Below are 43,313 nucleotides of genomic sequence, written 5' to 3'. Positions count from 1 at the left end.
TCGACGCTCTTTCTTATCTAAAATATCTTTCAGATCTTCAATTGTCTTCATTAACTCATCATACTCAGCACGTAATTTATCTTGTTCCAGTCCAGTCAACTGACGCAAACGCATTTCAACTATTGCTTTAGCTTGTATCTCAGTTAACTTAAAACGTTCAATCAATTTTGCACGAGCCTCATCCGCATTATTTGATGCTCTAATTAATGCTATAACCTCATCAATATTATCCGAAGCAATGATTAAACCTTCTAAAATATGAGCTCTTTCCTCTGCCTTTCTTAATTCATAAGTAGTTCTTCTTACCACAACTTCATGTCGATGTTCCACAAAATAGTGAATCATATCTTTCACATTAAGTAACTGAGGTCGTCCATTTACTAATGCTATATTATTTACACTAAATGAAGTTTGCAATTGCGTATGCTTGTAAAGCATATTTAATACAATATTTGGAATAGCGTCACGCTTTAACACATAAACAATACGCATTCCTTTTCTATCGGATTCATCACGAATCGAAGAAATTCCATCTATTTTTTTATCATTAATGAGCTCAGCCGTTTTTTTAATCATTTCGGCTTTATTTACCTGATAAGGAATCTCACTAACAATAATACATTCTTTACCTCTAACCTCTTCAATAGTAGCTTTAGCTCGCATCACAATACGACCTCGACCAGTTTTAAATGCTTCACGCACTCCATCATAGCCATATATTATTCCTCCGGTAGGGAAATCTGGAGCTTTTATATACTCCATTAAACCTTCAACTTCAATATCATTATTATCAATGTACGCCACGGTACCATCAATAACTTCTCCTAAATTATGTGGAGGCATATTAGTCGCCATACCCACCGCAATTCCAGATGCTCCGTTAATTAACAAACCGGGCACTCGTGTTGGAAGCACTGTAGGTTCTTTTAACGTATCATCAAAATTTAATGTATGATCAACAGTTTCTTTATCAATATCAGCAAGCATATCTTCCGATATCTTTCGCATTCTTGCTTCGGTATATCGCATTGCTGCAGGACTATCTCCATCAACAGATCCAAAATTTCCTTGTCCATCAACTAGCATATAACGCATACTCCATTCCTGAGCCATACGTACCATTGCATCATATACAGATGTATCACCATGTGGGTGATACTTACCTAGTACCTCTCCAACAATTCTTGCAGATTTTTTATGAGCACTTGAAGCCCTAACACCCAGCTCATGCATTCCAAATAACACCCTACGGTGTACTGGCTTTAGTCCATCACGTACATCGGGTAACGCCCTAGAAACAATTACAGACATCGAATAATCGATGTATGCCGATTTCATTTCCTCTTCAATATTAATAGGAATCAGCTTTTCTCCGTCAGCCATATATATAAAAATTTAATTTTTTTTATTTCAATTCTAACAAGCAAAATAGTGAATTAAACCAAGTATTACAGTCAAAATTCAGCTAATTATTTACAATTTATTAACAAATAACACCCCATACATAGTTAACAAAGCAAAGTCTTCTAAAAACACACTTAAAATGCGCTATTATTTAAAATCAATCTTAACTCAAGTAGAAGTATATTGTAATTTAGAATTAAAAAAATATACTATGTCTGATAAAAAAACACCCATTAAAGTAAGCCTAGAACCTGGTAAAAAATATGCATGGTGCACATGTAGCCATAGTGAAAATCAACCTTTTTGCGATGGATCTCACAGAAAACACAATGCTACACCCTCTTTAGCATTCGAAGTAACTGAAGCAAAAGAAGCTTCATTATGCACATGTAAACTCACCAACAATCCACCCTATTGTGATGGATCTCACAGAAAATAATCAATTTTGATGTGAAATAATTTTGAAAATAAAAAAGCCAGCGTTGGCAGACGCTGGCTTTTTTTCGCACAAAATACTAGTTAAGTGTTTATCGTAATCTGTCCACAGATTTTACGAGCTGCTCATCCTTTTTAATAGCCTTGTTGGCTAACACAATTAAAACGATAGATAGCACAGGTATGAACCGCCCAATACCCTTCTCAGAAGCAAAAACCTCTCCAGATACAGTTAGTGTCAAATACACGAAAACGCCTAGTAAAATAACATTTAATAGTATATTTAATCGCCCCAAAACAAATTGAAGCTTTCTATTTTTAAAAACAAAAATAATAATGAACGATAATAAAGCTGAAATCAACAACATTTCATAATAAAATGGAGCACTTATTTCCCCTACTTTATCAAAACCAGTTGGAAAAAAATAAGACAAAACTCCGGATACTAATGCTGCTAATAATAAATAAACGCTTTGAATACGTTGAATCATACTTTTTTTCTTCTGTATTACAAAAATAGCTGTTTCTTTTTAAAAATCAACAAATAAACTCAAAAAAAGAAATATGAGTCACCTAACAATCTCTATTCTTGTCAATCTCAATTTAACTAAAAAAACTTAAGCAATTAACTAACAAGTAATTTGATAAAGAGTTTTTCTAATAAAAATATTGTTGTATACTTGCAATAACGAATAGTTTCAAAACTATTTAACAATCTTCAGACTCAATACATACTTTCTAGTATTTATTCTCTATAAATAAAAAGATAATTAACAAATTACATGTTAGAAATTTCTGATTTAAAATCAAAAAAGTTACCTGAGCTACAGGAAATGGCTAAGGCATTAAAAGTTCCTAAATTTCGTACTTTAAAAAAACTGGATTTAGTATATCAAATTTTGGATCATCAAGCTGATGACCCAACTAAAGTAGCCAAAGTAGCTTCTGTTCTAAAGGAGGAACCTACTGAAACCAAAGTTAATGAGAGCAAACCAGAAGCTCCAACTAAAACAGCCAAAGAAACAACAACTCCTGCTCCTAGCAAACCTAAAAGGGAGCGTAAAGAGCGCGTTGTTCCTAAAAAGGAAAACAACAACACTCCTGAATTAGCTAAACCAAAGCGAAAAGCACCTGAAAAAGATGCTGCTCCTGTAAAAGAAGTTGTAAAAAATGAAAAAAGAGAGCCCAACAAACCTCGTTTTGAAAAAAACGATCGTGGCAACAACGCTAACAACAATCACAAAAACAAAAATCACAAAAATAATAACGGAAATACTAGAGACAATAAAGGAAACAGAGACCCTAGAAATCGTTACAAGGAGCCTGACTTTGAATTTGACGCCATAATAGAGAGCGAAGGTGTTTTAGACATTATGCAGGACGGCTATGGTTTTTTACGTTCCAGTGACTACAACTACTTATCATCACCCGATGATATTTATGTATCACAATCTCAAATAAGATTATTTGGTTTAAAAACTGGTGATACCGTACTTGGTCAAGTACGCCCACCCAAAGAAGGTGAAAAATACTTTCCTTTAATTAAAGTAAACCAAATTAATGGACTCAGTCCCCAAGTGGTTCGTGATCGTGTATCATTTGAACACTTGACACCACTTTTCCCTCAAGAAAAATTTAATATTGCAGATAGACAAAGTACCATTTCAACTCGAATTATGGATTTGTTTTCTCCTATAGGAAAAGGGCAACGTGGAATGATTGTAGCACAACCAAAAACTGGTAAAACTATGCTACTAAAGGATGTTGCTAATGCTATTGCAGCCAACCATCCTGAAGTTTATCAGATGATATTACTTATTGATGAACGCCCTGAAGAGGTAACAGATATGCAACGTAATGTTCAAGGTGAAGTTATAGCCTCAACCTTTGACAAGGAAGCTCATGAACATGTGAAAGTAGCAAACATTGTTTTAGAAAAAGCAAAGCGTTTGGTTGAATGTGGTCATGATGTAGTTATTTTACTTGACTCTATTACGCGTTTAGCTCGTGCCTATAATACGGTTCAACCTGCTAGTGGTAAAATTCTAAGTGGTGGTGTAGATGCTAATGCCCTACACAAGCCTAAACGTTTCTTTGGAGCTGCCCGTAATATTGAAGGTGGAGGATCACTTACAATTATTGCTACAGCCTTAACAGAAACTGGTTCAAAAATGGACGAAGTTATTTTTGAAGAATTTAAAGGTACTGGTAATATGGAATTACAGTTAGATCGAAAAATATCTAACCGCCGTATTTTCCCTGCTATTGATCTTGTTTCAAGTAGCACTCGTAGAGATGACATTTTACTTGATGACACTACTATGCAACGCATGTGGGTATTACGTAAGTTTTTAGCTGATATGAATCCTGTAGAAGCTATGGAATCCATAAACCAACGTGTAAAGCAAACAAAAAACAACGAAGAGTTTCTAATATCTATGAACGGATAAAACCTTCTTTTAACAACAAGTAGCCCTCACTATTTTTATAGTTGAGGGCTTTTTTGTATCTTTAATAGAAAGGTCTACTCCCCAATGTAGACTATTACTTATATAAAACCTACAGTCATGAAATCATTAGTTATTTTATCCCTTTTTATTTTGGGCATTAATGCCTGTATTAATAATCCAAAAAATCCTATTTCTAAAATTAACTCGGAACCCATACAAACTCAACGTAATGACGGTTTGCAAAACGCCTATTTTGCTAGTGGGTGTTTTTGGTGTGTTGAAGCTATTTTTGAAAGTGTAAAAGGAGTACAAGAAGTTGTTTCGGGCTATTCTGGAGGTATTACTGATAACCCAACGTACAAACAAGTTGGTTCTGGGAATTCTGGACATGCTGAAACTATAGAAGTACAATATGACCCTAAAATCATTAACTTCAAAACACTTGTAAAAGTTTATTACGGCTCACAAAATCCAACAACATATGGTCAAGCACCTGACTTTGGATCTGCTTATCGTTCTATTATTTTCTTTCAAAATGAAAATGAACGACTAATTGCTGTGGAAGCCAGAAAAGAAGTGCAGAATACCATTTCAAAAAAAGTAAGAACAGAAATTATTCCTTTTGAAAAATTTTATAAAGCCGAAGCATATCATCAGGATTATGAAAAGCGCAATCCTGAATATCCATATATTGTTAGAGTTTCAATTCCTCGTTTAAATCGTTTTAAAGCTAAATTCCCTGAATTGTTAAAAAATGAATAACGAAATTTTCTTGTTTGTTTACGGTACACTCTTAAACAAACACAAAAATCCCTTTGCTCAATTGCTCAAAAAAAATTCGACAAAAATAGCTAAAGGTTATATTTATGCTAAAAAATATCATTTAGGAGAATTCCCAGGAATAAAGCTTGATAGTAATAAGACTTACAAAACTTATGGTGAATTATTAAAAATCACATCAAATAACACTTTCGTACTTTCTGAACTTGATTTTTACGAAGGTTTTTTTCCAAAAAAACCAGAAGAGAGCTTATTCATCAGAACAACTACCAAGGTTTTTACAAAAGGTAATATTGTAGATGCTTTTGTTTATGAATACACAAAAGAAATTAACCCCTAATAGTTGATTTACTTTTTATTCTTAGGTAACTTTTTTTTTAAATCAGAAATTAACCTAACTGTAATTCCATCTGTTGATGGAGTACTCCTGTTTTTGTCGATGCAAAAACCTCCCCTATAGGAATAAACTCATTTTTAGCATAAAACGTTATAGCCGTCAGTCTTGCATTTAGCGTTATCCTATTTACATTTAATTCCCTGCCTCTTTTTAACAAAGATTGTAAAATAAATTTCCCCAAGCCTAGTCGTTGAAAATCTGGATCAATAGCCATCTGAGAAATGATTCCAATAGTATTATTATCGGTTATTGTAAGTCTTCCAGTACCAATGACAGCACCTTTACTTTCTATTACTAAATGCATACTATTTTTTTCATAGTTATCATTTAACAAAAGTTCTGCATTTTCCAAGTCTTTAAAAAACAATTCTTTTCTCAGTTGACAAGCTTCCTTGTATAATGATGAACCAATACTTACAAAATGAGTTTCCATAATGATATGAGCTTTATCTATTTAAAAAAAATCATTTTTTAAATCATGCTTTTTGAGGATTTCTCTTTAATAAACTCCATAACAACATCAGTATCCCAATCTTGTTTGATGTTTTCCATTTGCATCACCTGATCCATTATTTCTGCTTGTACTTCACCATAACTAATCGCTTCAGAATAAGGGCGATTTGAAAAGGTCACACGCGAATATAAAGGCTGCCATAACTCAGGATAGTGTTCCGAAAATTTCTTTTCTATTTTTTTACGTAGTATAAAGTTTGGATCAGCTGTTTTTTGACTCATTTCCATAAAATTACGATACGAAAGCTCCGCAATAGCATCTGCATTAGGTTTACGTTGTTCCTGATAGGTCTCAAAAATGTTTTGCCAATCTGTATCTCCTAATCTTTCAATAATCTGATCCAACTCAAATACATCTTCAAAACCTGCATTCATTCCTTGACCATAAAACGGCACAACAGCATGAGCAGAATCACCCACCAAAGCTACTTTGTTCCAATAGGTCCAAGGGTAACATTTCATAGTTACCAAGGCACTTGTTGGATTACTCATATAATCCTCTAACAATGTTGGCATAATTTGTAACGTATCTGGAAAATAGGTTTGCCAAAATACTCGAACTTCTTGTGGGGTAGTTAAACTTTCAAATGAATTTTCGCCTTCATGAGGCATAAATAGTGTACAAGTAAAACTTCCATCTAAATTTGGTAAAGCGATAAGCATAAATTTACCTCTAGGCCAAATATGTAACGCATTTTTATCTATAACATGTTTTCCATTAGCATCTGCAGGAATCGATAATTCTTTATAGCCTGTATTTAAAAAATCTTGCGAATAATTAAATCTACTTCGACGCTGCATTTTATGACGTATACGTGAAAAAGCACCATCACATCCAAAAATTAAATCAAATTCATGTTCTTCCCACTTTCCTTTTTCAGTTTCACCTGTATACAATTTAGCTTCGGGCAAATTTACATCCCATACTTTTTCTTCAAATTTAAATACTACACCTTCCTTTTCCGCTAAATCAATCATTTTACGATTCAATACTCCACGAGATATAGAGTAAATTGCCTCTCCATCTTTTCCATATTTTTGCGTATAATCATCTTTGGTATTCACATGGATATATCGATGATACATGGGTATTCCTAATCCTTCAACCTCTTCTTTAATCCCTATAGCCTCCAAAGCATTCCAACCGCGAACAGACATCGCTAAATTAATAGAACGCCCACTAAACTTTATCTTTCGTATATCGGGTCTACGATCAAAAACAGTAATCTGATAATTTCTTTTCCTTAAATAAATAGCTAATAATGAGCCTACAAGACCACTTCCTACTATGGCAATTTTTTTTTGTTTCATGTATTTTTCAATTCTTAGAGAAGAAGTTATACTACTTCCAGCGAAAGTCTATTGAATATGCAATTTAACCATAAAAAATTAGTTTTATTAACATTTAAGTAACATCAAGGCTCTTCATTATGCCTTTGACACTATTTTAAAACATATCATATAAAAAAACCGCCCTAAAAGGCGGTTTTACAATTATTATTATTCATGTAATTTATTCGGGTGCTAAAGTTACCTCTAACCCATCCAATTCAGGAGTAATTGGAATTTGACATCCTAAACGTGAATTATCTTCTACATGAAAAGCTTCTGCTAGCATCATATCCTCATCATAACCCATTTCTGGTAACGGAGTATCGGAAGTTACATAACATTGACAAGATGCACACATAGCCATTCCTCCACACGTACCCTCAACAGGTAATTCATAAGCTTTACAAACCTCCATTAAGTTCATTGCCATATCGGTAGGTGCTTGTACTTCGTGTACTTTACCTTCACGGTCTGTGATTTTTATTGTAACGTCTGACATACTAGTTGTTAGTTGTTAGTTGTTAGTTGTTAGGTCTTATACACCTAAAATGAAAACAACTAAATATTTATATTTTAATTAAAGTCAAGTTTGTGAAGTTTCCCAATTATTAAACTAACAACTGACAACTACAAACTGACAACAAAAATTATCCAATAGCTTTTACTACTTCTTTTTTCGCTTCTTTCTTACTTCCATCAAAACCTGTAACTCCACCAACAGTGGTATACTTCATTACATATTTTTTATCTGGAAATATTCTTTGATAAGCACTCTGACACATAATTGCAGCTTCGTGAAAACCAGAAAGAATTAATTTTAATTTTCCTTTATACGTATTTACATCTCCAATTGCATAAATTCCAGGAATATTAGTTTGATAATCGTATGAATTATCCACTTTAATAGCATTCTTCTCTATCTCTAACCCCCAGTTACCTATTGGTCCTAATTTTGGAGATAATCCAAATAGTGGTATAAAATTATCTACCTCTAATTTAATATCTCCCTTTTCTTTGTGCTTTATCCCCACACCAGATAATTCTCCTTCACCAAAAAGTTCTTTTACTTCGGCATCAGTAATCAAATTAATCTTTCCTGCTTTTGAAAGCTCTTCTACTTTTTCAACAGAATCTAAAGCTCCACGAAATTCTTTTCTACGGTGTACTAAAGTTACCTCAGCTGCAACATCAGCTAAAAATATAGACCAGTCTAAAGCAGAATCTCCACCTCCAGCAATAACTACTTTTTTATCACGGTATACCTCTGGATCACGTATAATATAAGAAACGCCTTTATCTTCAAATCCTTCAATTCCTGGGATAGGTGGTTTACGTGGCTCAAAAGAACCTAACCCACCTGCAATAGCAACTACAGGAGCATTGTGTTTTACACCACGCTTTGTAGTAACTACAAACGTACCATCATCTAAAGTTTCAATAGTTTCGGCACGATCTCCTAAAGTAAATCCAGGCTCAAAAGGCTTAATCTGCTCCATTAGGTTATCTACCAAATCCCCTGCCAATACTTCTGGAAAGCCAGGAATATCATAAATAGGTTTTTTTGGATATATTTCTGAACACTGTCCACCTGGTTGTGGTAAAGCATCAATAAGGTGCGTTTTTAATTTTAATAAACCTGCTTCAAAAACACAAAACAATCCTGTTGGCCCTGCTCCGATAATAAGAATATCAGTTTTTATCATTACTTTTCTTTTTTTGCTATTAATCCTTTAGTGAATTCATTAAGAGTTTCTACTTTCTCTTCAAAATCACCTTTTATGGTTTTTCTGTACTCGTTCAAATTCTGTACCAAATCATCTACATTTTCAGGAATTACTTCCTCAAAAAATTGACGTAAACGTTTGGCCGTTGTTGGTGACTTTCCGTTTGTCGAAATAGCCACTTTTACATTTCCTTTTGTAACAATGCCTCCCATGTAAAAATCACAATATGGAGGGTTATCTGCTACATTTACTAACTTAGCTTGTGCTCTACAATCCTTCCAAACCTGTACATTTACTTCTGGTTTTTCTGTAGTTGCAATTACAATATGCCTACCTTCCAAATACTTTTCATGATACACATCGGTAACCATAGTTGCACAAAACTTATTTGCTAAAGCAATTGTCCCTTCTCTAAACATTGGAGCTACTAATAACACCTTAGCATCGGGACTTGACTTGGTCAAGAAATGTAGTTTTTCTTCCGCAACATTACCTCCACCTACTATAAGTACATTAAGGTTTTTTACTTTTAGAAAAACGGGATATAAATTATTTCTTTCCATCTTTTTGCTGTTAGCCTTTAGCCCATGGCAATTGGCTTTCTTTTTACAAATTAAAAGCTAAAAGCCTATTGCTGATAGCCAATAGCTCACATTATACTTCATTTAACTTTTGTTGCATTTCCAAAAGCGATGTCCTATGATTTACCACTTCACCAATAACTATGATTGCTGGCGATGACAATTCCTGTTTTTTCACTTCCTTTTCAATAGTTGCTATTGTTGCTACTACAACTTTTTCTGTATCTCGTGTACCATTTTGAATAATGGCTACTGGTGTTTCTGATTTTCCTTCGTTAGCAAAAACTTCGGTAATTTGACCTAATTTATGCATTCCCATTAAAATCACTACCGTAGCATTACTCTTAGCTGCTGTTAACACATCTTTGGATAACTTATGCTCCTTGGTTGTCGCTGTGATTACCCAAAAACTTTCTGCACTTCCGCGTTTAGTAACTGGAATATTTTGCATTGCTGGTACCGAAACTGACGATGATAATCCTGGTACCATAGCCACTTCCATTCCTTGCTTTGCTGCATATTCCATTTCCTCGGCGCCACGTCCAAAAATAAATGGGTCTCCTCCTTTTAAACGTACTACATGTCCATGACTTTTCCCATACTGAACTATTAACTCATTAATTTGTTCTTGTTGAAAAGCGTAGCACCCCTTACGTTTACCTACGTATAAAAGGTCTGCATTAGTACAGTAATCCAATAACTCCGGGTTTACCAAAGCATCATATAATACTGCATCTGCCGATTTTAATGCTTTGATGGCTTTTAACGTAATCAATTCCACGTCACCTGGACCTGCTCCAACTACGGTTAACTTCCCTTTACTTGTATTTTCGTTATAGTTACTCAATACTTATGCGTTTTGTGAGGCTGCTCTAAATTTACGTACTGCTACTAAAAATGCTTCTGCATCAGCGATATAATCCGTTGCAAAATCTTTTGTTGGCGCATTTTTATTAATCGCATACACACTATCGGCAAATGTACCTTCTAATTTGATTACACCTGTTTCCACAAATTCTTTATCAAACCCAGCTACTATATCTGCCTGTGTATTTGTCTTTTTATTTTCGGCTAACAAAATTGCTTTTGCAGAATTAATTTGAGAACTGTAAGCATGATAAATAGCATCGCTATATACTCCATTATCAAAAGAAATTTTAGCATTAGCTATTTTTTCTTCACTTTCTAAGAATAATGTTTCAATTAAATCAATTACTACACCAGCACATTCACCTACACCAATTGCTTTTACATACTCTTCATTAGTTCCCCAATCAATAAAGTATTCAGCTGGAAGACTATCTGCTTCTGACAATTCAGTTAGGAAATCATAAAAATAACGTTCCCCTTTTTCAGCATAATACTCCTCAAACTTTTTACCATTCCCATTAGCATCAAAATCATTTAAGATTCTACGTAAAGCTTCCGGTCCACGTCTACTTGGTATTTTTACTACCTTATCGGCAAAACGAGCTTCACCATTTCCAAAGTTACCTCCTCCAAGTAATACTTGTAATGCAGGTGCTACTTTTTTATCTTTTGTACGAATGGTCATTCCTTGGAAACCAATGTTTGCCATGTTGTGTTGACCACAAGCATTCATACATCCACTAATCTTAATTACCACATCTTCATTGTTCAAATACTGTGGAAATTCGGACGCTATTACTTTTTCTAATTCTTCGGCAATACCCGTACTACTAGCTATACCTAAGTTACAGGTATCTGTACCTGGACAAGCTGTAATATCTACTGCTTTATTATATCCAGCATCAACAAAACCTAGTTTTTCTAATTCAGCATAAACAACCTCAATTAATTCTTCCTTAACATGAGGAATCACAATGTTTTGACGTAAAGTCAAACGAATTTCACCTGCAGCATATTTATCTACCAAGTCAGCTAATAAACGTGCTTTGTCTGTATAAAAATCTCCTAACAATACTTTTACTCCAATAGCTATATAACCTGCTTGCTTTTGCGGAATCAAGTTAGTTGCTTTCCATTGTGTAAATGCTTTTTGATCCTTAATTTCCACTGAAGGAATTTCAGAAACTTCAGCAATTACAGGCTGTGGATACGCATCTGCATCAATAGCTACAGAGGTATACGGAACCGCAATACGTTGCTCTTCTACTAATTCTTTAAAGGCATCCAAACCAATTTTTGCCATTAAGAATTTCATTCGGGCTTTAGCTCTACTCTTACGTTCTCCAAAACGGTCAAACACACGTAAAATAGCGTTCATTGCAGGAATAATTTCTTCCGCTGCTAAAAACTCATATAAGGTTTCCGCAAGATGTGGCTGAGAACCTAATCCTCCAGCAACCATTACTTTAAACCCACGTACTCCATTTTCTATTTTTGCTATAAAACCGATATCATGTAAATAAGACAATCCTGTATCTTCATCTGTTGAAGAGAAAGATACTTTGAACTTACGTCCCATTTCTTGACAGATAGGATTACGTAAAAATTCTTCAAATATAGCATGGGCATAAGGCTGTACATCAAACGGCTCATTCACATCAAAACCTGCTGTTTCCGATGCCGTAACGTTACGTACCACATTTCCACAAGCTTCACGCAAAGTAACTTCGTCTTTTTCTAGCTCAGCCCAAAGTTCTGGTGTACGATTTAAATCCACATAGTGAATTTGAATATCTTGACGCGTAGTTATATGTAAACGTCCACGAGAATACTCATCGGACACGGCACAAATACGACGTAATTGATTTGATCGTACTTTACCATAAGGCAATTTAATACGAATCATTTGAACGCCTTCCTGACGTTGCCCATATACTCCACGTGCTAAACGTAAACTACGAAACTTTTCTTCATCAATTTTTCCATTGTGAAACATCTGGATTTTATCGGCTAATTCGATAATGTCCTTTTCAACAATTGGATTCTCTATTTCGGTTCTAAAACTTTGCATCTTAATTTGGTTGTTAGTTGTCTGTTGTTAGTTGTCCGTTCGATGTTACAACTTTATCAAACACTTTAAAACTTAATACTTTGTACTCACTACTTAGTACTTCAGCCAAAGGCTGATGACTACTGTATAAACCCTACTCCTGCCGTGTGGTTTGTTTGTGGATCAATTAATATGAATGATCCATTGGTTTTATTTTCTGCGTACTTATCATAAAAAACAGGCTTTGCTAACTTAATGTTTACTTCACCTATTTGATTTAATGCTAATGCATCTGCCGAGGCATCCTCTCCTGAAAAATCCGGAGCTAATACATTATCAATACCAGTAACCATAGCTTGCACTCTATTTACTCCATGTTGTAATAAATATTTAGTACCTCCAACTAGGTTTTTACTATCCATCCAACATACTTTAGCTTTTAATGTTTTGTGAACTCCTGGCTCTTCACCGGTTTTCACAATCATATCCCCACGAGATACATTAATATTGTCTTCTAAAGTTACATTAATTGAACTTCCTCTACCTGCTTTGTCAAATTTTTTATCAAAGAAATAAATCTCTTTAATTTTCGATTTTGTTAATGATGGTAATACTGTTACTTGATCACCAACAGCTAAATCACCTCCATAAAGTTTCCCTGCATATCCTCTAAAATCATGAAATTCATCTTTCTTAGGACGAATAACCGTTTGTACTGGAAAACGCGCTTGTCCTTTTTCAAATACATCTTGAGCTTCTAACTTTTCCAAATGATCCAGAATAGACTCTCCTTTGTACCAAGGTGTATTTTCTGATGTAGAAACAACATTATCTCCTTTTAAAGCGCTAATCGGTACAAAAGTGATGTTTTGATCCTTGTAATCACTTTGAGCTATCATTTTTTCGAACTCAGCTTTGATAGCATTAAATTTTTCTTCCGAAAAATCTACTAAATCCATTTTATTTACAGCAACTACAATATCTTTTATTCTCAATAAATTATTGATAAAAAAGTGACGATATGTCTGCTCAATAACACCATTACGTGCATCAACTAATATAATAGATGCTTGCGATGTTGATGCCCCTGTAACCATATTTCGTGTATACTCAATATGACCTGGAGTATCTGCAATAATGTAACTCTTTTTTGCTGTTGAAAAGTAAATATGTGCTACATCAATAGTAATCCCTTGCTCACGCTCTGCTACTAGACCATCGGTTGCCAATGAAAAATCCAAATAGTCAAAGCCATTAGCTTTACTACGTGTTTCAATAGCTTCTAATTTATCTGTAGTTAATGATTTTGTATCATAAAGGATACGACCGATTAAGGTACTTTTACCGTCATCGACACTTCCTGCTGTTGCTATTTTTAATACTTCCATCCTATTTTGGTTGGTAGTTTTTAGTTGTCAGTTGTCAGACTTAATTTATATTGACCACTAAACTAAAACTCCTATTTTATCTGTTTATAACTTATTTTACAGCAATTGAAAAGACACTCAACCCACAACTGCTAACTCACAACTATTAAAAGTACCCTTGTTGCTTACGTGTTTCCATTGCAGCTTCGGATCGTTTATCATCAATACGCGCACCACGTTCTGAAATTGTACTTTCTCTAATCTCACCTACTACTTTTTCGATACTTACAGCATCTGAAAGTACCGCTGCGGTACATGACATATCACCTACAGTACGAAAACGCACTAATCGCTCTTCTACAATTTCATCTTCTTCTCTATACACTACATCATCTTCGGCAGACCATATCATGCCATCACGAACAAAAGTTTTACGTTTGTGCGCAAAATAAATAGAAGGAATTTCAATTTCTTCTTGCTCTATATAACTCCATACATCCAATTCTGTCCAGTTACTAATTGGAAATACGCGAACGTTCTGACCTAAATCAATTTTTCCGTTCAACATATCAAACAATTCTGGACGTTGGTTTTTTTCATCCCACTGTCCAAAATCATCACGTACCGAAAAAATACGCTCTTTAGCACGTGCCTTTTCTTCATCACGACGCGCTCCACCAATAGCGGCATCGAATTTAAATTCTTCTAAAGCATCTAAAAGTGTTACTGTTTGTAATGAATTACGACTTGCGTACTTCCCCGTTTCTTCCTTCACTTTACCTGCATCAATAGCATCTTGCACATTACGCACAATAAGCTCCACACCCAACTCCTTAGCTAAACGATCTCTAAATTCGATAGTTTCAGGGAAATTATGACCTGTATCCACGTGCAACAATGGAAAAGGTATTTTTGCTGGCCAGAAGGCTTTTTGCGCCAAACGCACCAATGTAATAGAATCTTTTCCTCCCGAAAATAACAATACTGGCTTTTCGAACTGAGAAACTACTTCGCGAAATATATGTATCGCTTCTGTTTCTAATGGATTTATTGAAAGTTCTTTACTCATTTTTTTTCAGCTTTCAGCTGTCCACCTATGGCTTTCAGCTATCAATAATTTCTTATTTATTTTATCTCCCTTTTTGAATTTGCAAAAATACGGCTCATTAAGGGGATTATCAATTTTATTTTCATCATTCATTTTAGCTAGTAATACCATAAAAACTAAAACGATTCGACAGAACAAATATCACATTTTAATTACTCGTATGTAATCCACACTCCCTATTCCCTAAGACTTTAGTTGGATCGAAATACTTATGTTCATTTGGCAATCCTTTTTCTGATAAATAGACATCCAATTCGGCATCAGAGTAATTATAAAAAGGACTTACTTTTAATACGCCATTAGCTCCCAAACTTAATATATCCAACGAGTCACGCAATGTGGTTTGTCCTTTTCTTAAATTTGTAAACCAAACATCTGGTTTATGTGCTTCCATTGCTCTACCAAAAGGCTCTAATTTCACCCGCTTCGTAAATTCAGCATGCTTAGGATCATCAACCCCAGGTACTCCCATAACCACATCCCTGTGTGCTACTGTTTGTTGAGGCACATACAAATCCACATTTAGATTCAATTGCGCAATTACAGCTTCGGCATGGCGATACGTATTTGGCGTATTGTAACCAGAATCACACCAAATAACAGGGATATCAGCTTTTGCCGCAACGCATACTTCCAATATCGAAGCTTCGTAAGGTCTAAAATTTGTTGTTACCACAGGTTTTTTCGCCTTACTTACTGCCCACTGTACGATTTCCAAAGGCGTTTTCCCTTTAAGTTCCTCGTTATATTTTACTATTTCTTCTTGTGTAAAACTCATATTTTCAGCTTTCAGCCGTCAGTTATTCACTTTCAGCAAAATTTATTTTTACTACTATCCTAAAAAAGCAATATCAAACTACTTTCCCCATTTTACCTTATTCCAAACTCTTTCGTGAGCAAAGTATAAAATCATTTTAGTTACAAAATCCACTCCTGCAATTGCTGAAGCCTCCCCTAACCTTCCTTCACCGAGTACTAAATAGGACACCACTAAAGTATCCAGTGTACCTACCACACGCCAACTGACTGCTTTCACAACACTCCGAATTGGTTTTTCCGAACTCGCATCTTGCGCATATGTAGTATTTGCTCCTGCTACTTTTTCTGTTATCATACCTAGTTTGTCGTAAAATATTTAATTCCTATCGGGTTAGTAGGGATTAATTTCTGAGTGCAAATATAAGCTATTGTATTTAAACTACAATAAACTAAATAGTTAATTTTACATATAAAAAAAACCTTAATTGCTCAAATAATCACAATTAAGGTTTTAATATTATAAAATGAGTTGTTTTCTAAAAATCTCCTAACATCCCTTTCTTTAAACTTTCACTAGCTGGATTTTCACCTAACCATATTTTAAATAAAGCGAATTTAAAATCTTGTCCCTCGATAACACCAAGCTCTTTAGAGTTTAAGTAACAGAAAACTCCCTTACCCTTGACATACACAAGCTCTAACAAATCTCCTTTACTTATCGGCTTCGCATAATACTCTCTAACTTTTGCTATTCTATCTTTTAAAGGACCTGTTTTACCTTCGGTAGCTTTCTCAAAACCTTCTTCGATGGCACTCAACATTGTTTCACGCTTAATCAATTTTGATGTGATTTTAATTCGAATAGCCATTGTTTCATCATCATATGCTATAGCAATTGGATCGCTACTTTTTTCCTGTAAATAAAGACCACCAGAGTATAATTCAATAAAAAGCATTGAACATGTTCCCGCTCCATTCATTTTAAGTGTGGTATCATCATACTCAACTTCATATTCCATAACTGTTCTTCCTACAGGGATTTGAGCATATCCAGTAGCTACAACCGAGCAAAGCAACGCAAGGGTTATAAGTAATTGTTTCATATTTAGGGTTTTAAATTTGGGTTTTAAAGTTTGCAAAGATACTATTTTTTAATTTCCTAACATACTATCTTTTAAATCATCATCTACAGGTTCTTTTGAAAGCCATATATTAAATAATGCTTTTTTAAATTCAAGACCTTCAATAGCTCCTAGTAGTTTTCCATTTTTGTATAATTCGTTTCCTTTTTCTGTGGTATAAATGATATCATACCGATCACTCACACTAATTTCTTCAGAGATGAATGAGACATATTTATCTATTTTAGATTGAAGCTTTTGAACAGTAGCTTTATCATTTGTATTTTCAAATCCATCTCTAAACGCACCAATCATTTTCTTTTTTGACAACATTCCAGATAAGATAACTAAATGTATTGCCATTGGTTGGTCTGCTGCTACGACTGCATCCGCATCTGTATTTTTCTCCTTCAAAAATAAACCAGCGGCATACAAATCAAACCATAATTTTTCACGTAATCCAGCTCCATTCAAAATAAGCTCATGAGATTCATAAGTTTTGTTATTAGGCAATGTTGCATCACCTATTACAGTTTGCGCTACTGCTGAGTTCAACATCATTAAAGCGACTAATGCTAGTAATACTTTCTTCATAATTTCTTAATTATTATTTATTAACTGTTTGCATTTTTAAATTTCTTAAACTGGCATTAAGCTCATATCCTAACAAAACTAAATTTGCATTAATCCAAATATAAAACATCAATATTAATAAGGCACCAATTGAACCATACAACTCGTTATAACGAGAAAAATTATCGATATAAAATCCGAACAAATATGTAGTCACAATTATTAAAACTGTTGTTAATACTGCTCCAGGCGAAAAAAAACGAGTAATTCTCCCTTCTTTTGTTCCAAAATAAAATAATGTTGCCATAGTTGTAAAAATCATTAAAATGAAAATTCCTACTCTTCCAAATTTTAACCAAAATATAGTATCACCTATTAAAAATTGCTCATAAGCTGTAACTAAATATGTAAAATACAGAATGATATACACCGTAGATATCAAGAACAATGCCACAATTATTGCCACCCAAAACGCTACACCATATTGTTTTAAAAAGTTACGACTTATTTTGGTATGAAATGAGTTTTGAAATCCCGAAAAAACAGCATTAATCCCATTTGTCATAAACACCATCGAAAGCACAAATGTAGAAGACAATAAACCTGGTCTAGGCTTATTGGCTATATCATAAATTATACTATCAAAAAAATCTGAAGTTCGCGGCGGCAATAAACTATTTATAAAAACAATAAATTCCTCCTGAAAACCATCAATTGGTATTACCGATATTAAGTTTAATAAAAATAATAAAAAAGGAAAAATAGCCGTAAAAACACTAAATGAAATAGCAGACGCACGTGTACTAAATGCCCCTTCAACTATTCCATTTACGTACATTTTTACTAAATCGTAAATTGAAAGTCCTTCAAAACCCGGTATTACAATTTTTTTAAGCACTTTAGTTAACAAAAGTACCCCTGGTATTTTTAATCCTATTTTTGTTAATTTAAATGACAAATCATACTGCTTTTAAACTTAAATCTAAATTATATACCGAATGCGTTAACGCTCCACTACTGATATAATTGACACCACATTCAGCATATTTTCGAATGGTATGCTCATCAATTCCTCCACTAGATTCTGTTAAACAGGTATCCCCAATTAATCGAACTGCTTCACGCGTATCTTCGTAATTAAAGTTATCAATTAAAATACGATATACCCCATCGGATTTTAAAATTTCTTTAATTTCATTTAAATCGCGTGCTTCTACTATTATTTTTAAATCACGGCCGGTTTCCTTTAAATAGCTTTTTGTTTGATTAATAGCCTGTGTAATACCTCCTGCAAAATCAATATGATTATCCTTAAGCATGATCATATCATATAATGCAAAACGATGATTTTCACCCCCACCAATGGTTACTGCCCATTTTTCTAGCGCACGTATTCCCGGCGTGGTTTTTCTGGTATCTAAAATTTTTGTTCCTGTACCCGCTAATAAATCAACAAAAAACTTAGTTTTAGTCGCTATAGCACTCATTCGCTGCATAGCATTTAACACTAATCGCTCAGCTTTTAAAATAGCTAATGAACTTCCAGAAATATAAAAAGCAATATCTCCGTACTTAACAGCACTACCATCTGGTATTAACACTTCAATTTCAAGATTAGGATCTACATAAGCACAAACTTGTTTAGCAAACGCCACTCCTGCTAAAATCCCTTCGTCTTTCACCAATAGTTTTGCCTTTCCTTGAGTGTCTTTTGGTATACATGCTAATGAACTATGATCTCCATCACCAACGTCTTCACGAATGGCATTAGCAATGATTAATTCTATTTCATGGTTAAATTGCTCCTTACTTATCATTTGGTATCGTTATTTTTGCTAATGTACAAAGTAATCCGAATTTGTTTCAATGACAATTACATTATTAGCTATTGGAAAAACCGACAGTCTTCAATTAACCCAATTAATTGAAGACTATAAAAAACGCCTCAGTTTTTATATAAAGTTCAATTTTGAAATCATACCTGATTTAAAAAAAGTTAAAAACTTAAGCGAAACTCAACAAAAAGAAAAGGAAGGTGAACTTATTTTAAAAAAAATAAACACATCTGATACACTTATCCTTTTGGACGAAAATGGTAAACAATTCAATTCAGTGGATTTTTCCAATTACCTTCAAAAACACATGAATAGTGGCATCAAAAATTTATTTTTTGTTATAGGTGGCCCTTATGGATTTAGCGAGACTATCTACAAAAGAGCCAATGGAAAAATTTCTCTTTCAAAAATGACTTTTTCGCATCAAATGGTACGTTTATTTATTATCGAACAACTATACCGCGGTTTTACTATTTTAAAAAATGAACCCTATCACCACAGGTAACCCTTTTAATTCGACTCAAAATGCTTCAAGAAAAACTAAAAAATCATCAAATCATTCTTGCCTCTGGATCTCCCAGACGACAACAATTTTTAAAAGACCTCGAAATTGATTTTGAGATCCAACTACAACCTGTTGACGAAGTTTATCCAGATCATTTAAAAGCTGAAGAAATTACCAATTATTTATCCGAACTAAAAGCCGCAGCTTTTAAACAACGCTTACAACATAACGATATTTTAATTACTAGCGATACTATTGTTTGGCACAATCACCATGCACTTGGCAAGCCACAATCCGCAGAACACGCTAAACTAATGATAGCCAGCTTAAGCAATGACTGGCATGATGTCATTTCCTCTGTTAGTTTTACCACTAAAAACAAACAAATAACTAAACATTTCACCACCAAGGTTCACTTTAAAGAATTAACTATTGAAGAAATTGATTATTATGTAACCAACTACAATCCGATTGATAAAGCTGGCGCCTATGGGATCCAAGAATGGATTGGACTTATTGGTATTGATAAAATTAAAGGAAGCTACTTTAATGTAGTTGGTTTACCCACGCATATTGTTTACGAAACGTTAATTGCATTGACAAAACCTTAAACTAGTCGTAATTTACTAACATGCTTTTGTAATTTAAAAAAAAAATAATTTTGCGAATTCCTAACCCTGATTTACTGCTTATGAAAAAATCACTTACGCCAATAGCCATAAGTCTTTTACTAAGTATTCACCTAGTAAATTGTCAGGAAAGCTCCAAAAACAGACCAAATCCAATTGAGCTAACTAGCGATTTTAAAAGTTATTGGTACCAAGGAGAAGCCGAGATTTCCACCTATGAATTATCTCAAAACAGGTATGGCGAATTACGTAATGGAACTGCCACACTTATTTATGTTACCGAAGATTTTTTACCAATAAAACAAGTAAAGGCTGACATTTCAGCTCCAAAAAACATCCCTGTACTCAAACTTAACAGTGTTAAAAAGTTTACTACAGGCATATACCCTTATAGTATTATGCAAAGTTCTTTTTCCCCTTTAAAGGGAGAAAAAAAACACGCACTTAAAACCACTGCTAGTATTCAAGAATGGTGTGGCCAAACTTTTATGCAGCTTAACAACAAAAAGAATTTTGAAATAGATATAAAATCATACTTTGCATCGGAAGGAGATCAAAAATTATCATTACAAAAAAGCATCCTTGAAAACGAGTTATGGAATCTAATTCGAATACATGGTGACAAACTATTACCTAAAGGCGAAATAAACTGCATTCCTTCCTTTGAATTTTTAAGATTAAACCACAAAAAAACGCAAAGCTATAAAGCCATAGCATCTATCCAAAAAAACAACAATTTAAACACATTCTCTTTAACATATCCAGAACTAAAACGGAGCTTAAAAATTACATTCCAACAACAATTCCCGTATATTATTGAAAGCTGGAGTGAAGAAATCTCACCTCACTTACCCACAACTGCTAAAAGAATTACGACAAAATTATTACCTTACTGGAATCAAAATTCCAATAAATTCACCCCTTTAAGAAAAGAACTTGGACTACAATAACCTCCCTAAAGACATAAAAATCATTCTTTTTGATGGCGTTTGCAACCTGTGCAGTGGCGCCATACAATTTATGATTAAACATGATAAAAAACGAAATTTTCGATATGCCTCATTACAAAGTGAATTGGGTAAAGAATTATTAGCTGAGCGAAATATTGACCCAAAAATCATAGATTCCATAATTCTTATTGACCCTAAAAAAGCTTATTACTTTAAATCTACAGCTGCATTAGAAATATCAAAAGAACTATCTGGCCTATACCCATTGCTAAGGATATTTCTGTTTTTTCCAGAAAAAATGAGAGATCCCATTTATGATTTTATTGCCAAAAACAGGTATAAATGGTTCGGAAAAAAAGAAAGCTGCATGATCCCAAATGACGAGATCAAAAGTTTATTCTTGGATTTTTAACGAATTTAACTACACTTTCATCTAATATTTTTAATTATTTACACCAAAACATATTGATTTACAATTAGTTTTATGAAATTTAATAGAACTTAAATTTTAAATTAAAACTATTACTATGCAAGAGAGCATTACCCAAAATGTCACAAAAACCAGCAGCGATGTTATGAATTCCCTGAGCGGATTATTTAATTCACTTCAAGAAGGCGTTGCACAATATGGCCTTAAAATAGTAGGTGGTATAGTAGCACTTATTATTGGACTATGGATTATAAAAGTTATTCTAAAAGCCGTTCGCAAAGCTTTTGATACCAGTAAAATTGATAGCACTTTAAAACCTTTTCTACTTACACTTGTTGGTTTTTTACTCAAAGTACTATTATTTATTTCCATTGCTGGAATTGTAGGGATACCGACTGCTACTTTTGCTGCTTTACTTGCAGCTGTAGGTTTAGCCATTGGTGGTGCCTTTAACGGATCATTAGGGCATATGGCCGCAGGTGTTATGCTTCTTATTTTTAGACCCTTTAAAGTAGGCGACTTAATTGAAACTAACGGAAAACTAGGTTTTGTAAAGGAAATTTCTGTTTTTGTTACCATATTAGAAACTTTTCAAAACAAAACTGAAATTATACCAAATGGATCTATCACGGCAGCAGCTATTACTAACCTAACCACAATTGGACATTTAAGAGTTGATATGCCTTTTGCAATTCAGTATGGTACAGACATAAAAAAAGCAAAAGAAGTAGTAATGAATGTACTAAAAGCCGATGACAAAGTAATGAAGGATCCTGCTCCTAGAGTAGCTGTAAATAATCTAGGTCCGAACGGCGTTGAATTATTAGCACTACCTTACTCTACATCTGATGACTATTGGGATGTATATTGGGATACACGTCAAAAAATTGTAGAAGCCCTTGGAGAAGCAAACTACGACGCTCCGTTGCCACAGCGTATTGTAACTATGAAAAGCTAAACAACAAACAAGATACCTTTAAAACAAAAAGCCCTTATTTCATTGAAAAAAGGGCTTTTGTTTGTTTAACCCGAATTATGCATTGAAACTTTGTCATGAGGCTGTGATATACAATAAATACTAGTGTTTTCTTAATTTCAGCATAGCACCGTTATGGTTAAATTAAAAAATACAGTTTACGATAGTATTTGAAGTAGATCGCAGACGTAATAGATTTTTTAATGCATAATTCGGGTTTAAATAGCCGCAATAAAGCTATCATAAGATACAGACTACAACTCCATTAATCCTTTTTGTTATCTAATAACTTTGCAAAGTAAGCATACAAATCTCCTTTGGTTATATTAGCTCCTTGCTCGATAATTTTGAATTTATCTACATTTTTATCTTCGGTATACTCCTTTGTTGCATTAAAAAATGCCACACTATCATCCATTAAATTTTGCTGCAACCACTTATAACCTTCATCGGTTAATAAATCAATAGCCTTATTTTTTACTTTAATAGCTATTAAATGCATTTTTTCTTCCGTAAGGAAAAACAAATGAATTTGATCTTTTGAAAAATGTTCTAAAAATTCCACTTTATTCAAAACACCTTCCCAAATCATATCACTAAAAACATCAATTTCCTCTTCTGCAACTTCGGGTTTATTTGCTTTAATTTCAGCCCACTCGTCACCTGTTATAGATTGTGTTGCTAAAAAATTAATAAACTCTTGATGTAAAGCTTCTAATTGTTCTTTTGATAAACGAGCGTATTTCATTTTACTTGTTTTCTCTATTTTGATTGACATAAAAAAAGGCCATCTTTTTCAAGATAGCCTTATTTCTTATTTTTTCAAATACTTATGCTTTTTCAGCAACAACTTCAAAAGCAGCATTTGCAATTACGTTACGGTGAAAACGCACAGGAGCTTCATAAGATCCTAAACGCTTAATTGAACCACCTGGAACGCTGATAAATTTCTTTTCAATAGAAATTCCTTCTTTAGCTAAAGCATCAGCAACATCGGCATTAGTGATAGATCCAAATAATTTACCACCAGCTCCTGATTTAGAAGAAATTTTAATTTCAAGACCATTAAGTTTATTAGCTAATGCTTGCGCATCATCAACTAACTTCTGCTCTTTATATGCACGTTGCTTTAAATTTTCTGCTAATACTTTTTTAGCAGAAACAGTAGCAAGTACTCCATATCCTTGAGGAATTAAAAAGTTACGACCGTAACCATTTTTAACTTCTACTATATCGTCTGCGAATCCTAGATTCTCAACGTCTTTTTTTAATATAAGTTCCATTGTTTTGGTCGATTATTTCATTAAGTCAGCTACATATGGCAATAAAGCTAAATGTCTAGCTCTTTTTACTGCAACACTTACCTTACGTTGGTACTTTAAAGAAGTTCCTGTTAAACGTCTTGGTAAAATTTTACCTTGTTCATTTAAAAAACCTAATAACCAGTCTGGATCTTTATAATCAACATACTTGATTCCAGATTTTTGGAAACGACAGTACTTCTTCTCTTTATTAGTATCAATGTTTAATGGAGTAAGATACCTGATCTCTCCATCTTTTTTTCCTTTAGCTTGTTGTTCTATAGATGCCATAACTAAGCTTTTTGTTTAAGTTTAACTCTTCTTCTTTCTGCCCAAGAAATTGCATGCTTATCTAAGCTTACAGTTAGGTAACGCATTATTCTCTCGTCTCTTCTAAATAGAATTTCAAGTTTGTTTATAACTTCACCTGACACAGTGTACTCAAATAAATGGTAAAAACCACTTTTTTTGTGCTGAATAGGATAAGCTAATTTTTTAAGACCCCAGTCTTCTTTAGCTACCATCTTTGCTCCATTTTCAGTAAGAAGATCCTCATACTTCTTAACTGTCTCCTTTATCTGTTCTTCAGATAAAACGGGATTCAAGATGAAAACAGTTTCATAATGATTCATAAAAAAAATTTTATTTGTTAAATTTTAAGACTGCAAAAGTAAGCTTTTTAGTCAAATATACAAGTGCTTTTCATCGATTATTATACATCGACAAAACTCACTTTTTTCCGACAAAACACGTTTTTTCTTGCGATATTGGATTTTATTATTTAGTATTGTATAACTAATTAGATAGATATGCAAGATAACTCCATTCTGAAATGTGCCATTGTTGACGATTCAAAGTTGCAACGCCTTGCTATAGTTAAACTTATAGAGGAACATTCCTCTTTAGAACTAGTAGCAGAGTGGAACAACGCCATTGAAACAAAAAATGGATTATTGGATATTCCTGTTGACTTATTGTTTTTAGATATTGAAATGCCAATTCTAACTGGTTTTGATTTATTGGATGATTTAGAGAATAAACCAAAGACCATATTTGTTACTGGAAAAACAAAATATGCATTTAAGGCATTTGATTATGATGCTATAGACTATTTGCGTAAACCACTAAAAAGAGATCGTTTTAATGCTGCAGTTGAAAAAGCTTTAAGTCAAACAAAAATGGCTGCTACAAGTAAGTCGGCAGAAAATGAAGATTATATTTTTGTAAAAAGCAATTTAAAGAAGCGAAAAATATTTTTAAATAATTTGAAATATGTAGAAGCTTTAGGTGATTATGTTAAATTAATTATGGATAACAGTGACCCTGTGGTTGTTTTAGCCACTATGAAGTCATTTGAGTCCCAATTGCCAAGCGAACGTTTCCTAAGGGTACACAAGTCCTATATTGTAAATTTGAAGAAAGTAGAACGCTACAATAACCGAAATATAGAAATTGACCAAGAACAAATTCCTGTTAGTCGACACAAAAAAGCGGCACTAAGTGAAGCTTTAAGTTCTTAAAAACAAAACAAGACATAAAAAAAACTCGTAAATAAATTTTACGAGTTTTTTTTATGTCTTTTTTGAAACATAATATGTTAGACTTGACTTGCTCTATTTTGCAACATATAATCTACAACCACTAGAGCTGCCATAGCCTCAACTATAGGCACAGCACGTGGCACAACACAAGGATCATGTCTTCCTTTTCCCTGCATTTCAACTATATTCCCTTCTTTATCTATCGTATGTTGATCCTGCATAATTGTAGCCACTGGTTTAAACGCTACATCAAAGTAAATATCCATTCCATTAGATATTCCACCTTGTATACCTCCGGATAAATTTGTTTTTGTAGTACCATCTGCATTAAATAGATCATTATGCTGACTTCCTTTTAAAGCAGATCCTTCAAAACCACTACCGTACTGAAAACCTTTAACCGCATTTATAGACAACATTGCTTTACCTAATTCGGCATGTAAGCGATCAAATACAGGCTCTCCTAAACCAACAGGAACACCACTAATTACACAACTCACCACACCTCCTACGGTATCCCCTTCTTTTCTAATTTGCTTAATGTAGCTTTCCATTTCACTAGCCATATTTTGGTCAGGACAACGCACAATATTAGACTCGGTTGCCGAAAGATCCAATTCATTATAAGGCGTAGTTAATTTTAAATGTCCTACTCCAGTAACATAGGCATTAAAAGACACTCCCTTTAACACCTGCTTTGCAACTGCACCTGCTACTACACGTGAAGCTGTTTCTCGTGCTGAAGAACGTCCTCCTCCTCGATAATCGCGAACATCTCCATATTTTTTATAATAGGTATAATCTGCATGCGACGGACGAAAAGAATCTTTTATATGTGAATAATCTTTTGATTTTTGATTCGCATTTCGAATCACAAAACCTATTGAGGTCCCTGTAGTTACACCTTCAAAAATACCTGATAAAAACTCAACAGTATCCGGTTCCTTTCGTTGTGTTACAATGGCTGATTGCCCTGGTTTTCTTCGATCTAATTCTGCTTGAATAGCATCAAAATCTATAGTAACGCCTGCTGGACAACCATCAATTACACCTCCAATAGCTACCCCGTGTGATTCACCAAAAGTGGTCAACTTAAATACTTTTCCAAAACTGTTTCCTGCCATGTATTGCTATTTTTGACAAAAATAGGATTTAATCCTATTTTCATCACAAAATTAAATCATAATAATTATAATTTATGGTATTCATTTTCAACAAAAAAAATAGCCCTCAAAAAAGAAGGCTATTTTAACAACTAATTCTATGTATTAACAACAACTAACTATAAATTAATTTCTTTTATAAAGTAATAATCATCTTCCTTAACTGTAATAGTATAAGTCTCTCCTTTAGGTAAGGCAGAAAAATCAAACTTTTTATATATATTTTCTGCGGTTAACACCTCAGATCTTAACAATTCTGAATCATCAGCATCTCTCACAGTAATCACTACATCTGTTTTTGAAGAATTATCCAAAACCACCTTTGCAATGGAACCATTGACAACAACCCTAGGTTCGTTATACACTTTTGATCCACCCGCAATTAATGAAACTTTATTATTTGCTATAAGAATAGGTGATACATTTATTCTTTTTTCCTCATTTGACTCTAAAAAATACACTCCTTCTGGCAAATAGGTTAAATCAAAAGTTTTTTCAAATACGTCTGCCTGACTCAATGTTTCTGAAAACAACGTAATTCCACTTTTATCAACAATAGACAAAGACTCCCCTTTTGCTACTCCAGATAAAGAAACGTTCAGTGCCTTTGAACCTAAAACTTTTACGTTCATTTTTTCGGCTGCATTAACTACTACGGCTGCTAAAAGTGCTACACTAAGCAATCCTCCTTTAAATAGTTTTTTCATGAGTGTGTTTATTTAATTGATTATTAAATATGTACGCTACAAATATACAATCGAATACAAGTATGATATATCATCACAATTTACCTATATTTATGCTATATTAACCCTATATTAAAAATAACATTCAACTATTGTCAATTTAACATTCTATTAAGCTCACTATAATGACGGAACAAAAAATTAATTATAATAAACCCAGTTTTGAGCATCTTGCTCCCGATATTGGCAACTCTTTGATATACAAGAGATTTAATATTGAAAACAAAAACAAGCAACCTATATGGCATTACCATCCAGAAATAGAAATTGTATATGTGAATGAAGGCTCTGGCAAACGACAAATTGGAAGTCACGTATCTTACTATCAAAATGGTGATTTAATTTGTATCGGCGCCAACTTACCGCATTGTGGTTTTACCGATGGATTTTCCAAAACCAGAAATGAAACAGTAATTCAAATGTTGCCAGAATATTTAGGCAAGGATTTTTTTAATGTATCTGAAATGAACCCCATAAATGCTTTACTAGATAGAGCCAAACAAGGCCTTGTTTTTTTTGGAGAAACAAAAAAAGAGGTGGGTGCCATTATTGAAAACATGTACTCAAAATCTCCTTTTGAACGCATATTAGACTCCTTACTTATACTCCACAAACTTGAAGCATCCAAAGAATTTGAAATATTAAATGCTGAAGGCTTTGTTTTAAAAGCTCAAGCGCAAGACAATAGTCGTATTAATAATACATTTAATTATGTTCAAAAAAATTTCAAAAAGCAAATTAGTATTGAAGAAATTTCAGATTTTGTAAATATGACACCTCCTGCCTTTTGCCGAAATTTCAAAAAAGTAACTGGCAAAACATTTACTCAATTTGTTAATGAATACCGACTAGTGCACGCCACAAAATTACTTACCGAAAAACAAGAGAGCATTCAAGGAATTTGTTTTGAATGTGGTTTCAATAACTTTTCACACTTTAACAAAGTCTTTAAAAAATACACTGGTAAAACACCAACTGATTACCGAAAAGAAATGAATTTTACCATATCATAAAACTAACTGATAAGACAAAAAAAAGCCTTGTACTTTGGGGGAGTACAAGGCTTTTAACTTTACGAAATTTAAAAACTAACGTTTTATCGTTTTTACATAACTATAATCTCCTTGATAAACTATAATTTTATATTCCGAAACTGGTAATGATTTAAAATTATAATTTTTTGTGATTTTTGGAGCATTTAACCTCACTTCTTCCAATGGTATGCTGCTATTTTTAGCATATACTGTTATCGATACCTCATGCTGATCTTTATTATCTATATCTAACTTGATTATATCATTTTCAGTTTCAAAAACTGGTGTATTATATGTTTTAGTTGCTCCCTTTACAATTTTAACCTGATCTGGCACTATAATAAATGGAGTTACTTTTATAGCCTTAGCAGTTTCTGCCTTAACATAATATACTCCCTGAGTTAATTTTGAAAAGTCTAAGGTTTTTGTATAAGAACTTGATGCGCTCAATATTTCAGAAAATACAACTTCTCCTTTTTTATCAGAAACCGAAAGCACCTCTCCTTCGATTACTTCAGACATGGTGATGCTTAACTCATTTGAAGCCAAAACTTCAACCTTCACTTTATTTGATGCATTTACTACCACAGTTGTTAAAAGTGCTACACTTAACAATCCTAATTTCAATATTTTTTTCATAAGGTGAAATTTTTATCGATTCACTCGATTAATTTTACACTGCAAATGTACTACCGACATCCACCTCATAACAGACATAGAATTTACCTATATTGATGCTATTTTAACCAAAAACACTAATTAAGTGGATTAAACAATCATTTTAACATCTCAAAAAACTAACAAACTTAAGTTATTATCACAGGTCACTACTGAATGTATTATAAATGTGACAATTAGATTTAGAATTAAGCCCCCCCCTTTTTTAAACATAAAATTATGTTTATAAACTTATGATATATGCTATGGTGAACTAAAGATTCACTCCCTTTTAATAGTTAGGTAGCGTCTTTTATACCTACCTCCGTAATTAGTTTTTTATCATGACACGTAACACACAGAAGAAGAATACAACAAACAACCCTAAAACGAAATCCGAATTAGGTAATACTAACGCATAAAAAAGCCTTGTACATTGGGGTTGTACAAGGCTTTTTTTTACTTTATGAAATTTGTAAACTAGCGTTTCACTGTTTTTACATAACTATAATCTCCTTGATATATAACAATTTTATATTCAGAAACTGGTAATGACTCAAAGTTATATGTCTTTGTTATTTTTGGCGTATTCAATCTAACTTCTTCTAATGGAATACTACTATTTTTAGCATATACAGTAATAGACACATCATGTAAATCTTTATTATCAATACTCACCTCAGCAATACCATTTTCAACTTTAAAAACTGGTGCATTATACGTTTTAGTTGCTCCTTTTATAATTTTAACTTGATCTGGAACTATAATAAATGGAGTTACCTTCACCGCACTTTCGGTTTCTGCTTTTACATAATATACGCCTTGAGTTAACTTTGAAAAATCTAAAGTTTTAGTGTAAGAGCTAGTTGCGCTTAATATTTCAGAAAATACTAACTTTCCTTTTTTATTTGTTATTGATAATACTTCTCCTTCAACCACCTCCGACATAGTGATACTCAACTCATTTGAAGCTAAAACTTCAACTTTAACTTTATTTGAGGCATTTGCTATAACGGATGATGCAAGTGCTACACTTAACAATCCTAATTTCAATAGTTTTTTCATAAGTAAAATTTTTATCGATTAATACGATTAATCTACACTCCAAAAATACTATGATAACTACCCAAAAAGCATATATAGAATTTACCAATATTGATGCTATTTTACCCCTTTACATTTTCACAAGGTTAAAATAAATCAATTTAACATTAAATTAACACGTAAAAAAACTACTTATAATTCAATGAGTGACAAAAAAAATTAACATATATTCAAAAAAGAAAAGTAAACAATAATAGATTCTAAATTAAGCTTGTATCACCCTTTCCCTCTCTTACAATTACGGGGATATTATCAGTTACATCGACAATGCTTGATGGTATATTATCACCATAACCTCCATCGATAACTAAATCTACTAAATTTCCCCATTTTTCTAATATTAACTCAGGATCTGTTGTGTATTCCAAAATCTCATCTTCATCATGTATTGATGTGGATACTATAGGATTACCAAGTGCCTCTACTAAGTCATGGCATATTTTATTATCGGGGACACGTATCCCTACTGTTTTCTTTTTTTTAAACACTGATGGTAATTGATTGTTTCCGGGTAAGATAAATGTAAAAGGTCCAGGCAAGCATCTTTTTAATAGTTTGAATGTAGATGAATCTATCTGGCGCACATAATCGGACAGGTTACTCAAATCTTTACAAATAAAAGACCAATTGGCTTTTTCAAGCTTAATCCCTTTTATTTTAGCAATACGATTTAAAGCTTTTACACTGGTAATATCACAGCCTAGTCCATAAACGGTATCTGTTGGATAAATTATTAATCCTCCATTTTTTAGCACTTTAACTGCTTCTGCTATTTGCTTAGGATTCGGATTTTCTTCGTATAATTTGATAAATGCCGCCATAACATGTGATTTAAAAATTAGTATTTTATCCTTTTACTTCAAAAAAAACAAAGCAAACAATCTAATTATATCCCTTTATTAATAAGGCTAACTAATATAATTCCAGATATTCTTGTGTTGTATTAACTGAGCATAGGCTTGCTTAATCATACTATTCTTTGGTAATACTAAGTTTGGATCTTCCTTTAATATTTGCTGTGCATAAGCCCTAGCTACCTGCAAAATTTGATTATCCTTTACAATATCGGCAATTTTTAGGTTTAATACACCACTTTGTTGTGTTCCCATAATATCCCCCGGGCCACGCAATTTTAAATCCACCTCAGCAATTTCAAAACCGTCATTAGTCTGCACCATGGTTTGCAAACGTGTTTTACTATCTTCGGACAGTTTAAAACCAGACATTAGTATACAATAACTTTGTTCGGCTCCACGCCCTACCCGACCCCGTAATTGATGCAATTGTGACAAGCCAAAACGCTCTGCACTCTCAATAATCATTACACTGGCGTTTGGTACATTTACACCCACTTCGATTACGGTAGTGGCTATCATAATTTGAGTTTCTCCTTTAACAAAGCGTTCCATCTCATGATCTTTATCTGCAGGTTTCATTTGCCCGTGTACAATGGAAATTTGATACTCTGGCTTAGGAAAATCACGTGAAATACTTTCAAACCCATCCATTAAATCCTTGTAATCCATTGCCTCGGATTCTTGAATTAGTGGATATACAATATATATTTGCCTTCCTTTAGCAATTTCTTGTTTTACAAAATGGAATACATTTAAACGTTGTCCATCATATTTATGCATTGTTTTTATTGACTTACGTCCTGGAGGTAACTCATCAATTACCGAAACATCTAAATCCCCATATAAACTCATTGCTAAAGTTCTAGGTATAGGTGTTGCTGTCATTACCAACACATGAGGTGGTAATTCATTTTTTCGCCATAATTTAGCACGTTGGGCTACGCCAAAACGGTGTTGCTCATCAATGATAGCCAAGCCTAAATTGTTAAATTTCACTTTATCCTCTAACAAGGCATGTGTTCCTATTATAATATGTATTTGTCCGTTTTCTAAATCTGCATGAATTTCTCTTCTGGCCTTAGTTTTTGTACTTCCCATGAGTAAACTCACATGGATAGGCAAATCCTTCACTAATGCGGAAATACCATCAAAATGTTGTTTTGCCAAAATAGCTGTTGGTGCCATAAGTGTAGCCTGATAACCATTATCAATAGCCAACAACATACTCATTAAAGCCACTATGGTTTTCCCCGAGCCTACATCTCCTTGTAACAATCGATTCATTTGAGCCTCGCTTCCCATATCCCTACGGATTTCTTTAACTACACGTTTTTGGGCTCCCGTTAAACTAAAAGGTAAATAGTTTTCATAAAAGTTAGTAAATAATTCCCCTACTTTTTCAAATGCATAGCCTTTTATTTTTTGCTTTTGCAGAATATTTTTACGAATTAATTGTAACTGAATATAAAATAACTCTTCAAACTTTAATCGGTAACTCGCTTTAGTTAACAACTCCTGACTTTTCGGAAAGTGTATATTTAATAATGCCTCAGACTTCCCTATAAGCTTCATATGCTCCAAGATATTCTTTGGCAACGTTTCATCAAAAAAAACACCTTTAGTCAAAAACAGATTTTGCACCATTTTAGAAACTACCTTGTTGGTAATATTCCTTCGTTGTAACATTTCGGTCGACGAATAAATCGGTTGCATAATGGAACTCATACTCGATTTATGGGCATCCAACAATTCCATTTCGGGATGTGGCATGGAAAATCCATTGTAATATTTTGTCTTTCCAAAAATTACATAAGGAACATTTATCTTTATACTTTCTTGAATCCACTTAGCTCCTCGGAACCAAACCAGTTCCATTTTTCCCGTTTTATCTTGAAAAGTAGCCACTAAACGACTGCCTCCTTTTTTTTGTTTTACATTTTTTAACTGTGTAACCATACCTACAATTTGAACTTCGGCATCATTTTGCTGCAATTCACTTATCGTATAATATCGGGTACGATCAATGTACCGATGAGGAAAAAAATGTAGTAGATCCTGGCATACTCGAATTCCTAATTCTTTTTCTAGTACTGTGGCTCTAGTTGGGCCAACGCCTTTTACATAGGCAACGGGTGATTGTAATATATCAGCACTCATAGCATGCTAAGATACATTTTTTAGCATGTATTATAAATTGGTTTTTGTAATTTGTCCCTCCGTAAACTGTATTATGTATATGAGCCAATTCATAAAAATCACTTCTCTTATTTTTAGCTTCTGCGCAAGCATTATTTATAGTAGGGCCCAACAAAAAGATCTTGTTGATTTTAAAACTATTGAAGCACATATACAACTCGACACTATAAACCAAAAGGTATTTGGAAAAATCGATGTTTTATTTACCCCATTAAAAAACACTAATCAAGTCTATTTGGATGCTCAAAAAATGGAAACAGTTACTCCCATTAAAGATGCTAAAGTTGAATACAAGGACAATAAGATCTGGTTAAAGGGGGATTTTAAAGCCAATACAGCTTATTCCTTTAGTTTCAATTATAGTACAACACCAAAAAAAGCGCTCTATTTTTGGGGTTGGGATGCCAAAAATATTGACCCCAATTCACCAAATCATAAACAAATATGGACACAAGGACAAGGTAAATACACGAGTAACTGGTTACCTAGTATTGATGATATGAATGATAAAATCATTTTTACACTAAAAATTGATTTTAATACAGACTACCAAGTAATTTCTAACGGAAGTTTAATTCATAAAACAACCACAAATACTACTACTACATGGGTTTACCAAATGCAACAACCTATGAGTAGCTATTTGGTGGCACTTGCCATTGGTAAATACCTAAAAAAAGAAGAAAAAAGCGCTTCGGGAGTTCCTTTAGAAAATTATATCTATTCGGATAGAATAACAGATTACGAGTCAACTTTTAACTACCACAAAAAAGTTTTTGATTTTTTAGAAACTGAAATTGGTATTCCCTATCCTTGGAAAATATACAGGCAAGTTCCTGTACGTGATTTTTTATATGCCGGGATGGAAAACACAGCATGTACCTTATTTTCTGATGATTTTATTGTAGACACAAACACTTTTGACGATCAAAATTTTGTAAATGTGAGCGCTCATGAGTTAGCGCATCAATGGTTTGGAAATATCATTACCGAAACAGATAGTAATCACCATTGGTTACACGAAGGCTTTGCCACTTATTTCGCCTTATTAGCCGAAAAAGAGCTATTTGGCGAAGATCACTTTTATTACAAACTGTATGAAAGTGCAGAGCAATTAAATCATCAAAGTGATTTACAAAAAGGAAAAGCCTTAGTTACTCCAAAAGGGAGTTCCCTTACTTACTATCAACACGGGGCTTGGGCTATTGTAGCTTTACGTAACAACATAGGAGATGCTCATTTTAAAAAAGTAGTCCAGCAATTTTTAACAACACACCAATATAAAAATGTAACCACCTATGACTTTTTAAGTATTGTTTTTGAAGTAACAGGAAAAGACACTTCTGAATTTGCAAAAAAATGGTTACATAATACGACTTTCCCTGCTGGAGAAGCTTTAAAAATTATAACGCAATCGGAAGTTATGAAAAGATATTTGCAATTGGCTGGTGAACGCACTCAACCGCTTATTGGAAAATATCAATTACTATCGGATGCTCTAGATTTTCCTGTAAATCCCTATTTAGGACAAGAAGTAGTTGCTCAATTACAAGGAGATTTTTCGAAAGAAGCACTCTTATTACTTGAAAAAGCATTCGAAAGTAATCAACCTCAAGTTTTACAAGCCTTAGCTAATTCATTAACTACTATTCCCAAAGCATTTGAGCCCAAAATGGCACTCCTATTAAAAGCAGATTCATACGCCACTGTGGAAGGCGCACTTTATAATTTGTGGAATAATTTTGAGGCTAAAAAAATGAATTATTTACAAGCTACAAAAAACTTAATTGGTTTTAATGATAAAAATATAAGAACACTTTGGCTTGTCCTTGCCTTAAACACTCCAGGGTTTAGCACTACAGATCGTACCCGATTTTTTAATGAACTCAATTCGTATACGGCTCCAAATCATCATTACAGATTACGCAGTAAAGCTTTTGAATATTTAAAATTGCTCCAAAGCTATTCCGATCAAAGTTTACAAAATTTAGCCTTAGGTGCCACACATCCCAATTGGCGATTTAAAAAGAATTGTAGCACTACACTTAAAGCGCTTTATGCTAATGAAAAATATACGCAAAGAATAAATCGCCTTTCTGCTACGTTTCCCAATAAGGTAAAACAATTATTAACGACGGATTAAGTGATTTACATTAGTAAATGATTTTTATATCTTAGTCATTAATAAAACAAATAAAAAAACAAATGCGAGCATTAGTCATTTCGGGAGGTGGGAGTAAAGGTGCTTTTGCAGGCGGAGTTGCACAATACCTTATGCAGGTACAACAACGCAAATATGATTTATTTTTAGGCACCTCCACAGGTAGCTTATTAATCCCTCATTTATCTATTAATAAAATAGATAAAGTACATGATATTTATACTAATGTAAATCAAAATACTATTTTTAGTTTGAATCCTTTTGTGGTAAAACATAAAGGGGACCGAGAATATGTGAGTATTAATTACCTAAACACTGTTTTACAATTTGTTAAACGAAAACGCACCTTTGGCGAAAGTAAAAATTTACGTAAAAACATCCGTAAAAACTTTACGCGAGAAGAATTTGAATTTGCCCGAAAAAATGTAACCGATGTTGTCGTTACGGTTTCTAACTTATCCAAAAGTTGTACTGAATATAAATCCATCCACGAATTTAGTTATGAAGATTTTTGTGAATGGATTTGGATATCCTGTAACTACATCCCTTTTATGAGTATTGCCAAAAAAAATGGTTACGAGTATGCCGATGGGGGCTTTGGTGCCATAGTTCCTATCCGCGAAGCTATAAAACGTGGTGCTACCGAAATAGACGCGGTTATATTAGAATCCGAGAATTTAGATAGGAATAAAATATTAGGTAAAAACCCATTTTCATTAATGGTAAATCTATTCGGTTATTTATTAGATCAAGTAGAACAACATAATGTAACGGCTGGTAAACTTGCTGCCAAAAATAAAAATGCCACGCTTAACCTTTATTATACCCCGACGAAGCTTACCGAAAACTCATTAGTATTTAACAAAAAACTAATGACCGAGTGGTGGCAACAAGGCTTTGATTATGCACGTGAAAAATTTGAACAAAAAGAATTGAACGAATTACGTGATTTAGATATGCGTGGCTAATATCCTTACAAAAGCCTATTAAAAATTGACTATCATTATTTTGTCCAATAATCTAATACCAAAACATCCGCTATAATGGGACTAATTTTACTTACCATTTGTAAATGTGCTTTATGAAATAAATATATTTCTCTAGCATGTTCATCTGCAAAAGTTAAAGTGAAACAATGAGTTAATCCCTTACTATGCCCTTCAGTGCTATCATTTATACCCCATTCTATACTAGCTATTTCTGGGATTTCATTTTTTAAATTCATAAAGTTTTTAACCGCTTCATTTACTTTACTTTCTTCAATACCATCTTTATATTTAAGGTTTACCATATGCCTTAAAACTTTCCCTTCCCTATTGATTTTAGGGGCTATTTTATAGGTTACTATCTTTTTCAAATCAAACCTAAAAGAACCTGCTATCAAAAAATTTTCCTTCCCTATTTTATGAGACCTTAAACCATAATAAATTGAAAAACCAGTCTCTAAATAATTTATAGGACTAAGAATCCCTTCTTTATTTAATCTACACAACTGTATACTCGCATCATCTCTTGTCCCTACCGCCAAAATAGCTTCATTATTAGCTACTGAAACAACTTCAATTCTAGTTTGCCCTTGTAACTTGGTGGTTTCATCATCCTTTAAAACAAAGTGAGGAATTAAAGCCCCTTTTTTATTTATTTTAAACACACTCACTGCATCTCCATGGTAAACAAAATCTGTTTTTTTTATAAAGCCTGCTCTCTTATAATATTTATGATGCCTATGACCAACAATCACATAATTATTATTGCCTAAAGTAACACCCGTTACTGGATAAGTTCCTGTTAAATACCTATCATTTGTATTATCACTTATATTATTAATATTTTTAAATGTCCCATTTTCATAAACCCTAAAACTACTTACTCCATTATCCTGGAATCCTCCTGTATACAAAAAAGTCCTTCCATTAATCTTATGAGTATACATTCCTATTACTCCATCAGTATGAATAATTTCATTATCCTCCATCGACTGTACATGGGTTAGCTTCCCATCATCATGTATTTGAAAACTACTCAAACCAGGTGTTTCTTCTAAACCGCCAATAAAGAGATACGACGATTCTTTCATATGTATTACCTGTAATGTAATAGCTGTACCAAGATGAGTTTTATTGGTATCCGCTACCAAAGAAACGCGCTCGAGAGCCCCATTATTCAAAATTTTAAAGGTTTCAATCGCATTTCCATGTTTATTTGCTACAAATAGAAAGTCGTTACCATTAATAGAATCTGCGACCATACCCCTTGCTGGCCCTTTTCCTTTGTATAATTCATGGTTACTAATTGGGGTGAGTTCTCCATTTTTATTTAAACTATATACATCTATATTTCCTATTCCGCCTGCAAATACAAAATGAGCATCTCCCTTTTGATAACTTGTCACAGAAACAGTATTATTGCCAGATATATCCTTGAAATCTTTTCTGTAAAGCATTAATTCATTAGAAACCTGAGCACTACAAATTTGTAATACCAACAAGACTGTTCCAAAAATTATTTTTTTTAAGATTTTCTTCATTTCAACCTTTTTTAAATTTAGTTAATCTATTACTGCTTTAATTCCTGCACTAGCAATTGCTCTATCCTGTTCTATGGTACCTCCGCTTACTCCAATCGCACCTATAATTTCACCATTTTTATTTTTAATTGGTATTCCTCCAGGAAAAGTAATTAGCCCTCCATTAGAATGCTCTATGTTATAAATAATACCGCCAGGTTGTGTTAACTCGCCTAATTTCCCTGTATCTATATTAAAATAGCGTGCTGTTTTTGCTTTTTTTATGGCTACATCAATACTTCCTATAAAAGAGTTATCCATTCTAATAAATGCCTTTAAGTTTGTACCGGCATCTACTATAGCAATATTTACTAATACATTTGAATGTTCTGCTTTTTTCTTTGCTGCTAAAAGCACTTTAAAAGCTTCATCATGAGTAATATCATTTGTAATTTGTGCATAACCACCATTACACGCTAATGTTAGGATAAAAGCAATAGCACAACTTCTAGCAGACCTTAGTAAGTTCATCATTTTTGTTTTAATTTAATACTGCAAAAATTATAAACTAGTCTAATAAAATAGTTGAACAAGTTCAACTTGATAAAATTTTATTGGATTTAAGATTTCTTTTTGATTTTACTCAAAAACTCATGAGTAATACCCAAATAACCAGCAATTTGCTTATCTGTCAACTTAGATGCAATATCGGGATAGGTACTTATATAATAATTATATCGATCTTTTGCTGTTTGACAATGGTTTCTTATAAGCCGCTGTTGCCAGGCTACTATGGACTTTTGAGACATAATACGAAATAGTTTTTCGGCGGATGGAACTGAATTATAGAGATCTGTTTTGTCTTCTCTAGTAATCAAAAGAACTTTGCTATCTTCTATAGCCTGTATATTCAAATCCGATGGTTTCTGATTCATAAAACTATCTATATCCATAACCCACCAATCCTTGGCAGCAAAGTATAATGTATTTTCATGCCCTTTTTTATCAATAATAAAAATCCTAAAACAACCTTCAAGTACAAAACCTTCAAATTTACAAATGCTTCCTTGAGTTAATAAAAACTCTTTTTTGGGAATGGTTTTGGGTTTAAAATAATTACAGATACGTTTTAAATCAGTATCCGGAAGTGATACGTTTTTTTTTATATTTTGAATTAATAAATCATTTATCATTCACTGCCTTGTTTAAATTACCACCTTTTTACCAGTAGCAGCTGATTTGTATATCGCATCAATGACTAACATATCTTTGTGACCTTCTTCGCCTCTAATATGCATGGGTAAAGGTTCCTTATTTAAAATACATTTTGAAATTTCATCTAACTGTACTTGTTGTTGGTTAATTACTGGAAAATTGAAAGTGCCTAGACTCGATTTACCTTTAAATGGCCCATAGCTCAATGCTGGTTCTAATTCAAAAAAACCATCGTCACCAGAGGCATATAATCTGTCGACATTATAACTGTAGGAGCTTGCCGATGTAGTCACTGCTCCACTTGGAAACTCAAGTTGCCAGGTAATAGATTCTTCAACTTCTTTAAAATAATCAGGCCGTTGAACAGGTCCAAATTGAGCTGTAACGGCAATAGGCTCTTCGCCTAAAATATACCGATTACTTTGTACGCAATAAATACCAATATTTGTAAGTGGTCCTCCACCAGACATAGCCTTTTTTAGATGCCATGCATCCTTTTTCCAACCTTTTATTCGGTAACCTAAAGACGCATCTATATATCGAATATTCCCAAAAACTTTTTCCTGCCCCATCCTTTTTATTTCTTTATGGTGTGGCTCATAATGAAGACGGTAACCAACCGCCAGTTGTACTCCATTTTTTTTACAAGCATCAATCATTTCAACACACTCTAAGGCATTTAACCCCATAGGTTTTTCTACAATAACATGCTTACCCGCATTTGCTGCTCGAATTGTAAATTCTTTATGCATGGAATTAGGGAGTACCACATAAACCAAATCAATATCTTTATTATCAATTATTGAATCAAAATTATCGTAATTATAAATGTTCTTTTTAGGGATATTATACTTTTGCCCCCAGGTAATTTCCTTTTCGGGTGTTCCTGTTACTAAGCCTGTTAATTTACATTGCTTGGTTTGCTCTAAACCTTTTGCTAAAATTTTAGCATACCTCCCCAATCCACAAAGGGCTACATTTATTTTTTTTTGAGACCCCTCTTTTTTATATGTATTTATTATGGAATCAAAAGATAATAATGATGGTAATAGGGCTGTTGAACCTGCTACTAATCCTAGCTGCTTTATAAATTCTCTTCGTTTTTCGTTTTTCATGGTGGTAAAACTTTAATTAGTACTATACACACTAATACGATTTACTGATAAGAATTTCGCATATATGCTGTTTCTTTTTCACAATTCTTGCGTTAAAAAAAACAACCGTAGCAAAGGCTATGCTTGATTTTTTTGCCTTAGACTAGCAAAAAATAATTCAACATATTTATACGAAATTCTTATCAGTAAATCGTATAACAATAAAAGTAAGTTACAATTTATACAAATCAAAAGGATCAAAAACTAACAAATTAATCACTGCTTTATTTACTTTAACCAGGTCATTGTATTTAACGCTTTAAACATTTGATAAACTTAATAATACAATAGCAGGCTTTAGGTTTATAACTAAATATGCTATTTTCAAAAATTACAATTGAACAAAACTACTATATTTCGTATTTTTGACATTACGCCCAATACAAGTACATCAAACTCATTTGGCTTCAATAGTTAGCTTACTTCGTTTATGAAAAAAATACAAATGGTTGACCTAAAAGGTCAATATGAAGGAATAAAAAATACGGTAAACAATTCCATACAAGAAGTTCTTGACAACACCGCTTATATCAATGGTCCTCAAGTACACAAATTTCAGGAGGAATTAGAAAAATACCTAAATGTAAAACATGTTATTCCTTGTGCAAATGGAACCGATGCTTTACAAATAGCTATGATGGGCTTGGGCTTACAACCAGGTGACGAAGTAATCACTGCAGATTTTACATTTGCTGCCACTGTCGAAGTTATTGCATTATTACAATTAACACCCGTACTTGTTGATGTGGATCCAAATACCTTTAATATTGATCCAAAAGCAATTGAAAAGGCGATTACCCCTAAAACCAAAGCTATTGTTCCTGTACATTTATTTGGACAAGCTGCCAATATGGAAGCTATTACCACCATTGCAAAAAAGCATGATCTTTTTATTATCGAAGATAATGCCCAAGGTATTGGTGCTTCCTATACCTTTGCTAATGGCACAAAAAAGAAAACCGGAAATTTAGGTCACGTGGCCTCAACATCCTTTTTCCCTTCAAAAAACTTAGGTTGTTATGGTGATGGTGGTGCTATTTTTACTAACAATGATGAGCTTGCACATAGCATAAGAGGTATTGTAAATCATGGGATGTATCAACGTTATCACCATGATGTAGTTGGGGTAAATTCGCGTTTAGATTCTATTCAAGCTGCTGTTTTACTAGCAAAACTACCAAACTTAGACACTTATAATAATGCACGTAGGGCTTCCGCCAGAAAGTATAACGATGCTTTTAAAAATATTCCTCAAATAATAACACCAGTGACACATACCAAATGTGAAGGCATTTGTGATACATGTGATTGTCATGTTTTTCACCAATACACATTAAAAGTAAAAGATGCGGATCGGGACGCTTTAGTAGCTCATTTAAATAAAAACAACATCCCTTGTGGTGTTTATTATCCAATTCCATTACATGCCCAAAAAGCATATACGGACAAGCGCTACCTTGAATCCGATTTTCCTGTAACCAATCAATTGGTTAAAGAAGTAATTTCATTACCAATGCATACCGAGTTAGATGATGAACAGATAGCTTTTATTACCAAAACAGTAATTGATTTTGTAACAAAATAATATAAAATGAAAATTATGAGTTTAATTATCTCCCTATTAGTTATTACTGGAATTGTATGGTTCCTAAAAATTAATACTGCCGATAATAAAGCCCGAAAAGATGCTATTCAAGTTGAAGCTAGCATAGAAAAAGTAAACTGCAAACAGCGCCTTAAAGGCGATAAAAGTTTGGTCGCCGTAGCCTATAAAGGACAAGTCTATTATATATTCTTTAAAAACGAAAAGGACTGTAACAAATACAAAGAAAATCAAAAAGTAACCGCTTACTTTTCTAAAACTTACAATAAGCTGTATTTAGATCTTTGATTTAATAAGGGAATTTCATACTATAAAAAAAGGAGGCAATGCCTCCTTTTTTTATAGTATGAAATTTATAGATAGTTACGTTATAACGTTGCTCCAAAAGTTTCGGCACTTCTATCAATCTTTTTCACTAAACCTTGTAATACTTTACCCGGTCCAACTTCTGTGAATGATGTAGCTCCATCAGCAATCATTTGCTGAATACTTTGCGTCCATTTCACTGGCGCTGTTAATTGTGCAATTAAATTTTCTTTGATTGCTTCCGCAGAATTTACTGCAGTAGTAGTTACATTTTGGTATATTGGACAAGCTGGCTCATTAAAAGTTGTTGCCTCAATAGCAGCAGCTAATTCTGCTCTAGCTGGTTCCATATATGGAGAATGAAAACCTCCACCAACAGGTAAAACCAAAGCTCTGCGAGCTCCTTTTTCTTTCAATATCTCACAAGCTTTTGCTATTGCATCCACGCCACCCGAAATAACTAATTGCCCCGGACAGTTATAATTTGCAGGCACTACCTCTGCTCCAATTTCATTACATACAGTCTCCACTACTTCATCGTCCAAACCTAAAACAGCAGCCATAGTTGAAGCCGAAGCTTCACATGCCTTTTGCATAGCTAAAGCACGTTGCGATACTAATTTTAAACCATCCTCAAAAGATAATACTCCATTGGCTACTAATGCCGAAAATTCTCCTAAAGAGTGTCCAGCTACCATATCTGGCTTAAAATCATCCCCTAATACTTTACTTAAAATTACCGAATGTAAAAATATAGCCGGCTGAGTAACTTTAGTTTCTTTTAATTGTTCGGGAGTTCCCTCAAACATAATATCAGTTATCGAAAAACCTAAAATTTCATTAGCCTTATCAAATAGTTGTTTTGCTATTGGAGCGTTATCATAAAGATCCTTTCCCATACCCACAAATTGAGCACCTTGACCTGGAAAAACGTATGCTTTCATTTTTATAAATTTTGAAACACAAATGTAGCTAAAAGT

General features: G+C 33.4%; 47 protein-coding genes. 15 read left to right on the top strand and 32 right to left on the bottom strand.

Annotated features, from left to right (window positions below; all coding sequences use genetic code 11):
• Window positions 1–1,383: DNA topoisomerase (ATP-hydrolyzing) (locus KQA_RS20640; RefSeq protein WP_010177494.1), on the bottom strand; the 1,383-nt coding region annotated here is incomplete at its 3' end.
• A gap of 232 nt (window positions 1,384–1,615) precedes the next feature.
• Here KQA_RS20640 and KQA_RS0201870 point away from each other — a divergent pair.
• Entirely contained in the window at window positions 1,616–1,843 is a 228-nt protein-coding gene (locus KQA_RS0201870; protein ID WP_029209411.1) for a CDGSH iron-sulfur domain-containing protein, read from the top strand.
• An 88-nt stretch (window positions 1,844–1,931) separates the two neighbouring features.
• Here KQA_RS0201870 and KQA_RS0201865 read toward each other — a convergent pair whose 3' ends face one another.
• On the bottom strand, window positions 1,932–2,330 hold the full coding sequence (locus KQA_RS0201865; RefSeq protein WP_010177491.1) for a DUF4293 domain-containing protein: 399 nt from the start codon (window positions 2,328–2,330) through the stop codon (window positions 1,932–1,934).
• Window positions 2,331–2,621: 291 nt separating this feature from the next.
• Here KQA_RS0201865 and rho point away from each other — a divergent pair, with 291 nt between their 5' ends.
• The 3 genes from rho (at window position 2,622) to KQA_RS0201850 (ending at window position 5,409) form a co-directional block, all read left to right on the top strand.
• The gene (rho, locus tag KQA_RS0201860; protein WP_010177488.1) at window positions 2,622–4,289 is read left to right on the top strand and encodes a transcription termination factor Rho; all 1,668 of its coding nucleotides are present in this window, start codon (window positions 2,622–2,624) and stop codon (window positions 4,287–4,289) included.
• 117 nt (window positions 4,290–4,406) lie between these two features.
• Complete coding sequence (gene msrA, locus KQA_RS0201855; protein ID WP_010177486.1) at window positions 4,407–5,051, top strand: peptide-methionine (S)-S-oxide reductase MsrA; 645 nt, start codon at window positions 4,407–4,409, stop codon at window positions 5,049–5,051.
• A complete protein-coding gene (locus tag KQA_RS0201850; protein ID WP_010177485.1) occupies window positions 5,044–5,409 on the top strand; it encodes a gamma-glutamylcyclotransferase family protein in 366 nt (121 codons plus the stop codon). Before msrA ends, KQA_RS0201850 begins: the two co-directional genes overlap by 8 nt.
• A gap of 49 nt (window positions 5,410–5,458) precedes the next feature.
• Here the strand turns inward: KQA_RS0201850 and KQA_RS0201845 are convergent, their stop codons facing one another.
• The 15 genes from KQA_RS0201845 to nadC form a co-directional block, all read right to left on the bottom strand.
• Window positions 5,459–5,899, bottom strand: coding sequence for a GNAT family N-acetyltransferase (locus KQA_RS0201845; RefSeq protein WP_010177483.1), 441 nt, complete (start codon window positions 5,897–5,899; stop codon window positions 5,459–5,461).
• A 38-nt stretch (window positions 5,900–5,937) separates the two neighbouring features.
• Window positions 5,938–7,290 carry an FAD-dependent oxidoreductase gene (locus KQA_RS0201840; protein WP_010177480.1) on the bottom strand — a complete coding sequence of 451 codons (1,353 nt, stop codon included), beginning with the start codon at window positions 7,288–7,290 and terminating at the stop codon, window positions 5,938–5,940.
• A gap of 202 nt (window positions 7,291–7,492) precedes the next feature.
• Window positions 7,493–7,810, bottom strand: coding sequence for a 2Fe-2S iron-sulfur cluster-binding protein (locus KQA_RS0201835; RefSeq protein ID WP_010177478.1), 318 nt, complete (start codon window positions 7,808–7,810; stop codon window positions 7,493–7,495).
• Between the two features lie 148 nt (window positions 7,811–7,958).
• Window positions 7,959–9,014 carry an NAD(P)/FAD-dependent oxidoreductase gene (locus tag KQA_RS0201830; RefSeq protein ID WP_010177477.1) on the bottom strand — a complete coding sequence of 352 codons (1,056 nt, stop codon included), beginning with the start codon at window positions 9,012–9,014 and terminating at the stop codon, window positions 7,959–7,961.
• On the bottom strand, window positions 9,014–9,598 hold the full coding sequence (locus tag KQA_RS0201825) for a precorrin-2 dehydrogenase/sirohydrochlorin ferrochelatase family protein (RefSeq protein WP_010177475.1): 585 nt from the start codon (window positions 9,596–9,598) through the stop codon (window positions 9,014–9,016). The genes KQA_RS0201830 and KQA_RS0201825 overlap by 1 nt, the downstream gene beginning before the upstream one ends.
• A gap of 91 nt (window positions 9,599–9,689) precedes the next feature.
• The gene (gene cobA, locus KQA_RS0201820) at window positions 9,690–10,463 is read right to left on the bottom strand and encodes a uroporphyrinogen-III C-methyltransferase (RefSeq protein ID WP_010177473.1); all 774 of its coding nucleotides are present in this window, start codon (window positions 10,461–10,463) and stop codon (window positions 9,690–9,692) included.
• Window positions 10,464–10,466: 3 nt separating this feature from the next.
• Window positions 10,467–12,557: a HEPN domain-containing protein gene (locus tag KQA_RS0201815; RefSeq protein WP_010177471.1), complete on the bottom strand. Its 2,091-nt coding sequence runs from the start codon at window positions 12,555–12,557 to the stop codon at window positions 10,467–10,469.
• A 119-nt stretch (window positions 12,558–12,676) separates the two neighbouring features.
• Window positions 12,677–13,924, bottom strand: coding sequence for a sulfate adenylyltransferase subunit 1 (locus KQA_RS0201810; RefSeq protein WP_010177470.1), 1,248 nt, complete (start codon window positions 13,922–13,924; stop codon window positions 12,677–12,679).
• Between the two features lie 145 nt (window positions 13,925–14,069).
• Window positions 14,070–14,972, bottom strand: a complete 903-nt coding sequence (gene cysD, locus KQA_RS0201805; protein ID WP_010177469.1) for a sulfate adenylyltransferase subunit CysD — start codon at window positions 14,970–14,972, stop codon at window positions 14,070–14,072.
• A gap of 187 nt (window positions 14,973–15,159) precedes the next feature.
• Window positions 15,160–15,789, bottom strand: a complete 630-nt coding sequence (locus tag KQA_RS0201795; RefSeq protein WP_010177468.1) for a phosphoadenosine phosphosulfate reductase domain-containing protein — start codon at window positions 15,787–15,789, stop codon at window positions 15,160–15,162.
• Between the two features lie 78 nt (window positions 15,790–15,867).
• Window positions 15,868–16,125, bottom strand: coding sequence for a DUF2061 domain-containing protein (locus KQA_RS0201790; protein ID WP_010177467.1), 258 nt, complete (start codon window positions 16,123–16,125; stop codon window positions 15,868–15,870).
• 181 nt (window positions 16,126–16,306) lie between these two features.
• Window positions 16,307–16,873 carry a chalcone isomerase family protein gene (locus tag KQA_RS0201785; RefSeq protein ID WP_029209410.1) on the bottom strand — a complete coding sequence of 189 codons (567 nt, stop codon included), beginning with the start codon at window positions 16,871–16,873 and terminating at the stop codon, window positions 16,307–16,309.
• A 48-nt stretch (window positions 16,874–16,921) separates the two neighbouring features.
• Window positions 16,922–17,485: a chalcone isomerase family protein gene (locus KQA_RS0201780; RefSeq protein WP_010177465.1), complete on the bottom strand. Its 564-nt coding sequence runs from the start codon at window positions 17,483–17,485 to the stop codon at window positions 16,922–16,924.
• A 13-nt stretch (window positions 17,486–17,498) separates the two neighbouring features.
• On the bottom strand, window positions 17,499–18,422 hold the full coding sequence (locus KQA_RS0201775; protein WP_010177464.1) for a YihY/virulence factor BrkB family protein: 924 nt from the start codon (window positions 18,420–18,422) through the stop codon (window positions 17,499–17,501).
• A gap of 1 nt (window position 18,423) precedes the next feature.
• A complete protein-coding gene (nadC, locus tag KQA_RS0201770) occupies window positions 18,424–19,281 on the bottom strand; it encodes a carboxylating nicotinate-nucleotide diphosphorylase (RefSeq protein ID WP_010177463.1) in 858 nt (285 codons plus the stop codon).
• Between the two features lie 49 nt (window positions 19,282–19,330).
• On the opposite strand from nadC, the gene rlmH reads away from it, so the two are divergent.
• The 5 genes from rlmH to KQA_RS0201745 all read left to right on the top strand — a co-directional run bounded on the left by rlmH (window position 19,331) and on the right by KQA_RS0201745 (window position 22,771).
• Window positions 19,331–19,804 carry a 23S rRNA (pseudouridine(1915)-N(3))-methyltransferase RlmH gene (rlmH, locus tag KQA_RS0201765; protein WP_010177462.1) on the top strand — a complete coding sequence of 158 codons (474 nt, stop codon included), beginning with the start codon at window positions 19,331–19,333 and terminating at the stop codon, window positions 19,802–19,804.
• 20 nt (window positions 19,805–19,824) lie between these two features.
• On the top strand, window positions 19,825–20,415 hold the full coding sequence (locus tag KQA_RS0201760; RefSeq protein ID WP_010177461.1) for a Maf-like protein: 591 nt from the start codon (window positions 19,825–19,827) through the stop codon (window positions 20,413–20,415).
• Between the two features lie 80 nt (window positions 20,416–20,495).
• On the top strand, window positions 20,496–21,383 hold the full coding sequence (locus KQA_RS0201755; RefSeq protein ID WP_029209409.1) for a hypothetical protein: 888 nt from the start codon (window positions 20,496–20,498) through the stop codon (window positions 21,381–21,383).
• Window positions 21,370–21,795: a thiol-disulfide oxidoreductase DCC family protein gene (locus KQA_RS0201750; RefSeq protein ID WP_029209408.1), complete on the top strand. Its 426-nt coding sequence runs from the start codon at window positions 21,370–21,372 to the stop codon at window positions 21,793–21,795. The genes KQA_RS0201755 and KQA_RS0201750 overlap by 14 nt, the downstream gene beginning before the upstream one ends.
• Before the next feature lie 163 nt (window positions 21,796–21,958).
• Window positions 21,959–22,771 (top strand): mechanosensitive ion channel family protein, encoded by an 813-nt coding sequence (locus tag KQA_RS0201745; RefSeq protein WP_232285833.1) that lies wholly within the window; start codon window positions 21,959–21,961, stop codon window positions 22,769–22,771.
• 283 nt (window positions 22,772–23,054) lie between these two features.
• On the opposite strand, the gene KQA_RS0201740 is transcribed toward KQA_RS0201745, so the two are convergent.
• From KQA_RS0201740 to rpsF, 4 genes are all read right to left on the bottom strand, one after another.
• A complete protein-coding gene (locus KQA_RS0201740; protein ID WP_010177457.1) occupies window positions 23,055–23,537 on the bottom strand; it encodes a DUF6495 family protein in 483 nt (160 codons plus the stop codon).
• An 82-nt stretch (window positions 23,538–23,619) separates the two neighbouring features.
• Window positions 23,620–24,072: a 50S ribosomal protein L9 gene (gene rplI / locus KQA_RS0201735; RefSeq protein ID WP_010177456.1), complete on the bottom strand. Its 453-nt coding sequence runs from the start codon at window positions 24,070–24,072 to the stop codon at window positions 23,620–23,622.
• A gap of 12 nt (window positions 24,073–24,084) precedes the next feature.
• On the bottom strand, window positions 24,085–24,381 hold the full coding sequence (rpsR, locus tag KQA_RS0201730; protein WP_010177455.1) for a 30S ribosomal protein S18: 297 nt from the start codon (window positions 24,379–24,381) through the stop codon (window positions 24,085–24,087).
• A gap of 2 nt (window positions 24,382–24,383) precedes the next feature.
• On the bottom strand, window positions 24,384–24,722 hold the full coding sequence (gene rpsF / locus KQA_RS0201725; protein WP_010177452.1) for a 30S ribosomal protein S6: 339 nt from the start codon (window positions 24,720–24,722) through the stop codon (window positions 24,384–24,386).
• Window positions 24,723–24,899: 177 nt separating this feature from the next.
• On the opposite strand from rpsF, the gene KQA_RS0201720 reads away from it, so the two are divergent.
• The gene (locus KQA_RS0201720; protein WP_010177451.1) at window positions 24,900–25,610 is read left to right on the top strand and encodes a LytR/AlgR family response regulator transcription factor; all 711 of its coding nucleotides are present in this window, start codon (window positions 24,900–24,902) and stop codon (window positions 25,608–25,610) included.
• A 77-nt stretch (window positions 25,611–25,687) separates the two neighbouring features.
• Here KQA_RS0201720 and aroC read toward each other — a convergent pair whose 3' ends face one another.
• Both aroC and KQA_RS0201710 read right to left on the bottom strand, forming a co-directional pair.
• Window positions 25,688–26,755 (bottom strand): chorismate synthase, encoded by a 1,068-nt coding sequence (gene aroC / locus KQA_RS0201715; protein WP_010177450.1) that lies wholly within the window; start codon window positions 26,753–26,755, stop codon window positions 25,688–25,690.
• Window positions 26,756–26,913: 158 nt separating this feature from the next.
• Window positions 26,914–27,501 (bottom strand): Ig-like domain-containing protein, encoded by a 588-nt coding sequence (locus tag KQA_RS0201710; RefSeq protein WP_010177449.1) that lies wholly within the window; start codon window positions 27,499–27,501, stop codon window positions 26,914–26,916.
• A 164-nt stretch (window positions 27,502–27,665) separates the two neighbouring features.
• Here KQA_RS0201710 and KQA_RS0201705 point away from each other — a divergent pair, with 164 nt between their 5' ends.
• On the top strand, window positions 27,666–28,553 hold the full coding sequence (locus KQA_RS0201705; RefSeq protein WP_010177448.1) for an AraC family transcriptional regulator: 888 nt from the start codon (window positions 27,666–27,668) through the stop codon (window positions 28,551–28,553).
• A gap of 75 nt (window positions 28,554–28,628) precedes the next feature.
• On the opposite strand, the gene KQA_RS0201700 is transcribed toward KQA_RS0201705, so the two are convergent.
• The 4 genes from KQA_RS0201700 to recG all read right to left on the bottom strand — a co-directional run bounded on the left by KQA_RS0201700 (window position 28,629) and on the right by recG (window position 33,349).
• Window positions 28,629–29,213 carry a hypothetical protein gene (locus KQA_RS0201700; RefSeq protein ID WP_010177446.1) on the bottom strand — a complete coding sequence of 195 codons (585 nt, stop codon included), beginning with the start codon at window positions 29,211–29,213 and terminating at the stop codon, window positions 28,629–28,631.
• A gap of 498 nt (window positions 29,214–29,711) precedes the next feature.
• Window positions 29,712–30,296, bottom strand: coding sequence for a T9SS type A sorting domain-containing protein (locus KQA_RS0201695; RefSeq protein ID WP_010177444.1), 585 nt, complete (start codon window positions 30,294–30,296; stop codon window positions 29,712–29,714).
• A gap of 239 nt (window positions 30,297–30,535) precedes the next feature.
• Window positions 30,536–31,156, bottom strand: coding sequence for an L-threonylcarbamoyladenylate synthase (locus KQA_RS0201690; protein ID WP_010177442.1), 621 nt, complete (start codon window positions 31,154–31,156; stop codon window positions 30,536–30,538).
• A gap of 87 nt (window positions 31,157–31,243) precedes the next feature.
• Window positions 31,244–33,349, bottom strand: coding sequence for an ATP-dependent DNA helicase RecG (recG, locus tag KQA_RS0201685; protein ID WP_010177441.1), 2,106 nt, complete (start codon window positions 33,347–33,349; stop codon window positions 31,244–31,246).
• A 79-nt stretch (window positions 33,350–33,428) separates the two neighbouring features.
• Here recG and KQA_RS0201680 point away from each other — a divergent pair, with 79 nt between their 5' ends.
• Both KQA_RS0201680 and KQA_RS0201675 read left to right on the top strand, forming a co-directional pair.
• Window positions 33,429–35,531 carry a M1 family metallopeptidase gene (locus KQA_RS0201680; protein ID WP_010177440.1) on the top strand — a complete coding sequence of 701 codons (2,103 nt, stop codon included), beginning with the start codon at window positions 33,429–33,431 and terminating at the stop codon, window positions 35,529–35,531.
• Window positions 35,532–35,593: 62 nt separating this feature from the next.
• A complete protein-coding gene (locus tag KQA_RS0201675; protein ID WP_010177439.1) occupies window positions 35,594–36,517 on the top strand; it encodes a patatin-like phospholipase family protein in 924 nt (307 codons plus the stop codon).
• Window positions 36,518–36,552: 35 nt separating this feature from the next.
• Here the strand turns inward: KQA_RS0201675 and KQA_RS19430 are convergent, their stop codons facing one another.
• From KQA_RS19430 to KQA_RS0201655, 4 genes are all read right to left on the bottom strand, one after another.
• Complete coding sequence (locus KQA_RS19430) at window positions 36,553–38,076, bottom strand: Dabb family protein (RefSeq protein ID WP_010177438.1); 1,524 nt, start codon at window positions 38,074–38,076, stop codon at window positions 36,553–36,555.
• 21 nt (window positions 38,077–38,097) lie between these two features.
• Window positions 38,098–38,586, bottom strand: coding sequence for a GlcG/HbpS family heme-binding protein (locus KQA_RS0201665; RefSeq protein ID WP_010177437.1), 489 nt, complete (start codon window positions 38,584–38,586; stop codon window positions 38,098–38,100).
• 89 nt (window positions 38,587–38,675) lie between these two features.
• Window positions 38,676–39,248 (bottom strand): Crp/Fnr family transcriptional regulator, encoded by a 573-nt coding sequence (locus KQA_RS0201660; protein ID WP_010177436.1) that lies wholly within the window; start codon window positions 39,246–39,248, stop codon window positions 38,676–38,678.
• Window positions 39,249–39,260: 12 nt separating this feature from the next.
• Window positions 39,261–40,385 (bottom strand): Gfo/Idh/MocA family protein, encoded by a 1,125-nt coding sequence (locus KQA_RS0201655; protein ID WP_010177435.1) that lies wholly within the window; start codon window positions 40,383–40,385, stop codon window positions 39,261–39,263.
• A gap of 469 nt (window positions 40,386–40,854) precedes the next feature.
• Here KQA_RS0201655 and KQA_RS0201650 point away from each other — a divergent pair, with 469 nt between their 5' ends.
• Window positions 40,855–42,009 (top strand): DegT/DnrJ/EryC1/StrS family aminotransferase, encoded by a 1,155-nt coding sequence (locus KQA_RS0201650; protein WP_010177434.1) that lies wholly within the window; start codon window positions 40,855–40,857, stop codon window positions 42,007–42,009.
• Between the two features lie 15 nt (window positions 42,010–42,024).
• The gene (locus tag KQA_RS0201645) at window positions 42,025–42,315 is read left to right on the top strand and encodes a hypothetical protein (protein WP_232285831.1); all 291 of its coding nucleotides are present in this window, start codon (window positions 42,025–42,027) and stop codon (window positions 42,313–42,315) included.
• Window positions 42,316–42,395: 80 nt separating this feature from the next.
• On the opposite strand, the gene fabD is transcribed toward KQA_RS0201645, so the two are convergent.
• Complete coding sequence (gene fabD / locus KQA_RS0201640; RefSeq protein WP_029209407.1) at window positions 42,396–43,277, bottom strand: ACP S-malonyltransferase; 882 nt, start codon at window positions 43,275–43,277, stop codon at window positions 42,396–42,398.
• Between the last annotated feature and the right edge of the window lie 36 nt (window positions 43,278–43,313).

Source organism: Aquimarina agarilytica ZC1, assembly GCF_000255455.1.
Classification (GTDB): Bacteria; Bacteroidota; Bacteroidia; order Flavobacteriales; family Flavobacteriaceae; genus Aquimarina; species Aquimarina agarilytica.
The sequence above is the reverse complement of the archived record's forward strand: the minus strand, read 5'-3'. Positions and strand labels throughout refer to the sequence as shown.

What these genes read in the sequence shown, in the direction of transcription:
- KQA_RS0201650 (WP_010177434.1), top strand. Translation starts at nt 40,855, where the DNA reads ATGAAAAAAATACAAATGGTTGACCTAAAAGGTCAATATGAAGGAATA.
- KQA_RS0201660 (WP_010177436.1), bottom strand. Translation starts at nt 39,248, where the DNA reads ATGATAAATGATTTATTAATTCAAAATATAAAAAAAAACGTATCACTT.
- KQA_RS0201700 (WP_010177446.1), bottom strand. Translation starts at nt 29,213, where the DNA reads ATGAAAAAAATATTGAAATTAGGATTGTTAAGTGTAGCACTTTTAACA.
- aroC (WP_010177450.1), bottom strand. Translation starts at nt 26,755, where the DNA reads ATGGCAGGAAACAGTTTTGGAAAAGTATTTAAGTTGACCACTTTTGGT.
- KQA_RS0201680 (WP_010177440.1), top strand. Translation starts at nt 33,429, where the DNA reads ATGAGCCAATTCATAAAAATCACTTCTCTTATTTTTAGCTTCTGCGCA.
- KQA_RS0201655 (WP_010177435.1), bottom strand. Translation starts at nt 40,385, where the DNA reads ATGAAAAACGAAAAACGAAGAGAATTTATAAAGCAGCTAGGATTAGTA.
- KQA_RS0201665 (WP_010177437.1), bottom strand. Translation starts at nt 38,586, where the DNA reads ATGAACTTACTAAGGTCTGCTAGAAGTTGTGCTATTGCTTTTATCCTA.
- KQA_RS0201720 (WP_010177451.1), top strand. Translation starts at nt 24,900, where the DNA reads ATGCAAGATAACTCCATTCTGAAATGTGCCATTGTTGACGATTCAAAG.
- KQA_RS0201825 (WP_010177475.1), bottom strand. Translation starts at nt 9,598, where the DNA reads ATGGAAAGAAATAATTTATATCCCGTTTTTCTAAAAGTAAAAAACCTT.
- recG (WP_010177441.1), bottom strand. Translation starts at nt 33,349, where the DNA reads ATGAGTGCTGATATATTACAATCACCCGTTGCCTATGTAAAAGGCGTT.
- KQA_RS0201675 (WP_010177439.1), top strand. Translation starts at nt 35,594, where the DNA reads ATGCGAGCATTAGTCATTTCGGGAGGTGGGAGTAAAGGTGCTTTTGCA.
- KQA_RS0201785 (WP_029209410.1), bottom strand. Translation starts at nt 16,873, where the DNA reads ATGAAACAATTACTTATAACCCTTGCGTTGCTTTGCTCGGTTGTAGCT.
- fabD (WP_029209407.1), bottom strand. Translation starts at nt 43,277, where the DNA reads ATGAAAGCATACGTTTTTCCAGGTCAAGGTGCTCAATTTGTGGGTATG.
- KQA_RS0201830 (WP_010177477.1), bottom strand. Translation starts at nt 9,014, where the DNA reads ATGATAAAAACTGATATTCTTATTATCGGAGCAGGGCCAACAGGATTG.
- KQA_RS0201840 (WP_010177480.1), bottom strand. Translation starts at nt 7,290, where the DNA reads ATGAAACAAAAAAAAATTGCCATAGTAGGAAGTGGTCTTGTAGGCTCA.
- KQA_RS0201695 (WP_010177444.1), bottom strand. Translation starts at nt 30,296, where the DNA reads ATGAAAAAACTATTGAAATTAGGATTGTTAAGTGTAGCACTTGCATCA.
- KQA_RS0201755 (WP_029209409.1), top strand. Translation starts at nt 20,496, where the DNA reads ATGAAAAAATCACTTACGCCAATAGCCATAAGTCTTTTACTAAGTATT.
- rplI (WP_010177456.1), bottom strand. Translation starts at nt 24,072, where the DNA reads ATGGAACTTATATTAAAAAAAGACGTTGAGAATCTAGGATTCGCAGAC.
- KQA_RS0201645 (WP_232285831.1), top strand. Translation starts at nt 42,025, where the DNA reads ATGAGTTTAATTATCTCCCTATTAGTTATTACTGGAATTGTATGGTTC.
- KQA_RS0201690 (WP_010177442.1), bottom strand. Translation starts at nt 31,156, where the DNA reads ATGGCGGCATTTATCAAATTATACGAAGAAAATCCGAATCCTAAGCAA.
- KQA_RS0201760 (WP_010177461.1), top strand. Translation starts at nt 19,825, where the DNA reads ATGCTTCAAGAAAAACTAAAAAATCATCAAATCATTCTTGCCTCTGGA.
- msrA (WP_010177486.1), top strand. Translation starts at nt 4,407, where the DNA reads ATGAAATCATTAGTTATTTTATCCCTTTTTATTTTGGGCATTAATGCC.
- KQA_RS0201835 (WP_010177478.1), bottom strand. Translation starts at nt 7,810, where the DNA reads ATGTCAGACGTTACAATAAAAATCACAGACCGTGAAGGTAAAGTACAC.
- KQA_RS0201745 (WP_232285833.1), top strand. Translation starts at nt 21,959, where the DNA reads ATGAATTCCCTGAGCGGATTATTTAATTCACTTCAAGAAGGCGTTGCA.
- nadC (WP_010177463.1), bottom strand. Translation starts at nt 19,281, where the DNA reads ATGATAAGTAAGGAGCAATTTAACCATGAAATAGAATTAATCATTGCT.
- KQA_RS0201710 (WP_010177449.1), bottom strand. Translation starts at nt 27,501, where the DNA reads ATGAAAAAACTATTTAAAGGAGGATTGCTTAGTGTAGCACTTTTAGCA.
- KQA_RS0201850 (WP_010177485.1), top strand. Translation starts at nt 5,044, where the DNA reads ATGAATAACGAAATTTTCTTGTTTGTTTACGGTACACTCTTAAACAAA.
- KQA_RS0201845 (WP_010177483.1), bottom strand. Translation starts at nt 5,899, where the DNA reads ATGGAAACTCATTTTGTAAGTATTGGTTCATCATTATACAAGGAAGCT.
- KQA_RS0201815 (WP_010177471.1), bottom strand. Translation starts at nt 12,557, where the DNA reads ATGCAAAGTTTTAGAACCGAAATAGAGAATCCAATTGTTGAAAAGGAC.
- KQA_RS0201810 (WP_010177470.1), bottom strand. Translation starts at nt 13,924, where the DNA reads ATGGAAGTATTAAAAATAGCAACAGCAGGAAGTGTCGATGACGGTAAA.
- rpsF (WP_010177452.1), bottom strand. Translation starts at nt 24,722, where the DNA reads ATGAATCATTATGAAACTGTTTTCATCTTGAATCCCGTTTTATCTGAA.
- KQA_RS0201705 (WP_010177448.1), top strand. Translation starts at nt 27,666, where the DNA reads ATGACGGAACAAAAAATTAATTATAATAAACCCAGTTTTGAGCATCTT.
- KQA_RS0201740 (WP_010177457.1), bottom strand. Translation starts at nt 23,537, where the DNA reads ATGAAATACGCTCGTTTATCAAAAGAACAATTAGAAGCTTTACATCAA.
- cysD (WP_010177469.1), bottom strand. Translation starts at nt 14,972, where the DNA reads ATGAGTAAAGAACTTTCAATAAATCCATTAGAAACAGAAGCGATACAT.
- KQA_RS0201795 (WP_010177468.1), bottom strand. Translation starts at nt 15,789, where the DNA reads ATGAGTTTTACACAAGAAGAAATAGTAAAATATAACGAGGAACTTAAA.
- KQA_RS0201870 (WP_029209411.1), top strand. Translation starts at nt 1,616, where the DNA reads ATGTCTGATAAAAAAACACCCATTAAAGTAAGCCTAGAACCTGGTAAA.
- rho (WP_010177488.1), top strand. Translation starts at nt 2,622, where the DNA reads ATGTTAGAAATTTCTGATTTAAAATCAAAAAAGTTACCTGAGCTACAG.
- KQA_RS0201865 (WP_010177491.1), bottom strand. Translation starts at nt 2,330, where the DNA reads ATGATTCAACGTATTCAAAGCGTTTATTTATTATTAGCAGCATTAGTA.
- KQA_RS19430 (WP_010177438.1), bottom strand. Translation starts at nt 38,076, where the DNA reads ATGAAGAAAATCTTAAAAAAAATAATTTTTGGAACAGTCTTGTTGGTA.
- KQA_RS0201780 (WP_010177465.1), bottom strand. Translation starts at nt 17,485, where the DNA reads ATGAAGAAAGTATTACTAGCATTAGTCGCTTTAATGATGTTGAACTCA.
- KQA_RS0201790 (WP_010177467.1), bottom strand. Translation starts at nt 16,125, where the DNA reads ATGATAACAGAAAAAGTAGCAGGAGCAAATACTACATATGCGCAAGAT.
- rpsR (WP_010177455.1), bottom strand. Translation starts at nt 24,381, where the DNA reads ATGGCATCTATAGAACAACAAGCTAAAGGAAAAAAAGATGGAGAGATC.
- rlmH (WP_010177462.1), top strand. Translation starts at nt 19,331, where the DNA reads ATGACAATTACATTATTAGCTATTGGAAAAACCGACAGTCTTCAATTA.